Below are 57,028 nucleotides of genomic sequence, written 5' to 3' on the forward strand. Positions count from 1 at the left end.
CATCCAGAATCGCGTGCTTCTGGTCGGTAGTGAAGTGCTTCCGGTTCGAAACACGAACAGGCATAACGAAATCCATGATGGACCTTCCCCCGCACTGCACCGGCTCCAGCAACAGGGAACCTGTCACACAACAGCCTGACACACAGGGAGACATCCGCGGTTTCGCACGCTTCCGGCGATTTCGACGCCGGCGTGTGTAGGCGCCGGTCTGGGCGCGTCGGGCGTCAGCGGCCGGCGAGCAGACCGCGCACAACGTCGGCCACGGGGCCGGCCTGGGCCTGCTGCCAGCCCGTGCCCGCCCACAGGTTCAGGCGCTCCGCGTCTCCCGCTGCGGCGGCCGCGGCCCGGATGGGGGCCGTGAGGTGGTGGATGGCCGGGTAGCCAACAGGTGCCTCGGGGTGGTCGCGGACGAATTCGTTCTCCAGGGAGCGGGCCTGCCGGCCGGTGAAGGCGCGGGTCAGCCGGGTCCGGCTGAAATGCGGATCGGCCAGGGCATCCTTGTGCAGCCGCCGGGTGCCGGCTTCATCCGTGCGGAGGAACGCCGTGCCCAGTTGGGCTGCAACCGCGCCCGCTCGCAGCACAGCATCGAGCCCAGCAGCATCCATGATGCCGCCCGCGGCCACCAGCGGGAGGCCGACGGCGGACCGCACCTGGGCGACCAGCTCCGCCGTCGTGCCGGCCGCCTCGGATCCGCTGGCCTGGGATCCGCCAGCTTGCAATCCCGAGGCCGGAAGGAACGCCCCGCTGTGCCCGCCGGCGCTCGCGTGCTGCACCACGAGTGCGTCCACACCCTGGTCTGCCGCCTGCAGGGCCTCGGCCGCGGTGGTGACAGTGGCAAGCACCGCCGAGCCCGCCCGCTGCAGGGCGGCGACGACGTCGGGACCCGGGAGGCCGAAGGCGAAACTGACCAGCTCCACGGGGTCCGCCAGCAGGGCCTCGATCTTGGCCTGCCACTGGTCATCGTCATCGAGCCGAAGCTGCGGGAGCTCCACGCCGTAACGCCGGGCATCGGCCAGCAACTGCAGCCGGTAGTCCTCGAGTTCCGCCAGCACCGATGCGGGCGGCGGCAGCTGGGCCGGGTCCGGGACGAACACATTCATGCCGAACCGGGCTCCGGACGCCCGGGTGGCCCGGATATCCGCCTGCATGGCGCCCACGCTCTTGTACCCGGCCGCCAGGAAGCCCAGGCCGCTGGCGCGGTGCACGGCCTCGACAAAGGCCGGCGTGGAGGTTCCTCCGGCCATGGGCGCCGCGATGACGGGTGTGCCGACAAGATCGTAGGGCATTGCGGGCTCCTTGCAGCGATTCAGTAACCTGTTCGAGTGACTAACACTGATATGCCGCCGGCTGCGGACTCCGTTCCATCTTCCACCATGCCCTCCGACGCGGCGGTGACGGGTGCCGTGATCGGACTGGACATCGGCGGCACCAAGACCCGGGGCGTCCGGTTCGAGAACGGCGCGCCCGTGGCCGACGAATCAGTGGGCAGCTCCAACGTCCAGAACGTCACGCCCGAGGAAGCGGCCCGCAACCTGGCGGAACTCTTCGCCAGGATCGGCGGGGGAGACGTCGCCCAGGTCTACGTCGGAGCCGGCGGGATCGACACTGACGACGACGCCGCGGCCCTCGCGGCACTGATTGCCCCCCACGTGCCCGGCGCGCGGATCACGGTGGTCCACGACACCCGTCTGCTGCTTGCCGCTGGCGGCGCCAGCACCGGCGTCGCAGTAATCGCCGGCACTGGCTCGGCGGCGTGGGGCCGGAACAGCCGCGGCGGGGAAGCCCGGGCCGGCGGCTGGGGATACCTGCTCGGCGACGAGGGCAGCGGCTACTGGCTGGGCCGGGAGGCCGTCCGCCACAGCCTGCGGCGGATGAACCAGGGGCTGGAACCGGACGAACTCAGCAGCGCCCTGCTGGCATCCTGCGGTGTGGACCACCCCAACATGCTGATCGCACTCTTCCACTCGCCCGCGACCGGACGCCGCTTCTGGGCCCAGCAGGCCCGGCTCGTGGTGGAAGCTGCCGGCGCCGGCCATGCGCCAAGCCAGGCCCTCATGGACCAGGCCGGGAGCGACCTCGCCGAGCTCGCCGCGCAGACCGTCCGGCAGCTCGGCCTCGAGGGTCCCGTCATCCTGGGCGGCGGGCTCGGCATGAACGTGCCGCGGCTGCAGGAGTCCTTCCGCGCGGCACTTGCCGCCGCGGGGATCACCGATGTCCGGGTCCTGGAGCAGGAACCCGTCTTTGGAGTGCTCCAGTTGGTGGCCGAACAGCAGTAGCAGGAGCGAATCCCTCCGGCTACTACGCTGGAGGGATGAGCATGCAATTCGACACCAGGCCCGCCGCCTACGCCGTAATTATCCGTGATGCCGAGATCCTCCTGGCGTACTGGAAGCAGGACGGCCGCGAGGGCTGGACGCTGCCCGGCGGCGGGCTGGACCTGGCCGAACACCCGGTGGACGGCTGCCGCCGCGAGATCCACGAGGAAACCGGCTACAACGCCGAGGTCGGCGTGATGCTGGGGATCGACGTCGGCCACTGGCCGTCGGAGGTCCGGCTCGACGGCGGCGAGCGGGGCTTCCAGTCGCTCCGGCTCGTCTACGAGGCGACGATCACGGGCGGGGAGCTGCGCCACGAAGTAAATGGCAGCACCACCCACGCGGCCTGGATTCCGCTGGATGCGGTGGCCGAGCTGAACCGGGTGTCGCTGGTGGATGCCGGACTGCGTCTGTACCGCGAGAGGCCGCTGAACGGAAAACTTTCCGGCTAAATTGCTGGCCAGGCGCGGGCGCCTTGGCTATTCTGTAGAAACCGCCTGGAAGCGGACGCCACAGCAGGCCACAGCAGGCCGGCAAACGATGGGGAGGTGGAAGCAATGAATGCGATATTTCTGAGTGCTCAGCGCACCGAATCAAGCCACATCATTACTCCTGCCCCGTCCCACGGCGCGGCCTAGCCATTCAGCGCTAGTTTCCACGCACCCGCGGCACACGCCGCCCGCAGCGTATCTGCGCCGCACCACGGGGCCCCATCAAAGGGTTTTCGTTGATCATTCATGCTGCATCCCAGGGCGCCGGCAGCGCCCAGTCCACCCATTCCGCATCTTCCCCTGAAGGGCTTTCCCCTGAAGGATCCGCCTATGAGGACAGCCCCGCCGGCCCTGTCCGCTACGGCTACACGGCCGGCATCGCGGAGCGGTTCGCGGCCCATCCCGTGCCGGGGGGCCACCGCCCGGGCCGCGTCATCCGGGTAGACCGCAACCTTGTCCTGGTGGCCGACGGCGACCGGACCGCCCACCTGCCCTACCCCCGCGGAGGGGACCTTCCCGCCACCGGGGACTGGGTCTGGCTGGGTTCGAACGCGGTGGGGGAGCCCGCCATCGTGGGCATCCTGCCGCGCCACTCGGAGCTGAGCCGCAAGCGTGCCTTCGAGTCCTCCTCCGAGGCGCAGGTCCTTGGCGCCAACATGGACGTCGTCGGCATCGTCGTCCCCGTGGATCGGCCGCTCACGCACAACCGCCTGGAACGGACGCTGGTTGCCGCGTGGGACTCCGGCGCCAAACCGCTCGTGATCATCACGAAGGCGGATCTCGCGGATCTCGCGGACGACGTCGTGGGGACGGTCGTGCGCCAGGCGGCCGGCGTCGACGTCGTCACCACCTCCGCCGAGTACGGCGACGGCCTGGACGAAGTGCTGGGCCACCTGCCGCTCGGCGGCACCCTGGTGCTGCTGGGACCATCGGGCGCCGGCAAGTCCACGCTCATCAATGCGCTCGCCGGGGTCCGGGCCCAGGAGACCGGGGCAGTCCGCGCCGGCGACGGAAAGGGCAGGCACACCACCACGTCCCGCGAACTGGTTCCCCTGCCCGGCGGTGCCGTCCTGATGGACACTCCGGGGGTGCGCGGCTTCGGGATCTTCGACGCCGAGGAAGGCATGGAAGAAATGTTCGGCGACCTCGAAGAACTCTTCGGCCACTGCCGGTTCTCCGACTGCGCCCACGGCAGGGAACCCGGCTGTGCCGTCCAGGCCGCACTCGCCGACGGCGTCCTGGATGACCGCCGGTGGGCCAGCTACCTGAAGCTGCAGCGCGAACTCGCCGCCCTGGCCCGCCGCCATGACGCGGCGGCCCGGCGGGCCTACCAGCGCGAATGGCACCAAAAAATCGCGGTGGCGGGCAAGAGCCAGCGGGCAGCCGAACGGGAAAGCCACGAAAACGGCCCGGGCCACGGCAAGAACAGCGGCAAGGGCGGCCACGGCAAAGGCAAGAGCGGGGCCAAGAACGGCCGGCAGCGGCCCCGCTGAGGCAACCGGCGCTGCCCCAACGCTCCGGGTGCCGCGCCGGAAGCATTTTCGGCGTGGCACCCATCCGGATTCGTTGTGCTTCCGAAGCCTTACGGGAGCCGTGGCGCCGCTGACTGCATTTCCATGACATTGTCATGAGTGCTGGTTAGTCTAAGTGCTAACTGCTTTATGGCCAGCACACTGATGAAGTTGGCTGGTCCCTGTCGATGTTGCCACCAACAGTTAGGTAAGCCCGGAAATGGCCGAAGCCATGATCGAGTTCCAGAACGTCACGAAGCAGTACCAGGGTGGCCAGCCCGCCGTCGACGGGCTGACTATGTCCATCGACAAGGGCGCCATCACCGTGTTCGTGGGACCCTCCGGCTGCGGAAAAACCACCTCCCTGCGGATGATCAACCGCATGGTGGAGCCCACCTCCGGCGTAATCACCGTCGACGGCGCCGACGTCACCTCGGTGCCCGCCGCGCAGCTGCGGCGGTCCATGGGCTATGTCATGCAGTCCTCCGGGCTGATGCCGCACCGCTCGGTGCTGGACAACATCGCCACCGTTCCCCGGCTGAACGGGGTATCCAAAACCGAAGCCCGCAAGCGCGCCCAGGAACTGCTCGACGTCGTCGGGCTGGCCTCCTCGCTCGGCAAGCGGTACCCGTCACAGCTCTCGGGCGGCCAGCAGCAGCGCGTCGGCGTGGCCCGGGCGCTCGCGGCCGATCCTCCCGTGCTGCTCATGGATGAGCCCTTCAGTGCCGTGGACCCTGTGGTCCGCGACGAACTCCAGAAAGAGCTGCTCCGGCTCCAGCATGACCTGGCAAAGACGATCGTCTTCGTCACCCACGACATCGACGAGGCCACCGTCCTGGGCGACAAAGTTGCCGTCTTCGCCGTCGGCGGCAAACTGGCGCAATACGCCGCCCCCGCGGAGATCCTGCGGGCTCCGGCAAACGAGTTCGTGGCCGCCTTCGTGGGCCGCGACCGCGGATTCCGGCACCTGGCCTTCAGCCCCTCCGACGGCGTCACCATCCACCCCGTCCGGACGGTCACATCCGAACTGCTCCAGCAGGAGGGGAGCTCCGATGAATGGCAGCTGGTGGTCGATGACACGCTGCGCCCCCTCGGCTGGGCCGGGCCCGGCACTGCCACCGGTGCCGGTCCGGCGATGGTTCCCGGCGGCTCCCTGTTCCGCAAGGGGGACACGCTCCGCCGGGCCCTGGACGCGGCGCTGTCCTCCCCGTCCGGTCTCGGCGTCGTCGTGGACGACGACGGCCGGGTGGCCGGCGTTATCGCGGCCGCCGAAGTCCTCGCCGTGATCGAGTCTGACCGCAGCATCCGGCACAGGGGGCTCTGATGCAGTGGTTCCTGGCCAACAGCGCGCAGGTCTTCAGCCTCGCCGGCCAGCATCTGATCCTGGCCATCCTGCCGATGGTGTTCGGGATCCTCATCGCCATCCCGCTGGCCCAGCTCGCCCGGCAGAACAGAGGGCTTCGGTCCACGGTGCTCACAGGCTCCTCGCTGCTCTACACGATCCCGTCCCTTGCGCTTTTCATCATCCTGCCCACCGTCATCGGAACCCGGATCCTGGATCCCGTCAACGTGGTCGTGGCCCTGACCATCTACGCGGTCGCCCTGCTGGTGCGCGCCGCGCTGGATGCCTTTGACTCGGTGGACGAGGACCTGCGGCAGGCCGCAGTCGCCATGGGTTTCAAACCCTTCGCCCGCTTCATGCAGATCGACCTGCCGCTGTCCCTGCCGGTCATGTTCGCCGGGCTGCGAGTGGTCTCGGTCAGCAACATCTCGCTGGTCAGCGTCGCGGCGTTGCTCGGCATCGGTAACCTCGGAATGCTCTTCACCTCTGGGCTGCAACGCGATTTCGTCACCGAAGTGGTGGTGGGCATCATCGCCATCCTGATCCTCGCGCTGCTGATGGACTCCATCCTGGTCCTGCTCGAACGGCTGCTGACTCCCTGGACCCGCGCCGCGGGGGCTAAGGGTGCCGGCGCCGATTCGGACGCCGGCCATGACAAGACGGGTGCCCCCGCTGCGGCGATGCGGCTTTCGCGTCCCAAGACCGGAGGGGCAAACGCATGAGCAATGTCGTCACGGACACTTTTGCCTGGCTCACCGATCCGGCGAACTGGTCCGGCAGCGCCGGAATACCCGCCCGGCTGGCCGAACACCTGTTCTACACGGGCCTTGTGATGGTGATCGCCACGGCCATCGCCGTCCCCATCGGCCTGTACGTCGGGCACACCGGCCGCGGGCGGGTTGCCATCGTGGCACTCGCCGGCGCACTGCGGGCCCTGCCCACGCTCGGCCTGCTCACGCTGTTCGTGCTGCTCGCCGGCATCGGCCTGATGCCGCCGATCTGGGCCCTGGTGATCCTCACGGTCCCGCCCCTGCTGGCCGGCACGTACGCCGGGATCTCGAGCGTGGACCGCAATGTGGTGGACGCCGCCCGCGCCATGGGCATGACCGAATGGCAGGTCCTGTTCCGGGCGGAATTCCCCAACGCGCTGCCTGTGATGTACGGCGGCTTCCGGACCGGGGTGCTCCAGGTGATTGCCACGGTCTCCGTGGTCGCCTACATCAACCTGGGCGGCCTGGGCCGCTACCTGTTCGACGGGCTCGCGCTTTCGGACTTCCCGCAGATGCTGGGCGGCTCACTGCTGATCGCGGCCCTCGCCATCGCCGTCGACCTTGTCCTTGCCCTGATTCAGAGGCTGTTCCTGTCACGGGGCGCCTCGTCACAGCCAAACCGCAGCCAGCAGGCTGCGGTTGATCTCACAGATCCCGTACTCGCGGGGACTGTTGTTCAAGGAGGTACGTCATGAAGGAATCCCGCCCACCAGCCCTCGGCAGGCGCGCATTCGGCGCCGTGGCCGCCGGCGTCGGACTGGCCATGGCCCTGTCCGCCTGCGGAGGCTCATCCAACCCGCTCAGCTCGGCCCCGGCCAGCAGCGGTGCCGCCTCCGGTTCCGGCGGCGCCCTGGTGATCGGCTCCGCCGATTTCCCGGAGAGCCAGATCCTGGCAGAGGTTTACGCCGGCGCCCTGAACGCCGCGGGTGTGACCGCCAGCACCAAGCCGAACATCGGCTCGCGCGAGGTCTACATCAAAGCAGTCCAGGACGGCTCCGTGGACGTCGTTCCCGACTACAGCGGCAACCTCCTGCTGTACGTAAACAAGGACGCCACCGAGGTCTCCGCAGAGGACATCGCGAAGGCCCTTCCGACCAAGCTCCCGCAGGGCCTGGCCGTGCTGGACGCCTCCAAGGCCGAGGACAAGGACGCCATGGTGGTCACGAAGGCCACCGCCGAGAAGCACCAGCTGAAGTCCATCGAGGACATGGCCAAGGTATGCGGCGATCTCGTGATTGGCGCCCCGGCGACCTTCGCCGAGCGCGCCTACGGGCTGCCCGGGCTGGCGAAGAACTACAACTGCGTGCCGAAGAAGCTCGAACCGTTCAGCGACGGCGGCGGCGCCGTCACGCTGAAGGCGCTGCTCTCTGACCAGGTCCAGGTCGCGGACATCTACACCACCACCCCCTCCATCCCGGACAACGACCTCGTGGTGCTGGAGGATCCGAAGAACAACTTCATCGCCCAGCAGGTGCTGCCGCTGTACAACACGGCCAAGATGACGGACAAGGCGAAGGAAGCCCTCAACTCCGTGTCCAAGGTCCTCACCACCGAAGACCTCATCAATCTCAACCGTGCCGTGAGCGGCAGCCAGAAGCAGAACCCGAAGGATGCCGCGGACGCGTGGCTGAAGGAAAAGGGCATCGTCAAGCAGTAGCGAGACCCTTGACTGCCGACGACTGACTGCAACCGTTTGGCTGCCACCGACGCCGGCGTCCGGGCCCACAGCCCGGACGCCGGCGTCGTTGTTGTTACTGCCGGGTCAGCGTGTGAGTCATGTCTCAACGGAAGTACATCCGCCATATGGCATATTTGATGAATGGCAGAATTCAAGCAGTCCACCAAGCTTCATAATGTCCTTTACGACATCCGTGGACCGATTCTTCAGGCCGCCCAGCAGATGGAGGCGGAGGGTCACCGGATCCTCAAACTGAACATCGGTAACCCGGCCCCTTTCGGGTTTGAAGCGCCGGACGCCATTTTGGTGGACATGATCCGCCACCTGCCGCATGCCCAGGGCTACAGCGACTCGCGCGGCATTTTCTCGGCCCGCACCGCCGTCTCGCAGTACTACCAGACCCGCGGGATCCAGAACATCCACGTGGATGACATCTATCTCGGCAACGGTGTCAGCGAACTGATCACCATGTCGCTCATGGCCCTGCTCGACGGCGGCGACGAGGTCCTGATCCCCACACCGGACTACCCGCTCTGGACGGCCTCGGTTGCCCTCGCCGGCGGCAAGCCCGTGCACTACCTCTGCGACGAGGAAACCGGCTGGCAGCCCGACCTCGAGGACATGGAAGCGAAGATCACCCCGCGCACCAAGGGCATCGTGATCATCAACCCCAACAACCCCACCGGCGCTGTGTACCCGGAATCCACACTGAAAAAGATCGTCGCCCTCGCGGAGAAGCACGGCCTGGTGCTCTTCGCCGACGAAATCTACGAGAAAATCCTGTACGAAGACGCGGTGCACGTGAACCTCGCCGCCCTCACCGGCGACGACGTCCTGTGCCTGACCTTCAGCGGACTCTCCAAGGCCTACCGGGTGTGCGGATTCCGGGCCGGCTGGATGGCCATCTCCGGGCCGAAAAAAGACGCCGCGGACTATCTTGAGGGCATCAACCTGCTGGCCAACATGCGCCTGTGCGCCAACGTGCCGGCCCAGCACGCCATCCAGACTGCCCTCGGCGGCTATCAAAGCATCAACGACCTGATCCTGCCCGGCGGACGCCTCCTGGAGCAGCGGAACAAGGCCTACGACATGCTCAACGCCATCCCGGGCGTCAGCACGCAGCAGGCCCGCGGGGCCATGTACCTGTTCCCGAAGCTGGACCCCGAGGTCTTTCACATCCGCGACGACGAGAAATTCGTGCTGGACCTGCTCCGCGAACAGAAGATCCTGCTCTCCCACGGCCGGGCGTTCAACTGGGTCCGGCCGGACCACTTCCGGATGGTGACACTGCCAAACGTCAAGGACCTCGAGGAAGCAATCAACCGGATGGCGGACTTCCTGAGCCGATACAAGGGGAACTAGGCTTCGTCTCAGCAGCGCTGCTGGTCGAACGCCCGGCAGGCGGACTGCCCAAACCGGAAAGAGGCTTTGATGGCAGATGTCGTGGACTTCGACGAACACCCTTCCGAGACCCTGAAGACAGGGAAGAAATTCAGCCTCCAGGACGTCGACCCCGGCTCCACCCCGGGCTACGACGGTGACAAGGCTGCCGGAGAAAAGCTGCTCAGTGAACTCGACGGCAAGCTGACGCAACTGCAGGAGCAGCTCTTCGCAGAGTCCCGGACCGGCGGGAAGAAGCGTGTGCTGCTGGTCCTGCAGGCGATGGACACCGCGGGCAAGGGCGGAATCGTCAACCATGTGATGGGCCAGATGGATCCCCAGGGCGTGCAGCTGAAGTCGTTCAAGGCGCCCACCCCCGAGGAACAGTCCTACGACTTCCTCTGGCGGATCGAAAAGGAAGTGCCCGCTGCCGGCATGGTGGGCGTCTTTGACCGCTCCCACTATGAGGATGTCCTGATCCACCGGGTGCACCGCTGGGCGGACGCCGAGGAACTGGAGCGCCGCTACCGGGCCATCAACGAATTCGAGGCCCGGCAGACGGCCGCCGGAACGAAGATCGTCAAGGTCATGCTGCACATCAGCCGCGGCGAGCAGCAGGAACGGCTGCTCGCCCGGCTGGAGGATCCAGCCAAGAGGTGGAAGTACAGCAGCAACGACCTTAAGGAACGGGCCTTCTGGGGCGACTACATGGACGCCTACCAGGCCGCGTTCGAGCAGACCAGCTCCGAGCACGCGCCCTGGCACGTCGTCCCGGCCAACAAGAAGTGGTACGCCCGCATCGCCGTGCAGCAACTCCTCCTGGAAGCACTCGAAGGCATGAATCTCCAATGGCCGGTTCCGGACATGGACCTGGACATGGAGCGCGAACTGGTCCAGCGGTCCTGAACTGCGCTCTTAAAGGGCCGGTGACAGCCGTCTGTGCAGGGCTGGTGCCTAGCTCTTTTCGGCGGCGTGGTCCCGGGCCGCGGCGAGCCGCTTGCGGGCGCCTTCGAGCCACTGTTCGCAGCGCTTGGCCAATGCCTCGCCGCGCTCCCAGAGTGCGAGGGATTCCTCCAGGCTGGCGCCGCCGGCCTCCAGCTTGCCGACCACGGCGACGAGCTGCTCGCGGGCGTCCTCGTAGCTGAGGGCCTCGATGTCGGCGTTGGGGATTGATTCTGCTGCCATGTGTGTGCTCCTTAGTTGGTGCGGTCTCTGCTTCCGCGATGTCTGTTCCTGCAGTGGTTAGGCGTGTTGGCGGGTCATTCCTCGGCCGGCTCCTGGCCGCCCGTGGACTGGGCGGTGAACCGGCCGCCTGCCACCCGTACCGTGAGGTCCGTGCCTGCGGGCGCCTGCGAAGGGTGCCGCACCACGTCCCGGTGCGTCGCCGCGGCTGTTCCATCGCCGGCGAGCTGGACCACGGCGTAGCCGCGATCCAGCGTCTTCTGCGGCGAGAGTGCGCGCACCTGCGCCTTGAGGTGGACCAGCTGGTCCGCGGCCCGGACGACGGCGGTGCTGATGGCCGCGTGCGCGCGGCCCTTGAGCCGTTCGACGTCGTCGTGGCGGTGGGTGATCATGACATCGGGCGAGAGCAGCACCGGGCGGGAGCGCAAGGATGCCAGCCGGTCACCCTCGCGCTCGACGAGCCGGGTAACCCCGCGCCTGAGCTGATCCCGGGCCTGCCGGACCCGGACGAGCTCTTCCGCGACATCAGGCACGATCCTCTTCGCGGCATCGGTGGGCGTCGAGGCCCTGAGGTCTGCGACGTCGTCGAGGATGGGCCGGTCCGCTTCGTGCCCGATCGCACTCACCACGGGGGTGGAAGCGTCCGAGACGGCCCGGATGAGCTCCTCGCTGCTGAACGGCAACAGGTCCTCGAGCGCGCCTCCGCCGCGGGCAATGACGATGACATCGACGACGGGGTGGGCATCAAGCTCCCGCAATGCCGCGACCATCTGGGCTACGGCGGTGTTGCCTTGGACGGCGACCTCGCGGATCTCGAATTCGACGGCCGGCCAGCGGAGGGCAGCGTTGCGCAGCACATCCTTCTTGGCGTCAGAGTCCCGCCCGGTGATCAGGCCGATCCGGTGCGGGAGCAGCGGAAGCCGCTTCTTGCGCGAATCGGCAAAGAGCCCTTCGGCGGCGAGGGCCTGGCGCAGCCGTTCGATCCGCGCGAGGAGGTCGCCGAGCCCCACGGGACGGATGTCCTTCACGGACATGTTCAGGCGGCCCGTCTTGAGCCAAAATTCGGCCTTGATCAGTGCCACAACCCGGGAACCGCGTTCCAGCGGAGCGGCCTGACGGTCCAGCACGGTGGTCCAGACCGACGCCGGCAGCGAGATTTCGGCGTCGATGTCCCGCAGCGTCAGGTAGGCGTTGCTGCCGCGCCGGTTGAGCTCGATCACCTGCCCCTCAATCCATGCCGAGGGCGCGCGGTCGATGTGCATCTTGAGCTTCTGGGACAGCAACTGCAGCGGCCAGGGGTTGTCCGGGCTGGTTTCAGCTGCGGTGGCCGGCAGTGTCGTGGCCGCCGCGTCCTCAGGCATGCGTGGGTTCCATGGCCGGTAGTGCCTGCTGGAGTGCCTTGTAGGGGGCCCTGTGCATATGTGTGCGTGTCCTTTGCTGCATGCCCTAATTTGGGGGGACTGCCGGCGGCCCGCGTTTCGGCGGGCGGGTGCCGGCCGGCAGCCGGAAGTTGTCGCTTTCAACTCTATCCATAGCTCTACCACCGGGGCCCGACTTTATGGCCGCGCCCGGACCCGTCCTAGGATGGGAGGGACGCCATCAACCTCCTAGGAATCCTTTGCGCACTTTTGTCTCCGCCGCCGCTGTCCTCATCGGGCTCGTGATGACCGCCGTTGCGGTTCCAGCCATGTGGGTGGACCGGAACATCGTCCAGGAAGAGGGCTTCGTGGCGCTGACCGCGCCGCTGGGCAAGGACCCGGCCTTCCAGCAGCGGCTGGCCAGGGCCGCCGTCGCCGGCGTGGCCTCCAGCGCCGGCATCCCCGAAGCCTTCACCGAGCTGGCACGCCCGATCCTGGACAACGCGGCCCAGTCACTGACGGGACTGCCCGGCTACTCCGAGGCCTGGGCTGAAACCCTGCGCAAGAGCCACCGCCTCACGTTCGCAGACCCCAGCACGCTGCCGCCGGAGGTCGACGGCACCTCTTCGCTCACCCTCGATGTCGCGCCGCTTGCCGGGCTTGTGGCCAAGCAGGTCGCCGACGCGACCACCCTTCCGCTGGAGGCCCCCGGACAGGTGCTGATCCATATCGGGCAGTCCGACCAGCGCCAATGGATTGAACGCGTCACCGTCTACGCCCCGATGGGGTACGCCGTTGCCGTCGGCGCGGCCATCGCTTTCGCCCTGGCCTTTGTCGCGGCCCGACGCCGGTGGACCGTCCTGGCCGGCATGGGCCTTGGTGCGCTGGTGCTTGCCGGTGCGTGGAAGCTGGCCGGCGATGCCGCCGGAGCCGCCGTCGCCCGGACCTCGAGCGGCAACGATGTGGCGGAGCTCTTCAAGAACGAATTTGTCGCGGCATGCTCGGCCAGCTTCGGCCAGTGGATCGCCGCGACCGCCGTGGCGGGCGGTGCCCTGCTGGTCGCCGGACTTGCTGTCCGCGTTCTCGGGGGCCGCAAAAGGGCCAACATTGAACACCGGTAGCATGGGAGCATGACCACCACCGCTGTTTCCGTTCCGATGCCATCCGTACCGCGCCGACGGCGTTCACCGGAAGACGTCCTGGCGGCGGCCCCCGTCGCCGGACCGAAAAAGGTCCTGCTCGCGGCCCCGCGCGGCTACTGTGCCGGCGTTGACCGTGCAGTCATCGCCGTGGAAAAAGCCCTGGAGCACTACGGCCCGCCGGTCTACGTCCGCAAGCAGATCGTGCACAACGTCCACGTGGTCAGCTCCCTTGAAGAGAAGGGGGCCATCTTCGTCGACGAAACCGACGAGGTCCCCGAGGGCGCCCTCGTGATCTTTTCCGCGCACGGCGTCTCGCCCGCCGTCGTCCAGTCCGCCGAGGACCGCGGGCTGCGCACCATTGACGCGACCTGCCCGCTGGTCACCAAGGTGCACCGCGAAGCCGTCCGGTTCGCCAAGGATGACTTCGACATCCTGCTGATCGGCCACGACGGCCATGAGGAAGTCGAAGGCACCGCCGGCGAGGCCCCCGAACACATCCAGATCATCAACGGCCCGCACGAAGTGGACAAGGTCACGGTCCGCGACCCGGAGAAGGTCATCTGGCTCTCGCAGACAACCCTCAGTGTGGACGAAACCATGGAGACTGTCCGGCTCCTCAAGGAGCGGTTCCCCACCCTGCAGGATCCGCCCAGCGACGACATCTGCTACGCCACCACCAACCGCCAGGTGGCCATCAAGAAGATCTCGCCCCAGGCGGACCTTGTGATCGTGGTGGGTTCTGCCAACTCATCGAATTCCGTCCGCCTCGTGGAGGTCGCCCTGGAATACGGCGCGAAGGCCTCCTACCGGGTGGACTTCGCCAACGAGGTTGATGAGGCCTGGTTCGAAGGCGTGGCCACCGTGGGCGTGACCTCCGGGGCCTCCGTCCCCGAAGTGCTTGTCAAGGACGTGCTCCGGCTGCTGGCCGACTATGGCTACGGATCGGTCGAGGAAGTCGTCACCGCCGAGGAAGACCTCCTGTTCTCCCTGCCCAAGGAGCTCCGGGCCACGCTGAAGCAGGCAGGCGACGTCACCCGTGCGCTCGGCGGCCGCGGCACCCGCCCCGAACAGTCCTAGTCAACAGTCGTAGGGGCTGAACGATCCTCGGGCGGTTCAGCCCGTGCACTGAACAGCCCCATGCACTGAACAGCCCCGTGCACAGAACCGTCGGACCTGATCAGTCCTAGGCCGCGGACTCTTCGGTTTCGTCACGGGATTGCAGCTCCGGGGCTGCGACCGCCCGCGGCGTCACTTCGACGGCTGGGGGAGTGGCCAGGCCGGCGGCTTCCAGGGCGTTGAGCTTCCTCGCTGTGGGCAGGACCCTGGCCTCCAGGGTCCCGACCATCGAGTTGTACCGCTCCACCGAGGTCTTCAAAGAGGACCCCAGCTTGGTGACGTTCTCGCCGAGGGTACCCATCCGGTCGTAGAGCTGCCGCGCGAGCTCGAAGAGTTCCCGGGCGCTGTCCGTCAGCACGTCCTGGCGCCACGTGAACGCCACCGACTTGAGCACCGCCAGCAAGGTGCCGGGGGAGGCCAGGACCACGCTCTTGGACAGCGCGTAATCCAGCAGGGCCGGGTCCGCCGAGAGGGCGGCGGCCAGGATGGACTCCGCCGGCAGGAAGCAAACCACCAGCTCCGGCGAATTGCCCGGGATGTCCCAGTACTTCTTGCTGCCCAGCGCGTCCACGTGGGCCTTGAGGGCCTTGGCATGGGCGGCCAGGTGCACCTGCTGGCTGCCGGGCAGTTGGGATGACGGCTGGCCTGCCTGCGCTGCGCCAAGGTCCTGGGCAGCCAGATACGAAGCCAGGGGAACCTTCGCGTCAACAACGAGCTGCTTGTCGCCGGGCAGCTGGACCACGAGGTCGGGCCGGAGGCTGCCGTCGGGGCCGGCGCCGTGGGCCTGCCCGCTGTGGACCTGTTCGTGGAAATCCACATGCCGCAGCATGCCTGCCGCCTCGACCACCCGGCGCAGCTGGACCTCGCCCCACTGCCCGCGGGCGCTGTTGGAGCGCAGGGCGGATTCCAGCGCATGGGTGGACCGCAGCAGCTGCTCGTCGGACAGCCGGGCCTCCTGCAGCTGCTGGGCGAGCTGTCCGTACTGTTCCAACCGGTCGCGTTCGAGCAGCGACACCTGTTGCTGCACCGCCGTAAGCTTCTCCGCCACCGGAGCCAGCGCCCGGAGCACACTGCCGTCCTGGTTCCGTGACTCGCCCAGCTCCCTGTTCTGGGCCGCGAGAAGGCGCCTCTCGGCGTCGGCAGCGGCGAATTGGGCGCTGACCTCGGACAGCCGGGCCGAGACGGCGTCGAAGTCGTGTTCCACGGCCACATTTTGCCGGCGGAGCAGGACATAGACGGCCCCGGCGCCGGCAACGGCGCCCGTGAGCAACATGAGCAGGGCGAGAATCAGTGCAAAAGCATCCATGGCTTCACTCTGGCATGCCCCTGTGACAGTTTTGGCTTCGACGCCCGGGAGCGCCCCGAACACGCAAGGGCCGACGCCCCGGCCGCTGCCCTCCTTGCGGGCCGCCGCAAAGATCTCCCGCGGGTGCGGGTAGAATATATGCTCGTGGCACTTACTATTGGCATCGTCGGACTGCCCAACGTCGGCAAATCAACCCTTTTCAACGCATTGACCCGTAACCAGGTCCTCGCGGCGAACTACCCGTTCGCCACGATCGAGCCCAACATCGGCGTCGTGAACCTGCCGGACGCCCGGCTCGAAAAGCTCGCCGGCATCTTCGGCTCCGCGCGCCTGCTGCCCGCCGCCGTGTCCTTCGTGGACATCGCAGGCATCGTCAAGGGCGCCTCCGAGGGCGAAGGCCTGGGCAACCAGTTCCTCGCCAACATCCGCGAGGCCGAGGCCATTGCGCAGGTTGTCCGCGTGTTCGATGACCCGGACGTCATCCACGTCGACGGCAAGGTCGATCCCAGCTCCGACATGGAGACGATCAACACCGAGCTGATCCTGGCGGATCTGCAGACGATCGAAAAAGCCATCCCCAGGATCGAAAAAGAAGTAAAGATCAAGAAGCGGGAGGCGGCCGAGCTGGCAGCCATCCTGGCGGCGCAGGCCGTGCTGGAACGCGGCGACACCATTTTCTCCTCCATCAAGAGCGACAAGCTGGAGATGGAGCACCTCAAGGAACTCGGCCTGCTGACGGCCAAGCCCTTCATCTACGTCTTCAACGCCGACGAGGGAATCCTCGGCAACCCGGAGAAGCAGGCTGAACTGCGTGCCCTCGTGGCCCCGGCAGACGCCATCTTCCTGGACGCCAAGCTCGAGTCCGACCTGGTCGAGCTCGACGAGGCGGAAGCCCGCGAAATGCTGGAAATGAACGGCCAGGATGAATCCGGGCTGGACCAGCTGGCCCGCGTCGGCTTCCACACCCTGGGACTGCAGACCTACCTCACGGCCGGCCCCAAGGAAACCCGTGCATGGACCATCCGCCAGGGCGACACCGCCCCGCAGGCGGCCGGCGTGATCCACTCCGATTTCCAGCGCGGTTTCATCAAGGCCGAAGTCGTCTCGTTCGACGACCTCATCGAGGCCGGCTCCATGGCTGAGGCGAAAGCCCGCGGCAAGGTCAGGATCGAAGGCAAGGAATACATCATGGCCGACGGCGACGTGGTCGAATTCCGCTTCAACGTCTAACAGCTCACCGCCCGGCGGAGCGGTAATTCAGCCAAGTAATTAAGGATTAACTGGAGGCCCCGATTTTCGGATCGGGGCCTTTTCCTGTGTCCGGCTCTTTTATCCTTTTGTTACGCCGCCGTCAACGCTTTTGTGGAAAGCTGGCCTTGCGGAACTTGTCCAATGTTGCAGCTCGGTAACGAACTTTACAGTGAGTCAACTTTGGTGGCTCCGAGTGGCATTTGGGGATTACGCTTCATGCCATGTGAGACGGGCCACACTGCCGCTGGGGGAGTGTGGACGTCTGTCTGGTGCCTTTGGCGCCGGTCTCACCCACACCACAGAAACAAGGAGGCGGAATGCGCTTGGGTCGTATTTCCAAAGCAGTGGGCGTGGCGGCAGCAGCTGCCATCGCCCTCAGCGCCTGCGCAGGCAACAGCGGCGGGACAACCCCGACCACTGCGGCCGCAGCAAGCAAGCAAGGCGGATCGGCAACCGTAGTAGAGGTCAACGCGTTCAACACGTTCAACCCGAACACGGCTGACGGAAACACTGACATCAACTCGAAGATCAGTTACGCCACCCACTCGGGCTTCTTCTACATCGACAACAAGCTCAACGTTGTCCGCAACGAGAAGTTCGGCAAGATGGAAAAGGTCTCTGACGATCCGCTGACGGTCAAATACACCATCAACGACGGCGTGAAGTGGTCAGATGGAACGCCCGTCACCGCAGCCGACCTTGTGCTGCAGTGGGCCGCTTTCTCCGGCTACTACAACGACGCCGATGCGGCCGCGAAGACCGGAACGTCCTACTTCTCATACGCCGGTGACCCCACCGGCATTGGCCTCACCGACTTCCCGGAACTCGGCGACGACGGCCGCAGCATGACGCTGAAGTACTCCAAGCCGTTCGCGGACTGGGAAATCGCCATCGGCGGCCCCGGCATCGACATCCCGGCCCACGTCCTCGCCAAGAAGGCCGGCCTGGCCGACACCAAGGCGTTCATCGACCTGCTCAAGGGCATGCCCCGCGGCGACTCCAAGGCCCCGAAGCCGGCGAACGCGCAGCTGAAGGCCATGGCGGACATGTGGAACACCGGCTTTGACACCAAGACCCTGCCGGCCGACCCGAGCCTCTACCTCTCCAACGGCCCGTTCATCGTCAAGAGCGTCAACCAGGACCAGTCCCTGACCATGGTCAAGAACAAGGACTACAACTGGGGCCCGGAAGCCAACCTGGACGAAATCACCGTCCGCTACATCGGTGAGGCCCCGGCGCAGGTCCAGGCACTGAAGAACGGCGAAGCCGACATCATCGCCCCGCAGGCATCCGCCGACACCGTGGAGCAGCTCAAGGCCCTCGAAAGCCAGGGCGTGACGGTCGACGTCGGAAACCAGCTTGCCTACGACCACATCGACCTGAACTACTCGGGCCCGTTTGCCGACAAGAACGTCCGCGAGGCGTTCATGAAGGCCGTCCCGCGCGCGGACATCGTCGACAAGATCGTCAAGAAGCTCGATCCGAAGGCTGCGCCGCTTGACTCCCAGCTGTTCGTGCCGGACCAGGCCCCGTACGCCGACTCCGTCAAGAACAACGGTTCCTCCGCCTACCAGGGCGTGGACATCGACGGCGCCAAGAAGCTCCTCAACGGTGCCACCCCCGAAGTTCGCATCATGTACAACAAGGACAACCCCAACCGTGTTGACGCCTACTCCCTGATCAGCGAGTCCGCCACCAAGGCCGGCTTCAAGATCGTCGACGGCGGCCTCGGCAAGTCTGACTGGGGCAAGGCCCTCGGTAACGGCAGCTACGACGCCACCATCTTCGGCTGGAGCAACTCCGGCGTCGGTGTCTCCGGCGTTCCGCAGATCTTCAAGTCCGGCAACGACTCCAACTTCAACCAGTTCAGCGATCCCGAAGCCGACAAACTGATGGACGAACTGATTGTCACCACCGACAAGAGCAAGCAGGACGGCCTCGTTGCGCAGATCGACAAGAAGATCTGGGATTCTGCCTACGGCCTTCCGCTGTTCCAGTCGGTTGGCGTGGACGCGTACAGCGACCGCGTCACCGGTGTGAAGTACATGCCGAACCAGACCGGCGTTTGGTGGAACTTCTGGGAATGGGCACAGAAGTAGCCCGCGACCCTAAGTAACACTGCTGGAAAGGCGTCGGGACCACAGTTCTTCGGTCCCGACGCCTTTCTGGCGATATCCTGGCGATGCCGTGGTCCCGCCGCCACATCGGCGGGAACCGGCCAAACTCCGCGACCGGTCCGGGCAATCCCCGGGCCCGAATTCCGAGGTTCTATTCCAATGGTGACCTACATCTTCCGGCGGCTTGTGACTGCCGCCCTCATTCTTCTCGGTGCGTCCTACTTCGTGTATCTCCTGACAGCGGCGTCAGGCGATCCCCTGGAGGAATTCCGCGCCAACAACTCGCCGCAGAAGCAGCAGCTCATCGATTCGAGGACCGAGCTCCTGCAGCTGGACACCCCCGCCCCGCTGCGGTATTTCAAATGGTTCGGCGGCGCGGTTCAGTGCCTCATCCCGTTCGCCAACTCCTGTGACCTCGGGAAAAACATCGCCGGCCAGCCCGTCACCGAGGCCCTCGGCTTCGCGCTCGTCCAGACCCTGACCCTGGTCACCGCGGCCACCGTGCTCGCCATCCTTGTCGGCATCACCCTGGGCATCGTCACCGCCCTGCGGCAGTACAGCACCCTGGACTACGGTGTCACGTTCATGGCCTTCCTGTTCTTCTCCCTGCCGATCTTCTGGGTCGCCGTCCTGCTCAAGGAATTCGGCGCCATCGGCTTCAACAACTTCCTGCGAAACCCCGACGTGCCCCTGACGACGGCGCTCGGCATCGGCGTCATCGTGGGCGCAGTGACAGCCGTGGCGGTGGGCGGAGCGATGCGCCGCCGGCTCCTGGCCGGCGGGGTTGCCTTCGCCTTTATCACCGCGGTGCTCATCTACTTCTCCGCCACTGAGTGGTTCAAGACGCCGGGGCTGGGCCCTGTGGTCATCGCCATCGCCGGCGCCGGCATCGCCTTCGCCGTGACCCTGCTCTCCGCCGGACTGAAAAACCGCAAGGCCCTGCACTCGGCCCTCATCGCCGTCGGCGTCGGCGTCGTTCTGTACTTCGTCCTCCAGCCGCTGCTGAATGAGGCCACGTTCATCATGATCGTGCTGCTGGCGGTCGCCTTTGTCCTGATCGGCGTGGGCATCGGCTACCTGGTGGGCGGTTATGACCGCGGGCAGTCCATGCGGGCGGCAGCCATCACCTCGTTCCTGGTCGGGTTCCTGATCCTGCTGGACAGGTTCATGCAGGCCTGGCCGACCTACTTCAACAACAGTCGTGTGCGGGGCCGCCCCATCGCCACCATCGGTGCCACTACACCGAACATTGAGGGTGACTTCTGGGTTCTGAGCCTCGACTCCTTTACCCACCTGATCCTGCCGACCGTGGCCCTGATCCTTATTTCGCTGGCCAGCTACACTCGGTTCACCCGCTCCTCGATGCTGGAAATCATGAACATGGACTACATCCGCACGGCCCGGGCCAAGGGCCTGAGCGAGCGGACCGTTGTCATGCGCCACGCCTTCCGCAACGCCCTGATCCCGATCGCCACGATCGTCGCCTTCGACATCGGAGCATTGATCGGCGGTGCCGTCATTACCGAAACCGTCTTCTCGGTCCGCGGTATGGGCTTCCTGTTCCTGGACGGGATCGCGCACGTCGATCCCAACCCGGTCATGGGCGTCTTCATCTGCGTCGCCATCACGGCCATGGTCTTCAATCTCATCGCGGACCTGGCCTACTCCGCACTGGATCCGCGCGTAAGGGTAAAATCATGAGCCAGCCAAGCCAGCAGGAAGTCATCATGGCCGAAGATGCAGCCTCGCGGACATCGCCCGCGGCCGGCATTGAGCCGGTCCTCGAGGCCAAGGGCCTCAGTCAGGGCCAGATCGTCCGAAAGCGGTTCCTCGGACACTCCGGCGCCATCATCGGCCTCGTGGTGTTCTCTTTCATTTTCATCCTGGCCTTCACCTCGGTGGGCTTCCTGGGTATCCCGGGCTGGTGGAAGTACACGCACGAGCAGGTCTCACCCCTGGTCAACGACGGCGCACCCACCTCCTCATTGTGGCCGTTGGCCTGGGGCGAACATCCGTTCGGCCAGGACCGGATCGGCCGTGACCTCTTCGCCATGACCATGCGCGGCGCGCAGCAGTCCATCACCATCATGCTTGTGATCGGCCTCCTCGCCGGCCTGATCGGCGTGGTGGTCGGGGCCATCTCCGGCTACTTCCGGGGCTGGGCCGAAGCCATCCTGATGCGCCTGACCGACGTCATCATCATCATTCCCGCACTGTTGCTGGCCGCCGTCATGGCGCAGCTCGCGGGCCGCCGGGACCAGGGGAGCTGGTTCGCCTCCTTTGCCAGCACCAACGGCGTCCTGGCCCTCGGTATCTTCCTGGGCCTGATCAGCTGGGTCGCCCTAGCCCGCCTGATGCGCGGCGAATTCCTTTCACTGCGCGAACGCGAGTTCGTGGATGCGGCCCGGATTTCGGGCGCCAGCAACGCCAGGATCATCTTCAAGCACATCCTGCCCAACGCCGTCGGCGTGCTGATCGTGAATGTGACCCTGACGATGTCCGCGGCGATCCTCACCGAAACGGCCCTGAGCTACCTCGGCGTCGGCGTCCATGCCCCGGACACCTCACTGGGCCTGCTCATCTCCCAGAACCAGCAGGCCTTCTCTACCCGGCCCTGGCTCTTCTGGTACCCGGGCCTGTTCATCGTGCTCATCTGCCTCAGCATCAACTTCATCGGCGACGGCCTGCGGGACGCCTTTGACCCGCGGCAGAAGAAGTTCAACGCCAAAAAGGCCAAGGCCGTGGCAGCCCCCGCGGTGCAGGCAGGTGACCTCACGGACCTCGACGGAACTGAAGCCGAGGAAAGCAGGTCCGAGGGATTCCGGCCCGGGCCTCCGGCTGATGGATCAAAGGGCCTCTAAGATGCCGGCCCCGTGCAGGACCACGCTACCTGGCGGTCACCGCCAGGTAGCTGGCCGCGAGGAGCAGTACGACGGCGCCGATCGCCACCCAGCGGACCGTGACTGTCACGGCGGCGCTGGCGGCGTCGCCGTCGTCGAGCTTCCCGCCCTCCACCAGATCATGCCATCGGGCCCGCACCAGCATGGCGGCCTGGCCGGAGTCCGTGGTCTTCAGGTCGCCGGGACGGACCGACTTGCCGGGACCGTACGTGGTGGCCGGCAGGCCGCGGAGATCTTCCGGGCGGGCGTGGCGCCCGCCCCAGATGCCCGGGGCGGGTGCTGCCCAGGACGTGTAGCTCTTCCCGGCCGTGACCAGGGTCAGCGCGAAGCGCGTATCGACGTGCACCAGCGCGGCCCACGGGACCTCGACCGAGCGGAACGGATTTTCCAGGGTGACCCCGGCGTCGTGGACCACCACGGACGGCATCCAGAACAGCAGCCAGCCCATGAAGGCAACAAAGGCCAGCGGGGCGATGCCCGCCAGCGCCCCCGGACCTGCCATGACGACCGTAGCCACGACGCCGAACCCGGCCACCGCCCAGGACAGCCACGCGAACCATTTGTTCGTGCGTGCTTTGAAGACTTCAACATTTCCGGCATGCGGCGCAGAGCTCATGCCCCCAATAATTCAGTATTCCGAGCCGCAGCACTAATCCCCGGTGCACCGGCGGCCCGGCGGAAGGATAGCCCATCATGACTGACTTCATCACCCTCGATCCGCCGGCAGCACCCGCGCCCGGCAAAGGCGACGCCGTCCTGGAGGTCCGGGACCTCAGCGTGGATTTCGGCGTGGACAAAAAATGGGTTCCGGCCGCGATCGGACTCAACTACGAGGTCCGGGCCGGTGAAGTCCTCGCCATCGTGGGGGAGTCCGGGTCCGGAAAAAGCGCCAGTTCCATGGCGCTGCTGGGCCTGCTGCCCAGTAACAGCCGTGTGACGGGAAGTGTCAAGCTCGCCGGCCGGGAACTTTTGGGGAGCAACGCGGCCAATATCCGTGCCGTGCGCGGCAAGGACGTTGCGGTGATCTTCCAGGAGCCGATGACGGCCCTGAACCCGGTCTACACCGTCGGGGCCCAGATCGTGGAAACTGTGCGCCTGCACAACGAGGTTTCGCCGGACGAAGCCCGACTCCGTGCCCTGCGCATGCTCGAACTTGTGGAACTGCCCGATCCGGAAAAGGCCTTCCGGTCCTACCCGCACCAGCTTTCCGGCGGCCAGCGCCAGCGCGCCATGATCGCCCAGTCGCTCTCCTGCGACCCCAAGCTGCTCATTGCCGATGAGCCCACCACGGCCCTGGATGTGACTGTCCAGGCTGAAATCCTTGACCTCATGCGCAACCTGCGGAACAAACTGGACAGCGCCATTGTGCTCATCACCCACGACATGGGGGTGGTGGCGGACCTCGCCGACCGGATCGCCGTCATGCGCAAGGGCCTGATCGTGGAAACAGGGACCGCAGCGCAGATCTTCCACAACCCGCAGCACGAATACACCCAGGCCTTGCTGGCTGCGGTCCCTCACCTGGGCCAGGGCGGCTCGGATTCCGTGGCGGACGTGGACGTCACCGCCGCCCTCGCCGCCGCGACCCACGCGGAAATCCTCTCCATCCCGGAAGACGAGCTGATCCGGCGGGAGCGGGAGAACGCCGCCGCACTGGCCTTGGCCGAGGCGGCCAAGCCGAAGGGCGAACCGGTTCTGGAGCTCACCGACGTCGCCATCGAGTACCCGAAGCAGGGCCGGGTGCCGGCCTTCCGGGCCGTCGAAGGGGCCAACCTGGTCATCTACCCCGGACAGGTGGTAGGCCTTGTCGGCGAGTCGGGTTCGGGCAAGACCACGATCGGCCGGGCCGCCGTCGGCCTGCTCCCGGTGGCAGCAGGCACCATGAAGGTCGTGGGGCAGGACATTTCCGCCGCCAAGAAGAACGGCCGCCAGCTCCAGGAAATGCGCCGGCACGTCGGCATGGTGTTCCAGGACCCGTCGTCCTCACTGAACCCGAGGCTGCCCATCGGGGAAAGCATCGGGGAGCCGATGTTCCTGTCCGGAGTCGCGAAGGGCGCAGAACTGCAGCACCGGATCGAGGCACTCCTGGACCAGGTGGAGCTCCCCCGGGACTACCGCAACCGCTACCCGCACGAGCTCTCCGGCGGGCAGAAGCAGCGCGTGGGGATCGCACGCGCCCTCTCGCTCAAGCCGAAGCTGATGGTCGCCGACGAACCCACCTCTGCCCTGGATGTCTCGGTTCAGGCCAGGGTGCTCGATCTCTTCCAGAACCTGCAGAAGGAACTGGGGTTCGCCTGCCTGTTCGTCACCCACGACCTCGCGGTGGTGGACGTGCTCGCGGACCGGATCTGCGTCATGCAGCGCGGCAGGATCGTGGAACAGGGGACCCGGGACCAGATCCTCCGCAACCCGCAGGAGCCCTACACCCAGCGGCTCCTGGCGGCAGTTCCGCTGCCGGACCCGGACAAGCAGCGGGAGCGCCGCGAACTGCGCGCACAGCTACTTTCCGGCGCCAGCTGACGGAGCTTGCGGCGGGCCCCGGCCGGTTCTGCGCCGGGGCCTTCGCGGGGCCCGCGACGGCCCCACGAAGGGTTCTGCTGAGGGTCCCGGTGAGGGCTCTGGGGACGGTTCTGGACTGGGTTCCTCAGCGGGTCCTGCGGCCCGTTCTGGGGCCGAATTCCAGTTAATTGAGGGTAACCGGGATCACATGCGGGCGTATACTACCAGCCGGTAGCGTGTGACTTGAAATACGTCGCGCTTGACGTTAACCGTCATGAAATTGTCGAGTCACGGTTTGGCAACGGAGTTCCAACATTTGGACAGTTAAGGGCTAGGCTACTTCCATATGAAGCACGTCACAGGGGATACCCCTGTGCCTGCTTGCGGGGAAGCATAAGTTTTTCCCTCACGAACTCCCACAACTCATAGGAGGCGGAATGCGTTTTTCGCGCACTTCCAAAGCACTGGGCATGGTGGCTATCGCCGCCCTCGCCCTGACCGGATGCGGTGCCAGCGGCTCCGCAACCGGTAGCGGCAGTACCGGCGGAGACACCACCAAGGTGATCCTCGCCGATGGCTCCGAACCCCAGCGTCCCCTCATGCCGGCCGACACCAACGAGGTCGGTGGCGGCAAGGTCATCGACATGATCTTCGCGGGCCTGGTCAGCTACGACCCCAGCGGCAAGCCGGTCAACGAACTCGCCGAGTCCATCGAGGGCAAGGACGGCCAGCACTTCACCATCAAGGTCAAGAAGGACCAGAAGTTCACGAACGGCGAGGCCATCACGGCCAAGACCTTCGTCGATTCCTGGAACTTCGGTGCAGCAGCCAAGAACGCTCAGCTCAGCGGAGGCTTCTTCGAAAGCATCAAGGGCTACGACGAAGCCAGCGCAGAAGGCTCCACCGTCGACACCATGTCCGGCCTGAAGGTCGTTGACGACCAGACGTTCACCGTCGAACTGAAGCAGCCGGAATCTGACTGGCCGCTTCGCCTGGGCTACACCGCGTTTGTTCCGGTTCCCTCCGGCGCGCTGAAGGACCCGAAGGGCTTCGGCGAGAAGCCGGTCGGCAACGGCCCGTACAAGCTTGCGGACGGCGGCTGGCAGCACAACGTGCAGATCCAGCTCGTTCCGAACCCGGACTACAACGGCCCGCGCAAGGCCAAGAACGCCGGCGTGACCTTCAAGATCTACCAGAACGACGACTCGGCGTACCAGGACCTGATGTCCAACAACCTGGACATCCTGCAGACGATTCCGACCAGCGCTCTGAAGAACTTCAAGTCTGACCTCGGCGACCGCACCATCAACAAGCCGTACGCAGGCAACCAGACCATCGCCATCCCGGAATACCTGCCGGAGTGGAGCGGCGAGGCCGGCAAGCTCCGTCGCCAGGCCATCTCCATGGCCATCAACCGCGATGAGATCACCAAGGTGATCTTCAACGGTGCACGCCAGCCTGCCAAGGACTTCACGGCTCCCGTGCTTGACGGCTACAGCGACGCGGTCGCCGGTGCCGACAACCTCAAGTTTGACGCCACCAAGGCCAAGGAAGCCTGGACCAAGGCCGACGCGATCCAGAAGTGGGACGCCAACGAGACCTTCACCATCGCCTACAACGCCGACAAGGGCGGACACAAGGCCTGGGTTGAAGCAGTGGTTAACCAGCTCAAGAACACGCTCGGCATCAAGGTTGAAGGCAAGCCGTACGCCACCTTCAAGGAAGCCCGCAACGACGCTACCGCCAAGACCCTCACCGGCTCCATCCGTGCCGGCTGGCAGGCAGACTACCCGTCGCTGTACAACTTCCTCGGCCCGATCTACAAGACCGGTGCCGGCTCCAACGACGCCAACTACGCCAACCCGACGTTCGACAAGGCCATCTCCGACGGCCTGAACGCCTCCTCGGTCAGCGACGGCAACAAGGCCATGAACAAGGCCCAGGAGATCCTTCTCCAGGACCTGCCGGCCATCCCCCTGTGGTACCAGGTTGCCCAGGGCGGCTGGAGCGACAAGGTCACCAACGTTGACTACGGCTGGGACGGCGTCCCGCTGTACTACAACGTCACCGGTAAGTAACAACTAAGCGACGGCGGGGGCCGCCCTTACTGGGGCCTCCGCCGTCGTCGTGTTTTCCCACCATTTATTTTCTTTATGCCCGGCACTTCGGGCGAACTTTTCGCAGCCCTGCCGCCGTGAGTGAACCGGCGCCGGCCTGCATCCATAGTGAAAAGGTTCTTTGATGAACAACTCCGCCGCATCCCTGGACAGGATGCCTGCCAACGAGGGTGTGACTCGCTGATGTCGACATACATCCTCAAGCGTTTCCTGCAATTGATTCCCGTCTTCCTGGGCGCAACACTGCTGGTCTACTTCCTGGTCTTCAGCCTGCCCGGGGACCCCATCGTGGCACTGTTCGGCGACAAGCCGGTGAACGAGGCCGTGGCAGCCAAGCTGCGTATGCAGTACCACCTTGACCAGCCGTTCTGGATGCAATACCTGCTCTACCTCAAGAGCATCTTCACGTTTGACCTCGGCCAGGACTTCTCCGGACGCCCCATCGCGGCCGTGCTTGGCGAGGTCTTCCCCGTCACGGCGCGTCTGGCCATCATGGCCCTGATCTTCGAGGCATTTTTTGGCATCATCTTTGGCCTGATCGCAGGCCTGCGCAAGGGCAAGCTGTTTGACGCGACGGTACTGGTCGCTTCCCTGATCGTGATCGGTATCCCGATCTTCGTTCTGGGCTTCCTGCTGCAGTTCACCATCGGCGTCCAGCTCGGCTGGGCCAAACCGACCGTCAGTTCCGCCGCGACCATCCCGGACCTCATCCTGCCGGCGATCGTGCTCGGCCTGGGATCCTTCGCCTATGTCCTGCGCCTGACCCGCACGTCCGTCATCGAAAACATGAACGCCGACTACGTGCGCACCGCCACCGCCAAGGGCCTCTCCCGGTTCCAGGTGGTCCGCACCCACATCCTGCGCAACTCCCTGATTCCCGTCATCACCTTCCTGGGTGCCGACCTTGGCGCCCTGATGGGCGGCGCGATCGTCACGGAGGGCATCTTCAACGTCCCGGGCGTCGGCAACCGGCTTTACCGGGCCGTGCTGTCCGGGGAAGGGCCCACGGTGGTTTCGATCGTCACCGTCCTGGTGCTGATCTACTGCCTGTCCAACCTGCTCGTTGACCTGCTTTACGGCTGGCTTGACCCGAGGATCCGTTATGACTCCTGAGAACACCACCACCGCACGGCACGCCACCGGCACCCGTCCGGTCCGCCGGTCCGAGCACTTCGTGGCCGATGTTTCCGAGACCCCGCTCCAGGTAACGGACCGGGTCAAGGACGAAGCCGCACCGCTGAGCCTTTGGGGCGAGGCCTGGAAGAACCTGCGTAAGCAGCCGCTCTTCCTCATCTCCGCATTCCTGATCCTGGTGGTCGTGGCCGTCTCCCTCTTCCCGGGCCTCTTCTCCCCGATCGACCCGTCCTCGGAGGCATGCCAGCTGGCCAACTCCGACGCCGGCCCCGCCGCAGGCCACCCGCTGGGCTTTACCCAGCTCGGCTGCGACGTCTACGCCCGCGTCATCTTCGGTACGCGGTCCTCGGTGACCGTGGGCCTCTTCACCACCATCGGGGTGCTGCTGATTGGCGGGATCCTGGGCGCGGTGGCCGGTTACTACGGCGGCTGGATCGACTCCATCCTTGCCCGCATCAATGACATCTTCTTCGCCCTGCCCCTGATCCTGGGCGCGATCGTGCTCATGCAGCTGCCGATGTTCCGTACCAACCGTACGGTCTGGACGCTGGTGGTCATCCTGGTTGCCTTCGGCTGGCCACAGATCGCACGCATCACCCGCGGCGCCGTCATCGAGGTCCGCAATGCCGACTTCGTCACGGCCGCCCGGTCCCTGGGCGTCTCGAAGTTCGGTGCCCTCATGCGCCACGTCCTGCCGAACTCGCTGGCCCCGATCATCGTCGTGGCCACCATCTCCCTGGGCACGTTCATCGTGGCCGAATCCACGCTGTCCTTCCTCGGCATTGGGCTGCCGCCCAGCGTCATGTCCTGGGGCAACGACATCCAGGCGGCACAGGCCTCGCTCCGGTCCAACCCGATGCCGCTGCTCTACCCGGCCATCGCCCTGTCCATCACCGTCCTGAGCTTCATCATGCTGGGCGACGCCCTGCGTGATGCCCTCGATCCCAAAGCGCGCAAGCGATGAAAGGGGACACCATGAGCGCCTCTGTTGGATTCCAGGAGGCGGAGTACGCCACCGAGCGTCCGCTGCTGGAAATCAAGGACCTCGCCATCGGTTTCACCACCAGCAACGGCCCGGTCAACGCCGTCCGCAACGCCCACCTCACCATCATGCCGGGCGAAACCGTCGCGATTGTGGGCGAGTCGGGCTCCGGCAAGTCCACTACCGCGCTGGCGGCCATCGGCCTGCTGCCCGGCAACGGCCGCGTCACCGCGGGCCAGATCTTCTTCGACGGCGAGGACATCTCCAACGCCAGCGAAAAGCGGATGATCGAACTGCGCGGCAACAGCATCGGCATGGTCCCGCAGGACCCGATGTCCAACCTCAACCCGGTGTGGAAGATCGGCGACCAGGTCCGCGAGACGCTGAAGGCCAACGGCCTGCCCAGCGGCCCCGACGACGTCGCAAAGGTCCTGTCCCAGGCCGGGCTGCCGGACGCCGCCAGCCGGGCCAAGCAGTACCCCCACGAGTTCTCCGGCGGCATGCGCCAGCGCGCGCTGATCGCGATCGGGCTCTCCTGCCAGCCGCGCCTGCTCATCGCGGACGAGCCGACGTCGGCTCTCGATGTCACCGTGCAGCGCCAGATCCTCGATCACCTGGACAAGATGACCACGGAACTGGGCACCGCGGTGCTGCTGATCACCCACGACCTCGGCCTCGCTGCCGAGCGCGCCGACCAGGTAGTGGTCATGTACCGCGGCCAGGTTGTCGAGTCCGGGCCCTCGCTGGAGCTGCTGCAGAACCCGCAGCACCCCTACACCCAGCGGCTGGTCGCCTCGGCGCCGTCGCTGGCGTCCCGGCGCATCCAGGCCGCCAAGGAACTGGGCGTGGAAACCGATGACATGCTCGCCCCGACCGAGACCGGCGTGGTTGAACCGTCCAAGACCGATGACGTCCTGCAGATCCAGAACCTGCGGAAGGTCTTCAAGCTGCGCTCGGGCCTGGGCAAGTCCTTGGACTTCACCGCCGTCGACGACGTCTCCTTCAATGTCAAGCGGGGAACCACGACGGCGATCGTGGGGGAGTCGGGCTCCGGCAAGTCCACCGTGGCCCAGATGGTCCTGAACCTCCTGACGCCGACCTCCGGCAAGATCATCTTCGACGGCGTGGACACCTCCACGCTGAACAGCAAGGAGATCTTCGCCTTCAGGCGCCGCGTGCAGCCGATCTTCCAGGACCCGTACGGTTCCCTGGACCCGATGTACAACATCTTCAGGACCATCGAGGAGCCGCTGCGGACCCACAAGATCGGGGACAAGGCCAGCCGCGAGAAGAAGGTCCGGGAACTGCTGGACCAGGTGGCGCTGCCGCAGTCCACCATGCAGCGGTACCCGAATGAGCTCTCCGGCGGCCAGCGCCAGCGTGTCGCGATCGCTCGCGCCCTGGCCCTGGACCCCGAAGTGATCATCTGCGACGAGGCCGTGTCGGCACTGGATGTGCTGGTGCAGGCCCAGGTGCTGAACCTGCTCGCCGAACTGCAGTCCCGGCTCGGCCTGACCTACCTGTTCATCACGCACGACCTCGCAGTGGTCCGGCAGATCGCCGACCACGTGTGCGTCATGGAGAAGGGCAAGCTGGTGGAGACGGGTTCAACGGACGACGTCTTCGAGTCGCCGCAGCGCGAGTACACGAAGGCGCTGCTCAACGCCATCCCCGGCGCGGGACTCATGCTTCCGCCGGAAGTGGAAGTGGCCTGAGCGCCTGCTTTTCGTAGGGCTTGACCAAGTCTGCCGTTAGCAGCAAAGGAGCCGGTGTCCGACCCGTTGGGGGCGGACACCGGCTCCTTTGCTGTGCGGGGTGCTGTGTTGGCTCTTGCTGTGTGAGCCACGATCCCAGGGCTTGCCTGGCGCCTGCGCCGGTGCTGTCCGGCGTCGGCCGTTCCTGCGCTGGCTGGTCCGGCGTCGGCTGGTCCGGCGCTAGCGGGACAAGTCGGAGAGCGTGCCGGGGGCCCGGTACTGAAGTCCCATGGACGCCAGTTGCTTGCCGAAGACGACGCCGAGGGCCGTGTGGCCCTGCCTGTTCAGGTGGACACGGTCCGCCATGGAGCCGGTAAGGCTGTAACGGGTAAGCCAGTCTCCGGCGCTGACGAACGGCAGTCCGTGCCGGGCTGCAACGTGGCCGAGGAGCGTGTCTACCTCGGTGCGGCGGCCGCCGCCGTAGTGGGCGCCGCGCGCAAGCGTGCCGACCATGAGCACCCGGGCGGCGGGGTAGCGCTGCTGGATGCTGGTGATCAGCCGCTCGGCGTTGGCGACGATCTGTGCGTCAGATGCGCCGCGCGCGGCGTCGTTCCCGCCGCCTTCGATCACGACGAGCGGGGGCGTACCGTATGGAAGTTTCCAGTCGCCGCGCTGGAGCGCATCGATGTAGTTGCCGGTGGTGCCGTTCGACGCCACGAAGCCCGTGCCGCCGCGGCCGCAGAAGAAGACCTTGTACCCCGCCGCCGCCAGCCCCTGCCTGGGCCAGCCATAGGCCGGTTCCGATTGTGAGTCGCCGATCAGCACGGCGGTAGTGCTGGTGTCCTTGACAATAATCTCGGTGCGGCCGTTGGCAGGATTGCGGTAGCTCGAACCGCCGGGCAGATTCGCGGGATCGATGCTGGCCCCGATCCGGGTCTTCGCCGCAGAGCCAGCGGCCACCGGCATGCCGGCGCCATTGGAGCCGGCGGAAGATCCGGCGTCGGAGGAACCGGCGTTGGACGAGCCCGCGTAGGACGATCCCGCGCCGAAAGAGCCTGCGTCAGGCGCAGGTGAAGAGGTCTGCCCGCAGCCGCCAAGAACTACGCCTACGGCGATCATCTTTGCGACAAAGCGGGACAGGGCCGAGGCGTTTCGCATGAATGTCTCCGGGCTTGCTTGCTGCTATCAGAGCAATGATGGGCCATGGGCGCACGAAAATCCAGTGACTTTACTCACAAGTAATAATCGACTTCCGCGCGTCCGTCATCCCGCGGCGACGACGCAAGGGCCGGCCGCCGGATCGCATTTTAGGCCAATAAATGACCTAGCGTTTAGAATGGTAGTAGGTGCCCTGTGCCAAAGGGACTTATCCGTCGTGCGTTCCGGTTGGAAATGTCGCGATACCACAGCTGACTTCACCACTGAATCGAGCAATAACGCATGTCTGAAACCACCACCAACACTGCGGTAGCCACTGCATCGCGCAGTGACCTGCGCAACGTCGCGATCGTGGCCCACGTTGACCACGGCAAGACCACGCTGGTCGACGCCATGCTCAAGCAGACCAAYTCCTTTGCCGAGCACAACCACCTCGAAGACCGCGTCATGGACTCCGGTGACCTCGAGCGTGAAAAGGGCATCACCATCCTGGCCAAGAACACCACGGTGGCCTACAACGGACCGTCCTCCAAGGGCGAGACCATCACCATCAACGTCATCGACACCCCCGGCCACGCCGACTTCGGTGGCGAGGTCGAGCGCGGCCTGTCCATGGTCGACGGCGTCGTCCTCCTCGTTGACGCCTCTGAGGGCCCGCTGCCCCAGACCCGCTTCGTGCTGCGCAAGGCCCTCGCCGCGCACCTGCCGGTGATCCTGCTGGTCAACAAGACCGACCGCCCCGACGCGCGGATCGAAGAAGTTGTGCACGAGTCCATGGACCTGCTCCTGGGCCTGGCCTCCGACCTCGCCGACGAAGTTCCGGACCTCGACCTGGACAAGATCCTGAACGTCCCCGTCGTCTACGCCGCCGCCAAGGTTGGCCGCGCCTCCCTCGAGCAGCCCGCCGACGGCTCCGCGCCGGAGAACGAGGACCTGGAACCGCTGTTCCAGGCCATCATCGAGCACATCCCGGCGCCGACTTACAACCCGAACGGTGTCCTGCAGGCGCACGTCACCAACCTGGACGCCTCCCCGTTCCTCGGCCGCCTCGCGCTGCTGCGCATCTACAACGGCACCCTGCGCAAGGGCCAGACCGTTGCCTGGGCCCGCGCCAACGGCGAGCTGAAGAACGTCAAGATCACCGAACTGCTGGCCACCAAGGCCCTTGACCGCGTCCCGACCGATTCCGCCGGCCCCGGCGAGATCGTCGCCGTCGCCGGCATCGAGGAAATCACCATCGGTGAGACCCTGACCGACGCCGAGAACCCGCAGCCGCTGCCGCTGATCACCGTTGACGACCCGGCCATCTCCATGACCATCGGTATCAACACCTCGCCGCTGGCCGGTAAGGTCAAGGGCGCCAAGGTCACGGCCCGCCAGGTCAAGGACCGCCTCGACAAGGAACTGATCGGTAACGTCTCCATCAAGGTGCTCCCCACCGAGCGTCCTGACGCCTGGGAAGTCCAGGGCCGTGGCGAGCTCGCCCTTGCCATCCTGGTCGAGCAGATGCGTCGCGAGGGCTTCGAGCTCACCGTCGGCAAGCCGCAGGTTGTCACCAAGACCGTCGACGGCAAGGTCCACGAGCCGATGGAACACATGACCATCGACGTGCCCGAAGAGTACCTCGGCGCTGTCACCCAGCTGATGGCTGCCCGCAAGGGCCGCATGACCAACATGGCCAACCACGGCACCGGCTGGTGCCGCATGGAGTTCATCGTTCCGGCCCGTGGCCTGATCGGGTTCCGCACCAAGTTCCTCACGGACACCCGCGGCGCCGGCATCGCAGCGTCGATCTCTGAAGGCTACGAACCGTGGGCCGGCCCGATCGAATACCGCACCAACGGTTCGATGATCGCCGACCGCGCCGGTGTTGTGACCCCGTTCGCGATGATCAACCTTCAGGAACGTGGCTCCTTCTTCGTCAAGCCCACCTCCGAGGTCTACGAGGGCATGATTGTTGGCGAGAACTCCCGCGCCGACGACATGGACGTCAACATCACGAAGGAAAAGAAGCTCACCAACATGCGTGCCGCTTCCTCGGACACCTTCGAGAACCTGACGCCGCCGCGCGACCTGACCCTCGAAGAGTCCCTCGAATTCGCCCGCGAAGACGAGTGCGTCGAGGTCACCCCGGATTCCATCCGTATCCGCAAGGTCATCCTGGACACCAACGAGCGTGCCAAGGCCAACCGCGCCCGCGCCAAGGTCTGATCCCGGTCTCCGGGCTTCGGCTGAAACGTGACTAGGAGAGCTGCCGGTATGGCAGGCGGCGTTGCCGCCGCCGTGCCGGCAGCTCTTTTTGTTGCCCTGGCCGGCACCGCCCTGCACCGGCACGATCTGGTGCTGGGCGGCATGGACATTCCGTGGGGAGCGGCGGCAGCCCTGCTCCTGCTGGGATCGGTTCAGCTGTGGCTCGGGGCCGCGTTCCGTTCGCTGGTTCCGACGGCGGTGTGCGGAGCTCTTTGCTATTCACTGACCGGCTGGTGGTCCACCCTGGAAACGGGCAAGCGCCTGGTTATCGGCGATGCCGCGGGCAACATCTGGGTCTTCGGCATCGCGGGCATCACCATGCTGATGCTGGCCTGGTGCCGCCGGTACCGGCAGCCGCCCGGCTAGGTCCGAGCCCCGTTCCTTCCTCCGCGCCCCCCTTCCTTCCCCCCGCGGGACATGCCCATTTTTCGGCCGCTCGGGCGGGCACAGTGGCATCATGTCCGGTGCGCAGGTAGTGCGGGGGACATGTCCACTCTTCACGATGGGCAAGCCCGGCCCTCACCCTGAACTGTTCCCCGATGGCGGGACATGCCCATTTTTCGCCCGGGCCGAGTTCCCGTGGCGCGCCGGCCGGCAGGCGCAGTTTTCCACATAGCGCGGGATTCGGTACGCGCGGACCTCTGGCGGTCTCACCATGGGTGAATGGCCAACATTATCGAGGTGCTCTCCAAGTACGACGGCGTCGCGCGCGCCAAATACATCGCCGCGGCGGGAGTTGCCGAATCCCAGCTCAAGTCGGCAATGGCGTCGGGATCCGTATCCCGGGTAGCCCGCGGCGTCTATGCCCTGCCCGGTGCGGACGAGCAGCTGATCAACATTCGCTCGCTCCCGGCCGAACCGGCATGCGTCACCGCGGCCCACTACGGCGGGTTGTGGGTCCTCGAAACCCCGTCTCAACCGCATGTTGCCCTTACCCACAGCAGGAGCTACCCGGGCTTCGTCTGCCACAGGACGCCCCGGCCGCCGACGCTCCTCGACACCGTCATCCAATGCCTGCGGTGCCTGCCTGAACCCGACGGGCTGATCATCGCCGAATCCGCAGTCGTGCTCAAGGGACTTCCTTTGGGCTCGTTGCGCGGGCGGCTCGACGGCCGTAACGACTCCCGGGAGCGCCGGATCGTGTCGGCGATCGTCCCGCAGTCCCAGTCCCTCATTGAGTGTCTGGCCCGGTTCCTCCTGCGGCGTGCAGGATTCCATGTTGAATCGCAGGTCAACGTTCCGGGCATGGGCCACCTGGACCTGATGGTCGATGGCCGTCTAGGCATCGAGACGGACGGTGCCGGGTTCCACATGGACCGCACGAGCTTCGAGGAAGACCGGCGGCGCTGGAACGTCACGACGCGCCGGGGAATCCCGACACTGGTTGTTACCTACCCACTGCTAAGGGATCATCCGGAAGAGTTCATCACGATGGTCCGGGAAACGCTAAACAGGCTGTCTGCCGCCGCGTAGGGTCGGTCCCGGCTTCACACGTCGCTGTGCCACCGCACTCCGGCACCGGCCTCTACGCCCCCGCAATCTAGCGCCCCTGGACACCACAACCTTGTGCCCGCCCACCACTGGACATGTCCCTTGCTCCGTCTATTCACCACTGGACATGTCCCGTGCCGGCCGGCCGGGACGGGCATGCTGCTGAGATGTCCGTCGCAGGCGATCAGCGGAGGGCATGTCCATTGGTCGCGGAGGGGGGTGGTGGGCATGTGCCCGGGTGGCCCTCAGTGGGGGGACCTGTCCACTGGTGGGGTGCAGGGGAGGGCATGTCCAGTGGTCGCGGAGGAGGCGGGTGGGCATGTGCCCGGGTGGCAGCGAGGGGAGGGCATGTCCACTCGTGGGGCGCGGGGGAGGGCATGTCCCGGGGAACCGCGCCTCAGGGGGCCTGCACACGCGGGGCTCGGCGGGGCGGGGCTGGCGGGACCTCCTTGGCAGCCACTACAAGCGGGAGGGCGATGACGACGTCGGAGCGGCGGGTGCGGACGGTGCAGGAGCCGTCGGCGCGTCCTACGAGCTCGCCCAGGGCATCCGTCAAGCCTCCGTCGATCCGGTACCGGACCACAACGCGTGTGCCGAGCGGGGCACCGGAGAGGAACTGCTGGGGCAAGGGCAAAGGCGTGCTCATCAGATCATAGTAAGACGCAGAGCGTGTATGACGTCCCGCTAGGTTCGCGGGAACAGGCTGGGAGATAATAGGCTCAGAAGTCAGCAACCCGGCGCTCAGGCCGGAAAACCATCCGGCCGGTCGCCGGAACCAACGTGGAGAGGCCAGGGACGTGACGTACGTAATCGCGCAGCCGTGTGTAGATGTCAAGGACAAGGCATGCATTGAGGAGTGCCCCGTCGATTGCATCTACGAAGGTGAGCGTTCCCTGTACATCCACCCGGACGAGTGCGTGGACTGCGGTGCCTGCGAGCCGGTCTGCCCCGTAGAGGCGATCTACTACGAAGACGACACCCCCGAAGAGTGGGCCGACTACTACAAGGCCAACGTCGAGTTCTTCGACGAGCTCGGTTCCCCGGGCGGTGCCGCGAAGGTCGGGAACACCCACACCGACCACCCGATGATCGCCGCACTGCCGCCGCAGAACCAAGACAACTAGGACGGCGCTACGGTGACATCCGCGGTGCGCACCTTCGGCCTGAGCCTGCCCGATTACCCGTGGGAGGCCATGGCACCGTATCTTGCCACGGCAGCCCGGCACCCTGCGGGAGCCGTCAACCTTTCCATCGGAACCCCCGTGGACCCGACGCCGGCCCTCATCCAGGACGCGCTCCGCGCCGCCGCGGACGCCCCCGGCTACCCCACGGTCCACGGGACGCCGGCCCTGCGGGAAGCCATCGCGGGCTGGTTTGCCCGCCGGCGCGGCGTCCCGGGGCTCGATCCGCAGAATGTGATGCCGACCGTGGGTTCCAAGGAACTCGTCGCGTGGCTGCCGTTCCTGCTCGGCCTCAAACCGGGCGACGTCATCGTCCGCCCCACGGTTGCCTACCCCACCTACGACATCGGCGCCACATTCGCCGGCGCGGAGCAGATCGCCGCCGACGACCTCGACGAGCTCGACGCCGGCACCCGCGCCCGCGTGCGGCTGATCTGGGTCAATTCACCGGCCAACCCCACAGGCAGCGTCCGCGACGTCGCGTCGCTGCGGCGGATCGTCCGGCAGGCCCGCGAGATCGGCGCCGTGGTCGCATCCGACGAATGTTACGCCGAACTCGGCTGGGGGGAGTGGGACGTCCAGCGCGGTGGCACACCGGTCCCGAGCATCCTGGACCCGCAGGTCGCGGAAGGTTCCCACGATGGCCTGCTCGCCGTCTATTCGCTCAGCAAGCAGTCCAACGTGGCCGGCTACCGGGCAGCCTTCGTCGCCGGCGACCCCGCCATCATGGCCAACCTGGTCAACAGCCGCAAGCACGCCGGGATGATCGTTCCCTACCCGGTCCAGGAAGCCATGCGCGTGGCCCTCGGCGACGACGCCCACGTCCAGGCCCAGAAGGACCTGTACCGGGGCCGCCGCGAACGGATTGTCCCGGCGCTCGAGGGCTTCGGCTTGAGGATCCACGAATCCCGGGCCGGCCTCTATCTGTGGGCCACCGCCGGCGAACCGACGTGGGACACCGTGGGCAGGCTCGCCGACCGCGGAATCGTCGTCGGACCCGGCGTTTTCTACGGAGACGCCGGGAACGGGTTCATCAGGGTGGCGCTCACCGCAAGCGATGAGCGGATCGACGCCGCCGCGGCGCGGCTGGCCACGGGAGCGTAACAATCCTGTGGCGCGCACCACATGTGTCGCGTTTTCGGCCATTTCGGGGCCTCCCGGATTAGTGCCACCCGCGAAGTGACGGTACTTTTTAACTGACGATCAATGGTGGCTTTCCACAAGAAGGCAGCGCAGCCTTTGGAAATCCTGTCCGCACAGGATCCGCGGGCAGCTTCACCAGATGTTGGACCAGCTTTCGACAGAGGCCCCGATGCCTCATGAGGAGACTCCATGACTGAAACCACCAGCGCAACCCTGCGCCATGCCGGCGGCGAGCTCGAACTCCCGCGCATCAAGGTTGTAGAAGGAAACGAAGGCTACGACGTTTCCAAGCTGCTGAAGCAGACCGGCGCCGTCGCCTTCGACCCCGGTTTCATGAACACCGCGGCCACCACCTCGGCCATCACCTACATCGACGGCGACGCCGGCATCCTGCGCTACCGCGGCTACCCGATCGAGCAGCTGGCCCAGCATTCGAGCTTCCTGGAAGTCTCCTACCTGCTGATCTACGGCAACCTGCCGACCCCCACCGAGCTGGAATCCTTCGACCAGCGGATCCGCCACCACACCCTGCTGCACGAGGAGCTCAAGGGCTTCTTCAGCGGCTTCCCCCGCGACGCCCACCCGATGCCGGTGCTTTCCTCGGCCGTGTCCGCGCTCTCGACGTTCTACCAGGACTCGCTGGATCCGTTCAACGCCGAGCAGGTGGAAGTATCCACCATCCGCCTCATGGCCAAGATGCCGGTCATCGCCGCGTACGCCCACAAGAAGTCGATCGGCCAGCCCATGCTGTACCCGGACAACTCGATGAACCTCGTGGAGAACTTCATGCGCCTCAGCTTCGGTCTGCCGGCCGAGCAGTACGAGGTGGACCCGGTCATCGCCAAGGCCCTGGACCTGCTGCTGATCCTGCACGCGGACCACGAGCAGAACTGTTCCACCTCCACCGTGCGCCTGGTCGGATCTTCGAACGCCAATCTCTTCGCGTCCGTCTCCGCCGGCATCAACGCCCTCTTCGGCCCCGCCCACGGCGGCGCCAACGAGGCCGTGCTGAAGATGCTGCGCCAGATCCAGGCCGACGGCATCAAGCCCGAGGACTACATGGAGAAGGTCAAGAACAAGGAAGACGGCGTCCGCCTCATGGGCTTTGGGCACCGTGTCTACAAGAACTACGACCCCCGTGCCAAGATCATCAAGGCCACGGCCCACGAGGTCCTCAGCAAGCTCGGCGGAAACGACGAGCTGCTGGACATCGCCATGCGCCTTGAAGAGAAGGCCCTGGGCGATGACTACTTCATCCAGCGGAAGCTCTACCCGAACGTGGACTTCTATACCGGCCTGATCTACAAGGCCATGGGCTTCCCGGAAAAGATGTTCACGGTGCTCTTCGCGATCGGACGCCTGCCGGGCTGGATCGCCCAGTGGCGCGAGATGATCAGCGATCCCAACACCAAGATCGGCCGCCCGCGCCAGCTCTACGTCGGCGAACCGGAACGCAACTACCCGGCGCTGTAGTCGCCGGAGAGCCACGGCACCTGCCGTACAGGAAGTACGACGCCGGCCGCGCACCTACTTGGGGTGCGCGGCCGGCGTCGTTCCCGGCGGGCGCCGCACCGCCCTGGCCGCCGCTGCGGACACCGCTGCAGTATTGGCCACCGCCGCTGCGGCCAATACTGCCGTGACCTGCGCCGTTGTGACCCCTGCCACGCCAGCGGGGGAATCGGTGTGGCCCGCGGCGGTGGCGACACAGACGTGCTAAAAAAGACCAGTGCCTAAATTTGTCGACGCCGTCATCCGGCGCCAGGAAATAGTTGACGCAGTCTTCAGGATCATCGCCGTGGATGGTCTTGAACGGGCCTCCCTCCGGGAAGTTGCAGACGAAGCCCAACTGGCGGTCGGCTCCGTGCGGCACTATTTCGCCAGCAGCGACGAGCTGCTGACCCAAGCCTTCGCCATGGTGGTGGACCGCATCGTCGGCAGGCTCACCGCCGCGGACTCCCTTCTGGGGGACCTGTCGCCTGGAACAGACGCGCACCACACGGCCGTGATGGCACTCTTGGGCGAGGTGCTTCCGCTCGATGAGGAACGGGCCGTTGACGCGTGCGTGTGGATGGCCTTCAAGAATGCAGCCCGGACCAAGCCGTTCCTGGCCGCCGAGGCGGACCGAAGCCACCGTGCGGTGGCCGCCGTCGTGGGCCGGCTCATCATGGGCCTTACCTCCGGGGCGGAGAGCGCTGACACCGGCGGCATCGACCAGCACGTGCTCGTCACCGAAGCGGAGCTGTTGCTGGCCGTGCTGGACGGCCTGACCATGCACGCCCTCCTGCAGCCGGAGTGGATGACGGCCCAGATGTGCAAGGATGTGCTCGCAGCCCATCTTGAGGGCCTGAACCGCCGGATATCGGGCCGGGCACCAGCCGTTAACGCGTCTTAGCAACAGGAATAGACTGAGACCGTACGTCTTGCCAAGGAGGCAATTGGATGCACCACACCGGCGGACCTGGCTGGCGGATCACGATGGATACTTCTGGTCCCATGCTCATAGCCCTGTACGTTCGTGACGCAGCCGGTCTGGACACCGCGGGTCATCCGGCACTGTGTCACGTGGCACCGAAGATCCGCGCCGCGGACCACACCCACCTGATTGCCGAAGTTGGCGGCCCGGCTGCGCTCAAGACCGAATGGGAGGCCTGGTGGGAGCAGCTGCTGAAGGCCCACCCGGAGATGTCCCCGGAACTCTCCCCGCCCGGCTTCCGTGCGTTCAGCAATTCCCCGGCCCTGCGTCGGGTGCTGCAGGCCCATTTCGGGGCGGCCCTGACGTGGGCCAGGGAACGCCGCGGGGAATATGTGGCCCTCGAAGCGGAGCGCGAGACCAACGGCCACAACGAACTGCTGGCCGACATGGTGGAGGACCGCCTGCTTGAAGTGGGACGCGCCTCGAATGACTTTGGCCTGACGATCATCGAACTCCCGCTTGCGGAGCCGCGCGCGTGGTTCCTCGAGCCGGACAAGATCCTCATGAGCCACGAGCTGTTGTCCCAGCCGGAACTGTTCCGCAGCTACGTGCAGCCTGTGGTTGATCTCCTGGTCTAGGCCCGCGTGTTGTTGGGCGCTCAGGTCCGCGGGGCGTCGGCGACGGTGACCCTGACCTGGCCGGCCGGGACCTGGGCAGGCTGCCAGCCGTCGCGGGACTGCCGGTTCCAGGCCCGGCCGTCGACCTCGACGCTGGTAATGGACAGCTCCTTGGCGTTGGCCACGGCCCACTGCCCGACAGCCCAGGCCCGGGCGCCTTCGGCATCCACCTGCAGCGTCCGGCCGTTCGCGGACGACTGGACATCACCGAGGGCCGTGGCCAGCTCCGCGGCGACGGCAGCCGGATCCCCGGCGCTGTCGGGGGACCGCAGCGAGCAGTCGAGGCCTGCGGGCGTCTGGCCGCTCAGGGCCGAAGCGAACGCGCGGGCCATCCCCTCGTGCTGGGCATAGGCCTCCGGGTACGCCGAGCGCTGGACCCGCTGGGCGGCATCGGTGATCTCCAGGGACTGGTACCCGGAGATCTTGACGAGCGCATCGTAGAACGCGTTGCTGGCATGGTACGGGTCCATCACCTGCGCCGTGGTGCCCCACCCCTGGGACGGGCGCTGCTGGAACAACCCGCGCGAGTCCGGGCCGGCCTGGTCGCCGTGGCCGATGTTGCGCAGCTTGGATTCCTGCATGGAGGTGGCCAGCGCGATGCTGGCGGCCCGGGCGGGAAGCCCACGCCGGACCGCGACGGCGGTGATCAGGGAAGCGTTGGCGGCCTGGTCGGTGGCGAGGTCATCGCCTCCGCTGCCCACGGCCGTGCAGCGTTCGGTGATCAGCGTTTCCGATCGCTGCAGGAACGCCACCGCGGTGTAGATCGCGCCCGCGACCATCGCAAGGGTCAGCAGAAGTACGATCCGGCGCCGCCAGCTCCCTCGTCGTGCCACGAAACTTACTCCCTCAGGCCCCAGCGGGCTGCGTCATCGGCTGCTTCATCGTTCGGACTCGGCCCGGCCTGACGGCCTTCGCCGCCCGCCATACCGTACCAGCCGGTGCGGTCAGTTGGCGTGCAGGTCCGCGTTGAGCTCCACAGTCTGGCCCTTGCGGGGCAGAGCCTCGACGGCGCCGGTGGCGGAATTGCGGCGGAAGAGCAGGTTCGGGACGCCGGACAGCTCCACGGCCTTGACCACCCGGCTGGTGTCTTCACCCTCGGCATCCCGCGGGCTAATGACACGCACGCGCGTGCCGGCGGTGACGTAGAGTCCGGCCTCCACCACCGAGTCATCGCCGAGGCTGATTCCCACGCCGGAGTTGGCGCCGAGGAGGACGCGCTCACCGATGGCGATCTTTTCCTTGCCGCCGCCGGAGAGGGTACCCATGATCGAGGCCCCGCCGCCGACGTCGGACCCGTCACCGGCGACGACGCCCGCCGAGATCCGGCCCTCGACCATGGAGGTGCCGAGCGTTCCGGCGTTGAAGTTCACGAAGCCCTCGTGCATGACCGTGGTGCCTTCGGCCAGGTGCGCACCCAGCCGGACACGGTCGGCGTCGGCGATCCGGACGCCGGAGGGAACGACGTAGTCAACCATGCGGGGGAACTTGTCCACGCCGAAGACGGTGACGGCGCCGCGCTTGCGCAGGCGCGCACGCGTGAGTTCGAAGTCCTCCACGGCTGCGGGGCCGAAGTTGGTCCACACGACGTTGGGGAGCTTGCCGAAGATTCCGTCGAGGTTGATGGTGTTGGGCTGGACCAGGCGGTGGGAGAGCAGGTGCAGGCGAAGGTAGGCGTCCGCCGTGTCGGCCGGTGCCTCGTCCAGGTTGATCTGGGCGAAGACAACCTGCTGCTCGGTGCCCCGGTCCGCGTCGGTTCCGTTGGCGGCAATGTCGGCCAGTGACTGGTCCGCGTTCTGCACATCACGCAGGTGCTCCGCGGCGACTCCCAGCGCCGGGGCCGGGAACCATACATCCAGCACGGTGGCCTCACCGTTGCGGGTGGAAATGGTGGCCACCCCGTATCCGTAGGCGGAGCGGGCGTCGGCGGGCACAGCAGAAGCAGCAGTTTCAGTCATGCCCCAAGTCTAACGAGAGCGTCGGCGGCCACTGAAACGTGAGTCGTCCAAGTGACAGGAGAGGTTTGTCATTCGACCGGACGGGATGGCGGCTGCTGCGACCGGGCGCGAAAGCGAACGGATAAGGTGGGACCGTGACCCCCACGAACCCGCGCACCCCTGCCACTGCTCCCGCCGGCGCTCCTGTCCGCACCCCAGGCCATTTGGACCTGCGCCAGGACGTCGCCCTGCTCACGGCCGCCCTGATTGACATCGACAGCGTCTCCGGCAACGAGAAGGTCCTGGCCGACGCCGTCGAGCAGGCCCTCCGCCTGCTGCCGGAGCTGGAAGTGGTCCGCGACGGCGATTCGATCATTGCCCGCACCAACCTTGGCCGGGCCGAGCGTGTGATCCTTGCCGGCCACCTGGACACCGTGCCGCTGCCCATCACCGAGGGCTCGCTGGGGACCGTTCCTGCGTACTGGCCCTCCGGGGCTCCGGGGGAGGGGGTGCTGTATGGTCGCGGCGCCACCGACATGAAGGGCGGCGTCGCCGTGCAGCTGGCACTGGCGGCCACCATGTTCGACGGCGGGGCGGCCCCGGACAAGGACGTCACGTTCGTCTTCTACGACCACGAGGAAGTCGAGGCCGTCAAGAGCGGCCTCGGCCGGCTGGTGCGCAATCACGGATCCCTGCTCGGCGGGGACTTCGCGATCCTGCTGGAGCCAACCAACGGGACGGTGGAGGGCGGCTGCAACGGCACCAGCCGCTTCGAGGTCACCACGCGCGGCGAGGCCGCCCACTCGGCCCGGGCCTGGATGGGCAGCAACGCCATCCACGCGGCGGCCCCGATCCTGGCCCGGCTGGCGGCGTACGAGCCGCAGACGGTGACTGTTGACGGCCTGGACTACCGCGAAAGCCTCAACGCCGTGAAGATTCACGGCGGCACGGCCGGAAACGTCATCCCGGACAAGTGCGTCGTCGAAATCAACTACCGCTTCGCGCCGGACAAGACCCCGGACGGTGCCGAGGCCGTGGTCCGGGAACTGCTGGACGGATTCGAGGTCGTGCGCACCGACGCCGCGGCCGGGGCGCGGCCGGGACTGCACCACCCCGCCGCCGCGTCCTTCGTCGCCGCCGTGGGCGCCGAGCCGAAGCCCAAGTACGGCTGGACCGACGTCGCCCGGTTCAGCGAACTCGGCATCCCCGCAGTGAACTTCGGGCCCGGCGATGCGCTGCTGGCGCACAAGGACAACGAGCACGTCGAGGCGGACGCCATCCGGGAATGCCTGCGGGCACTGCGGAGCTGGCTCAGCGCCTGACCCGGCGAAAGCCGCACGGCACACCGGCCAACGCACCGCCGAACGCAGAAAGGGTCCGGAACCTCAGGGAGGTTCCGGACCCTTTGCGGTGGACGGGTGTTACTTGGCTGCCGGGAGTCCGGCAACCGGCACGTGCGCCACGCCGCCGGCGGCCCGCTTGGAGCCGCGGCGTTCGAGCCAGATGGCGAGGCGGGAGACCGCAAGGTCGATCGCGATGTAGATGGCTGCAGCCACGAAGAACACCGGGAACAGGTACTGCGGGCCGAGGAAGTCGGCCATGACCTGCACGGCCCGGAGCAGCTCGCCGTAGGCGACGATGTAGCCCAGCGAGGTGTCCTTCAGCAGCACCACGAGCTGCGCGACCAGCGAGGGCAGCATGCGCCGGATGGCCTGCGGCAGCTCGATGGTCAGCCGGGACTGGAAGCTTGTGAGTCCGATCGCCAGGCCGGCCTCACGCTGGCCCTTGGGCAGCGACTGGACGCCGGCGCGGATGATCTCGGCAAAGATCGCCGAGTTGTACAGGACCAGGCCGGCCACCACGGCGACGAACGAGCTGGTGGCGAACACCAGCAGCACGAACAGCATCATCAGCACCACGGGCATGCCGCGCAGGAATTCCAGCACGATCCGGGTGGGCACCCTGATCCAGGCGTTGTCCGAGATGCGCATCAGGCACAGGAGCAGGCCCAGCGGGAACGCGATCACCGCTGCCACCGCGGCCGCGGCGAGCGTGGCGCCGATGCCGGCCGCGATCAGGGCCCAGACGTCGGGCAGCTGGAAGACTGCCCAGCGTTTGGCGTCGAAGATTCCCTGCTGGGCGAGGGTCATGACTGCCAGGACCAGGAGGCCGCCGATCACGATGACGCCGATGATGGAGCCGATCAGCGATATCCGGCGGGCTTTGGGGCCGGGGACGTCGTAGAGAACAGAGCTCATCGCGCGATTGCCACCTTTCGTTCAACGACGCTGGCGAGGTAGCCAAGCGGGATGGTTATCAGCAGGTAGAAGAACGCGACGCCGACCAGGACCCACACGACGGCATCGCCGTTGGCGTTGGCCAGCTGCTTGCCCTGGCCGAAGAGTTCCAGCACATAGAACGCGCCGGCCACGGAGGAGTTCTTGACCAGGGCGATCAGGATGTTGATCAGCGGCGGAATCACGGTCCGCAGGGCCTGCGGCAGGATGATCAGGGAGAGCACCTGGGTGAACTTCATGCCGATGCTGCGGGCGGCCTCCGCCTGGCCCACCGGGACACTGTTGACGCCGGAGCGCACGGCCTCGGCGATGAAGGCCGAGGTGTAGGCGCTCAGGGCGATGATGGCGGCGACCTCGAACTGCTGGAACGTGACGCCGAGGCGGGGCAGCACGACCGCCGCGAAGAAGAACGCGATGGTCAGCGGGGTGTTCCGGACGATCTCGACGTACACCATGCTGAAGCCGCGCAGCGCGGCGACGGGTGAGACGCGGGCGGCCGCCAGGATGGTGCCGAAGACCAAGGCGATAATCCCCGAGACCACGGACAGGAAGAGGGTTCTGAGAAAACCGTCCCAATACTGGGGGAGGTTTTCAATGATGACGTCCATAAGTTCCTTCAGCTGCGTTGAGGGGATTCCAGGCGAAAAACGGGCGTGGCGGCTGCCGGGCTGCGGAAGATCCGCTGCCTGACAGCCGCCACAGCCGGCTAGTAGCGGTCGATCGTGGGAAGCGCGGGCGTGGTCTTAATGACCGTGCCGGCGGTGTCTTCCCAGGCCTTCTTGTAGGAGCCGTCCTTGTCGGCAGCCTCCAGCTGGTCATTGATCCACGTGCGGAAGGCAGTGTCGCCCTTCTTCAGGCCGATGCCGTAGGGCTCCTTGGTGAAGGTCTGGTCCGATGCCAGTTTGAAGGCGTCCGGTTCCTTGGACACGAAACCGGCGAGGATCACGTTGTCGGTGGTCACCGCTTCGACCTGCTTGTTCCGCAGCGGTTCCAGGCAAGCGGAGTAGGTAGCGGCCGGAACCAGGACAGCTCCGTACTTTTCGACGATCGTCGCGGCCGGGGTGGATCCGGTCACGGAGCAGACGTTCTTGCCCTTGACGTCCTCGGGCTTGGTGATGGAGTTGTTGTCCTTGTTCACCATGAGCGCCTGTCCGGCCTCGTAGTACGGGCCGGCGAAGTCGACTTCGGTCTTGCGCTTGTCATTGATGGTGTAGGTGGCGACGATCATGTCCACCTTGCCCTGCTTGATGAACTGCTCGCGGTTGGCGGAAACGGTTTCAACCCACTCGATCTTGTCGGCGGGGATGCCCAGCTTGGCGGCAATCAGCTTGCCGATTTCGACGTCGAAGCCGACCGGCTTGCCGTCCAGGCCCTTCTGGCCGAAGAGCGGCTGGTCAAACTTGGTGCCAATGGTGATCTTGCCCGCGGATGCAAGCTTGGCCATGGTGGAATCGGCGGCAAAGCTCGGCTTCTCGGCGACGGGCGGGTTGGTGGTCGTGGAGGTGCTGCCGCCACAAGCACTCAGGGTGAGTGCCAGTGCTGCGGATGCGGCAACCAGAAGGGATTTCCTTCGGGTCAAAAATGCCTTCATGACATTCCTTTCATTGGGCGGCCGCCGTGCGGCGGCCAGAGTGCGAACTCGTAGCGGGCTCAGTGCGTCAAAAGCTTGGACAGGAAGTCCTTGGCCCGGCTGCTCTTGGGGTTGGTGAAGAATTCCTCGGGGGTCGCGTCCTCGACGATCTGGCCATCAGCCATGAACACGACGCGGTCCGCCGCCTTGCGGGCGAAGCCCATCTCGTGGGTGACCACGATCATGGTCATGCCTTCCTTGGCGAGCTGGACCATGACGTCCAGGACCTCGTTGATCATTTCCGGGTCGAGGGCCGAGGTGGGCTCATCGAAGAGCATCACCTTCGGCTTCATCGCCAGGGCGCGGGCGATGGCAACGCGCTGCTGCTGGCCACCGGAGAGCTGGGCCGGAAGTTTGGGGGCCTGATGCCCAACGCCGACGCGCTCCAGCAGCGCCATGGCGTCCTTGTCGGCCTCGCCCTTGGAGACACCCTTGACCTTGATGGGGCCAAGGGTGACGTTTTCCAGGATGGTCTTGTGCGCGAAGAGGTTGAATGACTGGAAGACCATGCCGACGTCGGCGCGCAGCTTTGCAAGTTCCTTGCCCTCGGCGGGCAGTTCCTTGCCATCGATCTTGATGTCGCCGTCGTCAATGGTCTCTAGGCGGTTGATGGCGCGGCAGAGCGTCGACTTTCCGGAACCCGAGGGGCCGATGACAACAACAACCTCACCCTTGCGGACGTTCAGGTTGATGTCCTTCAGGACGTGCAACTGGCCGTAATGCTTGTTCACGGCCTTCAGGGAGACGAGGGCATCGCCGGGCACTTGAGTAGTCATACAAAGAATCTAGCGAAGATTGGCGCAATATGACCGCAATCACTCTTATTCGTGCAGATCGTGATTCAAGAGATACCTGCACGTCAGCGTCTCTTGCCGGGCCGTCGCCAGGCACCCGCCGGAGTCCCCGTGGCCCCTTGCTGCCATCAAAGCGCCGACGCGCCGACGCGGCAGCGCCGCAGTTCCGCGCTAGCCTATGGGCATGAGTACCGATCCGCAGCGCAGCCCCAAGCAAGATGCCGAGCAGACGCCCGCCGGCAAGCCGACCCGCGAGGCCCGGAGCACTCCGGCGCCCAACGGAATCCGCCACAAGGGCCCGCTTGAACTGCGCCGGAAGGCCGCCAAAGTCACGATGTCCGACCAGACGCTGCTGGACACCAAGGGTCCTGGCCAGTTCGTGCACACCGACCCCTGGCGGGTCCTGCGGATCCAGAGCGAGTTCGTGGAAGGGTTCGGCGCCCTGGCCGATCTCGGTCCGGCGGTCAGCGTCTTCGGCTCCGCCCGCACCGTGCCGGGGAGCCGGAACTACGAGCTCGGTGTCGAGGTGGGACGCCAACTGGCCGAGGCAGGACTGGCCGTCATCACAGGCGGTGGCCCGGGGTCGATGGAGGCCGCGAACAAGGGCGCCGTGCAAGGCAACGGCGTCTCGGTGGGGCTCGGGATCGAGCTGCCGTTCGAACAGGGCATGAACCAGTGGGTGGACCTGGGCATCAACTTCCGGTACTTCTTCGCGCGCAAGACCATGTTCGTGAAGTACGCGCAGGGATTCATCGTGCTCCCGGGCGGTCTCGGCACCCTGGACGAGCTCTTCGAAGCCATGGTCCTGGTCCAGACGCGCAAGGTCACCTCGTTCCCGATCGTGCTGGTGGGCGTCGCCTTCTGGGGTCCCCTGCTCGAGTGGGTACGGGACACGCTCGTCGCAGAGGGAATGGTGTCCGAGGAAGATCTGGACCTGGTGCAGGTAGTGGACGACCCCGCGCTGGCGGTCGCGCTGGTGGTGGAGGGGGCCGCGCGCCACCGGAACCCGAACGGCGGCAACATCGGCGGCAGCGCCTCCAAGGGAAACGGCTAGGGAACCGCAAGGCTGACACGTCCGGCTGAGCGCTCCGGCGCCCGGCTTCTGGCACGATGGTCTAGTGAGTCTCTTCCTGGTTTTCCTGGCGATAGCGCTGATCGGCGTCGCCGTCCTCCTGGGTGCCGGCCTCGTGCCGAAAATCCTCCACCGAAACCGGGACGGGGGTGCCGGTTCCTTCGACGACGGTTTCGACGAGCCGGTCGCATCCCTGCCGCCGGTCCTGCTGCCCGAGCGCGCTGCCGCGGCGGACATCGACCGCCTGCGCTTCGCGGTCGGGCTCCGCGGCTACCGGATGGACCAGGTGGACCAGGTCCTCGATGATCTGCGGGAGCAGATCATCGCCAAGGACGAAAAGATCGAGGCGCTCGGAGAGGAACTGGAACGCCTCCGCCCGCCGGCCGAGCCCGGGCCGTGAACCACGTGGAAGATCCGGAGGCCGTCGCGGAGCCTGAGGCCCTCGAGCCGAAGGGACTGAACGCGGCGGTGTGGAGCCGCATCGCGGCCGCGGGCGCCCGGATGGCGCGGTGGCCGTGGTGGACGCAGGTCGCCGGGCTGTACATCGCCGCCCGGCTGGTCAGCGCCTGTATTTTCATGGCTGCGGCCCTGCACCAGGGCGTGAATCCGTGGTTTCCCGCCAAGCCGGACTACTGGAATTTCATCAATATCTGGGACGCGCGCTGGTACGCCGAGGCGCTCCAGACGGGGTATCCGGCGCTTCTTCCGACCGACGACGCTGGCACTGTCCAGGAGAACACGTGGGCGTTCTACCCGCTGTTTCCCGTGCTGGGCCGCGTGCTGTCCGGACTCACGGGCACGGGCCCGGCGTGGTCGCTGACGGCCATCGCGCTGGTCTCCGGACTGGGGGCAGCCCTGGTGGCGTACAAGATTTTCAGGCACCGGGCCTCGCACCGCACGGCGCTCTGGGGAACCGTGTTCCTGGCGACCTTCCCGGTGGCGGCAGTGCTGCAGGTGCCGTACGCCGAATCCCTGAACCTGCTGTTGCTGGGCGGCGCCCTGCTGCTGGTCATGGAGCGCCGGTACCTCTGGGCGATGCCCGTCGTGGTCCTGATGTGCCTTTCCCGGCCCACCGGTGTCCCGTTTGCGGCGATGGTGGGGCTGCTGTTGCTCTACCGTCTCTGGCAACGCTTCGGTGTGACGCGACGCAAAACGCAACAGCTGGCGGAGCATCTCCGAACAGAGCCCCTCCCAACGGAGCATGTCCCAACACAGCCCCTCCCAACACAGCACCTTCCAACACAGAGCCTGGACGGCGCTGCCGCCCACAGCAGCGCCCAGCTCTGGGCCCTCGGCGGTCTCACCGCCGTCAGCGGGATCGGCGCGCTGCTGTGGCCCGCCATCGCCTGGGCGGTGACCGGTGACCTTGGCGCCTATACCAAGACCGAAACAGCTTGGCGCGGCGATGACCTGGTGCCGTTCAAGCCGTGGTTCGACGCCGGCATCATGCTGTTCGGGCCGACCCTGGGAGTGCTGGCGCCCTTCGTGTTTGTTGCCGCGTTCACCCTGCTGATGATGTCCAGGCCCGTGGTGGCGCTGGGCACCGAGCTGCGGCTGTGGTGCTGCTGCTACATGGGCTATCTGCTGGTCTTCCTGCACCCCCAGACCAGCACGTTCCGGATGCTGCTGCCGCTGTTCCCGCTCGCCCTCAGCGCAGCCCTTCTCTCGCGTTCCCGCGCGTACCGCGGTGCCGTCGTGGTGATGTTTGTCCTGCTGCAGATTGTGTGGATTGTGTGGCTGTGGGCATGGGCGCAGTTGCCCGGCGGAGGGGACTACCCGCCGTGACCCACAGCACCATTTCCGGGCCCCGGCCCGGCGTGGCGGGACGCGCTTGAAAGTCCAACGATTAGCTACGGGCGCATTGTTACGCGATAATAGAGGATAAGCAAGGACAAGAAGCGCACAGAATTCGTAAGCGGTTTATTTGTGAGTTTGCCTGTCATGGCGGCCTCTTGGAGTGCTGCCGGGCGGCTTGATTGGCCAAGCGGACGCAGCCCGGCCGGGCTGGTATGTCAGGGACTAATGGAGGGGATTTTCCTTATGGCGGCAATGAAACCACGCACCGGCGACGGCCCTATGGAAGTGACGAAAGAGGGACGAAGCCTGATCATGCGTGTTCCGCTCGAAGGCGGGGGACGGCTCGTGGTCGAACTCAATGCTGCTGAGGCGACAAACCTCAAGGAATGCCTCGTCGGCGTCACCGAATAGCATCACGCCAAGAGCTTCGCAGAGGGCGGGGTCCGGCCACCAGGCCGCGGACCCCGCCCTTTTCCGTGCCGCTACTTCTTGACGGCGATCAGCAGGCCGTCGCCGGTGGGCAGCATCGCGGAGGCCAGGCGGTCGTCGTCGCGGATTGACTTGCCGATCTGGCGCAGCACCACCGTGGTGGCTTCCCGGGAGGCCGGATTCGACACCCGGTCCTTGTCGAGGGCATCGTTGACAATCAGCAGGCCGCCGGACTTGAGCAGCCGGACGGCCTGTTCGACGTAACTGGGGTAGCTGGGTTTGTCGGCGTCGATGAACACCAGATCGTAGGCCCCGTCCGTCAGCCGGGGCAGGACATCGCCGGCCCGGCCCGAGATGGTGCGCGTGCGGTTGGCGGGGCTGCCGGCTTCCTGGAACGCCTCGCGCGCCGCCTTGAGGTGCTCGACGTCGACGTCAATGGTGGTCAGGACGGCCTGCGGGCCCAGCCCGCGCAGGATACACACACCGGACACCCCTGCGCCGGTGCCGATCTCCACCGCGGTCTGTGCCTTGGACGCTGCCGCCAGCACCGTCAGCACGGCGCCCACGCCGGGACCGATCGGGGTCACGCCAAGCTCGAAGGACCGTTCGCGCGCGTGCAACAGGACCTCATCCTCGGCAGGCAGATCTTCTGCGTAGGACCAGCTCGTGGACTTATCGGCGCTCATGGGATATCGCTTTCTGGGCGGCAGGGGAGTGTTCCCTACAGCGTACTGTGTCCGGCGGGACGGGACACGGAGGCGCCAGCGCCGTGGCCCCGGCAGAAGTCGGCGTTCTGCCTTTGGCGGAAGAGCGGCCCGGGTCAGGAAATTCCCAGCTTATTTTGAAATGATGGGTATCCGCTCATCCGCGTGGTGATCGGCGTCGAATGAAGGGTGCAGGAACCTGCGCGAGCAGGCACAATTCAGGCGTAGGTACCATCCACGAGGGGAGTGGACGATGTCGATTCTGGCACCTGTCCCGGCAACTGAGGCAACAGATTCAACCGGCCAGTCACGGACCGCGGCGGAAGCCGAATGGGTCCGGCCGACCTGGGAGGAAGTGGTGACGAACCACTCCGCCAAGGTCTACCGCCTTGCGTACCGGCTGACCGGAAACAAGTACGACGCCGAGGACCTCACCCAGGAGGTCTTCGTCCGGGTCTTCCGTTCGCTGGAGAACTTCAAACCGGGCACGCTGGACGGCTGGCTGCACCGGATCACCACCAACCTGTTCCTGGACCAGGCCCGGCGCAAGAACAGGATCCGCTTTGACGCCCTGGCCGACGACGCCGAGTCGCGGCTCCCGGGCCGGGAGCCCGGACCGGAGCAAAGCTTCGAATTCAACAACCTCGACGTCGACGTTCAGGCCGCGCTCGAGGAACTTCCCCCGGACTTCCGCGCCGCCGTCGTGCTGTGCGACCTCGAGGGGCTCTCCTACGACGAAGTCGCCGCCGCACTGGACATCAAACTCGGGACCGTCCGGTCCCGGATCCACCGCGGCCGGACCATGCTGCGCGAAAAGCTCGCGCACCGCGACCCGCGTCCGGCTCAGGCCAAGCAGTCCCTCAAGCCGCGGCTCAAGATGCCGCGCATCGCCGGCCTCCTCTGAACCAGTCGATGGGTCTGCTGAGACGTTTACTGGGAGGCTCTGGCTGCAGGTTCTGGGACAAAGCCGGCCGGGGCAGGATCGGCGCTACCCGGAATTGGGCTGCCGGCCGTCATGATCACGTGGCATCGTGTCCCGAATGCCGTGCCCGGCAACAGCGTGAGCGCCAGTATCTGGAAAAGCTCCGCGGCGCCGCCGTGCCCGAGGCCAGCGAGGACCTGACCGCCCGGCTCCTGGCGCGGACCGGGCAGTTGGCCGCGGAGCGGTCGGCCGCGGAAGGTGCGGCAACCAGCCCGGAAGAGGCAACCCCGGAATGGGCCGCAGCCGACGAGCGGGCCGCCGCTCCGGGGTTTGCAGGCGACGGCTCCGGAGCCGCGCCCCCGCAGGGCGGACGCCGCCGCGGCCTGCGGCTGCCGGCGCTGGCAGTCGGCGGAGCCGTCGCCGCCCTGGCCCTCGTGGCCGGCACCGGCTACGCCATGGGAGGCGATCCCTTGGTCCCTGCCGACGGCGCCGACGCCTCCGCTGCCGCGCACCCGGAGACCGGCGGGCAGGCCGGCAGCGGCGCACCGCTCGGGGCGGGGGACATGCTGGACGCCAGCGGATCGGTCGCCGCCGGCGTTCCCGGAACCGAGGCAACCGGTCCCCGTGTCGGGCTCGGCCTGGGCGGTGAGCCCGATTTCACCCCCGCCGGAACCCTGAGCGCCGGGGAGCTGGCCGTGTTCCGCTCACAGGGGTGGACCTGCCCGGAGCTTCGCGACCTCGGATTCCACCTCATCTGGGCCCGGGCCGGCGTCATGTCCGGGGACGAGGTCCTGGAAGTCCGCCTCACGGACGGCCAGCACTTCGCAACGGTCCTCGAACAGCACGTATCCCCGCCACAGGCGGCCGGCACATCCCCCGGCGCGCCTACCGCACCGGCCCGGGCCGAAGATTCACCCATCAACGTGCTGACCGGGCACAGAGCCGACGCGGACGGCTTCGCCCCGGCCAAAGCCGGCACGCCGGCGGCTGCCCGCGTGTCCGGCACCGGCAGGCTGTGGGTCAATCCGACGCCGCCCTACCGGGCCATTTACCAGACGAACGCGGCCACGTACACCTACATTTCGGACCTGCCGGCCGAGCAGGCGGACGACGGCGTGACCGCCCTCACCCGGGTCAGCAGCGGCACTGCGGTGGCAATCTCCCGCGACGGAATTCCGGAGCGGATTGAGCGCGGACTGAGCCGAATCCTGGAGCATCTGGCTCCGTGAGGCAGGCCCGGGCAGGACATGGTCGGCATTCGGACTTCGCGAAGTCGTCGCCAGCCCGAACGAGAGGGTAATCTTCCTAAAGTGCTTGGAATCAATGGACCGGAGTTTTTACTTCTGCTAATCATCGGCCTTCTGGTGATTGGTCCCAGCAGGCTGCCCGAATACACCCAGAAACTTGCCAATATCGTCAAGGAAGTGCGCCGGATGGCGTCCGGTGCGCGGGAACAGATCAAGGAAGAAGTCGGCATCGATATCGATGAAGTCGACTGGAAGAAATACGATCCACGCCAGTACGATCCCCGCCGGATCATCAAGGAAGCACTCCTCGAGGACGACTCGAAGCCGGTGAGCTCCGGGGCTCCGGCCGCCGTGTCCACAGCCGCCACAGCGGCCGCGGAGTACCGCCAGGCCCGGGTTGTCGAACGGCTGCCCGAAGGCGAAGCGGCGCCCTTCGACTCAGAGGCGACCTAGGCTTCCCGCCGTTCAGCGGGGCTCCGTTCAGCGGGGCTGCAGACCCAGCGGCATGCCCTTGAGTCCACGCGGAACCGACGCCAGCTTGCCGGCGATTCCGGCCAGGGCCACGGCCGCAGGCGTCTCCGGACGGCCCAGCACCAGCGGCACGCCGGAATCCCCACCCTCACGCAGCAGGACTTCGAGGGGAATCTGGCCCAGCAGGGGCACGTCTGCACCCACGGTGGCCGAGAGACGCTCGGCGAGCACGGCGCCGCCGCCGCTGCCGAACAGTTCCATCCTGCCGCCGTCGGGCATCTCAAGGTAAGACATGTTTTCCACGACGCCGGCCACGGTCTGGCCCGTCTGGGTGGCGATCGCACCGGCCCGCTCGGCAACATCCGCGGCGGCCGCCTGCGGGGTGGTGACGACGAGGATCTGCGCCTTGGGCAGCAGCTGGGCGACGGAGATCGCGATGTCGCCGGTGCCAGGGGGCAGGTCCAGGAAGAGGGCGTCGAGGTCGCCGAAGTAGACATCGGTGAGGAACTGCTCCAGCGCCCGGTGCAGCATCGGGCCGCGCCAGGCCACGGGCTGGTTACCGGTGACGAACATGCCGATGGAGATGACCTTGACCCCGTAGGCCACGGGCGGCAGGATCATGTCGTCCACCCGTGTGGGGGCCTGGGTGATGCCCATCAGCCCCGGAACGGAGAAACCGTACACGTCCGCGTCCACGATCCCCACACGGAGCCCCTGCGCAGCCAGGGCGCACGCCAGGTTCACCGTCACCGAGGACTTGCCCACGCCGCCCTTGCCGCTCGCGACGGCGTACACCTTGGTCAGCGAGCCGGGCGCATTGAACGGGATGCCGCGCTGGCCGCCGGCGCCGCGCAACCTCTCCTTGAGGGCGTCGCGCTGCTCCTGCGTCATGACCCTCAGGTCCACCTCGACGCCGGTGACGCCCGGGACGGCGGACAGCGCCGCCTCGGTGTCGGCGGTGATGGTGCCGCGCAACGGGCAGCCCGCGATGGTCAGGAGCACCACGATCCGCACGTGGCCGCCGTCGGCGATCTCCACGGACTCCACCATGCCGAGTTCGGTAATGGGGCGGCGGAGTTCAGGATCGATGACGGTGGCGAGTGCGCTGTGCACTGCCTTCTCCAGCGGGGTGCTCATGCGGGCGATGCTCAGCTTTCGGGGGTGGTGCGGTGTGCGGGGAGGCGGGCGGGATCGGCCGCCGCCCCTGACGGGTCCGCTGACGGTTCCTTCGGCGGGTTCGCGGAAGGGTTCCTCGAGGGGCCCTTCGGCGGGTTCGCGGCGCCGTCCTCCCGTTTTCCGCCGGCCTTGACGCGGGGGATCTGCTGGGTCCGGGGACCGCGCTTGTCGCGCCGCTCCTTCAGCTTCTCCTTGACCTTTTCCCGCGGGGTCTCGTGGGCGCCGTTGGAGGGATCGTGGGTGCGCAGTTCCTCCTGGGCCTCCAGCATGTCCTCGAGCAGGCTGCGCAGCTCGGTGCGGACGTAGTCGCGGGTGGCGACCTCGCGCAGCGCGATGCGCAGGGACGCCAGTTCCCGGGTCAGGTATTCGGTGTCGGAGAGATTGCGCTCGGCCCGCTGGCGGTCCTGCTGGAGCGAGACCTTGTCCCGGTCGTCCTGGCGGTTCTGGGCCAGCAGCAGCAGGGGCGCGGCGTAGGAGGCCTGCAGGGACAGCATGAGGGTCAGCAGCGTGAAGCCCAGCGCCCGTGAATCGAACTGCCATTCCTCCGGCGCCCACGTGTTCCAGCCCAGCCAGAACAAGCAGAACACCGTCATGTACATCAGGAACGCGGGGGTGCCCATGAAGCGGGCGAAGCCCTCCGTGGCGTGGCCGAAGGCGTCCGGGTCCGGACGGAAATTGGGCAGGATCCGCTGCCGGCCGCTCAGGGGCGTGTCGAGCCCGCCTGAGGCCTTGCCGGCCGGACGGGTGCCGGAGCCCCGTGGTGCTGTGGAATCAGCCAATGCGGCCTCCGAGCTTCCTTATCGGGGCGTCGTCCTCGTGGGCGCGCCAGTCGTCCGGCAACAGATGATCAAGCACGTCATCAACAGTCACCGCCCCCACAAGCCGTCCGTCGTCGTTGACCACGGGGAGTGAGTTGAGGTTGTAGGTGGCCAGGGCGCGGGCCACCTCGCTGATGTGGGCCTGGTCTGAGACCGGTTCCAGGCTCTTGTCCACCAGGTTGCCCAGCGGCTCCGGCGGCGGGTAGCGCAGCAGCTGCTGGATATGGACGACGCCGAGGAATCGTCCCGTCGGCGTCTCCAGCGGGGGCCGGGCGACGAAGATCGAGGATGCCAGGGCGGGGGAGAGCTCCTCCCGGCGTACGTGCGCGAGTGCCTCGGCGACGGTTGCTTCCGGGGGCAGGATCACCGGAACCGGGGTCATGAGCCCGCCGGCGGTGTCTTCGTCGTATTCCAGCAGGCGGCGGACGTCTTCGGCGCCTTCGGGTTCCATCAATTGCAGGAGTTCTTCCGCCTGGGCGCTGGGCAGTTCGGCAAGGAGGTCGGCGGCGTCGTCCGGATCCATTTCCTCCAGGACATCGGCGGCGCGGTTGACGTCCAGGGCGGAAAGGATTTCCACCTGGTCGCCCTCGCGCATCTCCTGCAGGACGTCCGCGAGCCGTTCGTCCTGGAGTTCGCTGGCAACCTCGAAGCGGCGCTTGTCGCTCATTTCCTGAAGCGCTTCGGCGAAGTCGGCCGGTTTGAGGTCCTCGTGTGTGGCCACGAACTGGGTGGCGGCCTGCGGCTCGGTCTTGGCGCCCTGCCGGGCGTCGGCCCAGTCGATGATCAGGGTTTCATTGCGGCGCAGCCGGCTCAGCGGCGAGAACGAGTGGCCGCGGCGGACGAAGAGCTTGCTGACGAACCAGTCGCCGGAGCGGTGCCGGTCCATGGCGATGTCCTCGATGGTCGCATCGCCGCTGCCGTCCGCGAGGGTCACCCGGCGGTCGAACATCTCGGCGACCACGAGGGTTTCCGCGCCGCGCTGTTCGAAACGGCGAAGATTGACCAGGCCGGTGCAGATGACCTGGGTCTGGTCGATGGAAGTAATCCGGGTCATTGGCACGAAGACGCGCTTTTTGCCTGGGACTTCGACGACGATGCCCACCACGTGCGGGGCACCCCTGGTCCCGCGGGAGAGCACC

53 protein-coding genes (1 of these 53 cut by a window edge) are annotated in these 57,028 nt (G+C 66.6%); 36 read left to right on the forward strand and 17 right to left on the reverse strand.

Annotated features, from left to right (window positions below; all coding sequences use genetic code 11):
* Positions 1-224: 224 nt before the first annotated feature.
* Entirely contained in the window at positions 225-1,286 is a 1,062-nt protein-coding gene (locus tag AB4089_RS00005; RefSeq protein WP_441407308.1) for a nitronate monooxygenase, read from the reverse strand.
* A gap of 87 nt (positions 1,287-1,373) precedes the next feature.
* Here AB4089_RS00005 and AB4089_RS00010 point away from each other — a divergent pair, with 87 nt between their 5' ends.
* The 9 genes from AB4089_RS00010 (at position 1,374) to AB4089_RS00050 (ending at position 10,393) form a co-directional block, all read left to right on the forward strand.
* The gene (locus AB4089_RS00010; RefSeq protein ID WP_441407657.1) at positions 1,374-2,276 is read left to right on the forward strand and encodes an N-acetylglucosamine kinase; all 903 of its coding nucleotides are present in this window, start codon (positions 1,374-1,376) and stop codon (positions 2,274-2,276) included.
* A gap of 35 nt (positions 2,277-2,311) precedes the next feature.
* Complete coding sequence (locus AB4089_RS00015; protein ID WP_441407309.1) at positions 2,312-2,767, forward strand: NUDIX hydrolase; 456 nt, start codon at positions 2,312-2,314, stop codon at positions 2,765-2,767.
* Between the two features lie 275 nt (positions 2,768-3,042).
* Positions 3,043-4,299, forward strand: a complete 1,257-nt coding sequence (gene rsgA, locus AB4089_RS00020) for a ribosome small subunit-dependent GTPase A (protein ID WP_441407310.1) — start codon at positions 3,043-3,045, stop codon at positions 4,297-4,299.
* 238 nt (positions 4,300-4,537) lie between these two features.
* Positions 4,538-5,641 carry an ABC transporter ATP-binding protein gene (locus tag AB4089_RS00025; RefSeq protein WP_441407311.1) on the forward strand — a complete coding sequence of 368 codons (1,104 nt, stop codon included), beginning with the start codon at positions 4,538-4,540 and terminating at the stop codon, positions 5,639-5,641.
* A complete protein-coding gene (locus AB4089_RS00030; protein WP_441407312.1) occupies positions 5,641-6,381 on the forward strand; it encodes an ABC transporter permease in 741 nt (246 codons plus the stop codon). Before AB4089_RS00025 ends, AB4089_RS00030 begins: the two co-directional genes overlap by 1 nt.
* Entirely contained in the window at positions 6,378-7,124 is a 747-nt protein-coding gene (locus AB4089_RS00035; RefSeq protein ID WP_441407313.1) for an ABC transporter permease, read from the forward strand. The genes AB4089_RS00030 and AB4089_RS00035 overlap by 4 nt, the downstream gene beginning before the upstream one ends.
* Complete coding sequence (locus tag AB4089_RS00040; RefSeq protein WP_441407314.1) at positions 7,121-8,086, forward strand: ABC transporter substrate-binding protein; 966 nt, start codon at positions 7,121-7,123, stop codon at positions 8,084-8,086. Before AB4089_RS00035 ends, AB4089_RS00040 begins: the two co-directional genes overlap by 4 nt.
* Positions 8,087-8,248: 162 nt before the next feature.
* Positions 8,249-9,469: a pyridoxal phosphate-dependent aminotransferase gene (locus AB4089_RS00045; protein WP_441407315.1), complete on the forward strand. Its 1,221-nt coding sequence runs from the start codon at positions 8,249-8,251 to the stop codon at positions 9,467-9,469.
* A 69-nt stretch (positions 9,470-9,538) separates the two neighbouring features.
* Positions 9,539-10,393, forward strand: coding sequence for a polyphosphate kinase 2 family protein (locus AB4089_RS00050; RefSeq protein WP_441407316.1), 855 nt, complete (start codon positions 9,539-9,541; stop codon positions 10,391-10,393).
* A 48-nt stretch (positions 10,394-10,441) separates the two neighbouring features.
* On the opposite strand, the gene AB4089_RS00055 is transcribed toward AB4089_RS00050, so the two are convergent.
* The gene (locus AB4089_RS00055) at positions 10,442-10,672 is read right to left on the reverse strand and encodes an exodeoxyribonuclease VII small subunit (protein WP_441407317.1); all 231 of its coding nucleotides are present in this window, start codon (positions 10,670-10,672) and stop codon (positions 10,442-10,444) included.
* Between the two features lie 74 nt (positions 10,673-10,746).
* On the reverse strand, positions 10,747-12,030 hold the full coding sequence (xseA, locus tag AB4089_RS00060) for an exodeoxyribonuclease VII large subunit (protein WP_441407318.1): 1,284 nt from the start codon (positions 12,028-12,030) through the stop codon (positions 10,747-10,749).
* Between the two features lie 257 nt (positions 12,031-12,287).
* Here xseA and AB4089_RS00065 point away from each other — a divergent pair, with 257 nt between their 5' ends.
* Positions 12,288-13,148 (forward strand): hypothetical protein, encoded by an 861-nt coding sequence (locus AB4089_RS00065; RefSeq protein ID WP_441407319.1) that lies wholly within the window; start codon positions 12,288-12,290, stop codon positions 13,146-13,148.
* 9 nt (positions 13,149-13,157) lie between these two features.
* Positions 13,158-14,246 (forward strand): 4-hydroxy-3-methylbut-2-enyl diphosphate reductase, encoded by a 1,089-nt coding sequence (locus tag AB4089_RS00070; protein WP_441407320.1) that lies wholly within the window; start codon positions 13,158-13,160, stop codon positions 14,244-14,246.
* 106 nt (positions 14,247-14,352) lie between these two features.
* Here the strand turns inward: AB4089_RS00070 and AB4089_RS00075 are convergent, their stop codons facing one another.
* Positions 14,353-15,591 (reverse strand): DNA recombination protein RmuC, encoded by a 1,239-nt coding sequence (locus AB4089_RS00075; RefSeq protein ID WP_441407321.1) that lies wholly within the window; start codon positions 15,589-15,591, stop codon positions 14,353-14,355.
* A 144-nt stretch (positions 15,592-15,735) separates the two neighbouring features.
* Here AB4089_RS00075 and ychF point away from each other — a divergent pair, with 144 nt between their 5' ends.
* From ychF to AB4089_RS00095, 4 genes are all read left to right on the forward strand, one after another.
* A complete protein-coding gene (gene ychF, locus AB4089_RS00080; protein WP_441407322.1) occupies positions 15,736-16,821 on the forward strand; it encodes a redox-regulated ATPase YchF in 1,086 nt (361 codons plus the stop codon).
* Positions 16,822-17,159: 338 nt separating this feature from the next.
* Positions 17,160-18,941, forward strand: a complete 1,782-nt coding sequence (locus AB4089_RS00085) for an ABC transporter family substrate-binding protein (RefSeq protein WP_441407323.1) — start codon at positions 17,160-17,162, stop codon at positions 18,939-18,941.
* Positions 18,942-19,118: 177 nt separating this feature from the next.
* Entirely contained in the window at positions 19,119-20,660 is a 1,542-nt protein-coding gene (locus AB4089_RS00090; RefSeq protein WP_441407324.1) for an ABC transporter permease, read from the forward strand.
* Between the two features lie 26 nt (positions 20,661-20,686).
* The gene (locus tag AB4089_RS00095) at positions 20,687-21,820 is read left to right on the forward strand and encodes an ABC transporter permease (protein WP_441407658.1); all 1,134 of its coding nucleotides are present in this window, start codon (positions 20,687-20,689) and stop codon (positions 21,818-21,820) included.
* A 25-nt stretch (positions 21,821-21,845) separates the two neighbouring features.
* Here AB4089_RS00095 and AB4089_RS00100 read toward each other — a convergent pair whose 3' ends face one another.
* Positions 21,846-22,475, reverse strand: a complete 630-nt coding sequence (locus AB4089_RS00100; RefSeq protein WP_441407325.1) for a PH domain-containing protein — start codon at positions 22,473-22,475, stop codon at positions 21,846-21,848.
* A 77-nt stretch (positions 22,476-22,552) separates the two neighbouring features.
* On the opposite strand from AB4089_RS00100, the gene AB4089_RS00105 reads away from it, so the two are divergent.
* From AB4089_RS00105 to AB4089_RS00125, 5 genes are all read left to right on the forward strand, one after another.
* Positions 22,553-24,379, forward strand: coding sequence for an ABC transporter ATP-binding protein (locus AB4089_RS00105; RefSeq protein WP_441407326.1), 1,827 nt, complete (start codon positions 22,553-22,555; stop codon positions 24,377-24,379).
* 416 nt (positions 24,380-24,795) lie between these two features.
* Positions 24,796-26,436 (forward strand): peptide ABC transporter substrate-binding protein, encoded by a 1,641-nt coding sequence (locus AB4089_RS00110; RefSeq protein WP_441407327.1) that lies wholly within the window; start codon positions 24,796-24,798, stop codon positions 26,434-26,436.
* 222 nt (positions 26,437-26,658) lie between these two features.
* A complete protein-coding gene (locus AB4089_RS00115; protein ID WP_441407328.1) occupies positions 26,659-27,588 on the forward strand; it encodes an ABC transporter permease in 930 nt (309 codons plus the stop codon).
* Positions 27,578-28,573 carry an ABC transporter permease gene (locus AB4089_RS00120; protein WP_441407329.1) on the forward strand — a complete coding sequence of 332 codons (996 nt, stop codon included), beginning with the start codon at positions 27,578-27,580 and terminating at the stop codon, positions 28,571-28,573. The genes AB4089_RS00115 and AB4089_RS00120 overlap by 11 nt, the downstream gene beginning before the upstream one ends.
* 11 nt (positions 28,574-28,584) lie before the next feature.
* Entirely contained in the window at positions 28,585-30,306 is a 1,722-nt protein-coding gene (locus tag AB4089_RS00125; RefSeq protein ID WP_441407330.1) for a dipeptide ABC transporter ATP-binding protein, read from the forward strand.
* A gap of 219 nt (positions 30,307-30,525) precedes the next feature.
* Here AB4089_RS00125 and AB4089_RS00130 read toward each other — a convergent pair whose 3' ends face one another.
* Positions 30,526-31,443, reverse strand: coding sequence for an SGNH/GDSL hydrolase family protein (locus AB4089_RS00130; RefSeq protein WP_441407331.1), 918 nt, complete (start codon positions 31,441-31,443; stop codon positions 30,526-30,528).
* A 282-nt stretch (positions 31,444-31,725) separates the two neighbouring features.
* On the opposite strand from AB4089_RS00130, the gene typA reads away from it, so the two are divergent.
* The 3 genes from typA (at position 31,726) to AB4089_RS00145 (ending at position 35,166) form a co-directional block, all read left to right on the forward strand.
* Entirely contained in the window at positions 31,726-33,654 is a 1,929-nt protein-coding gene (gene typA, locus AB4089_RS00135) for a translational GTPase TypA (protein WP_441407332.1), read from the forward strand.
* A gap of 48 nt (positions 33,655-33,702) precedes the next feature.
* Entirely contained in the window at positions 33,703-34,059 is a 357-nt protein-coding gene (locus AB4089_RS00140; RefSeq protein WP_441407333.1) for a hypothetical protein, read from the forward strand.
* Between the two features lie 297 nt (positions 34,060-34,356).
* A complete protein-coding gene (locus tag AB4089_RS00145) occupies positions 34,357-35,166 on the forward strand; it encodes a type IV toxin-antitoxin system AbiEi family antitoxin domain-containing protein (protein ID WP_441407334.1) in 810 nt (269 codons plus the stop codon).
* 415 nt (positions 35,167-35,581) lie between these two features.
* Here the strand turns inward: AB4089_RS00145 and AB4089_RS00150 are convergent, their stop codons facing one another.
* Positions 35,582-35,830, reverse strand: coding sequence for a putative acetyltransferase (locus AB4089_RS00150; RefSeq protein WP_441407335.1), 249 nt, complete (start codon positions 35,828-35,830; stop codon positions 35,582-35,584).
* A 151-nt stretch (positions 35,831-35,981) separates the two neighbouring features.
* Between AB4089_RS00150 and fdxA the strand changes: the two genes are divergently transcribed.
* From fdxA to AB4089_RS00175, 5 genes are all read left to right on the forward strand, one after another.
* Positions 35,982-36,308 (forward strand): ferredoxin, encoded by a 327-nt coding sequence (fdxA, locus tag AB4089_RS00155; RefSeq protein WP_026266493.1) that lies wholly within the window; start codon positions 35,982-35,984, stop codon positions 36,306-36,308.
* Between the two features lie 12 nt (positions 36,309-36,320).
* Positions 36,321-37,469: a succinyldiaminopimelate transaminase gene (dapC, locus tag AB4089_RS00160; RefSeq protein ID WP_441407336.1), complete on the forward strand. Its 1,149-nt coding sequence runs from the start codon at positions 36,321-36,323 to the stop codon at positions 37,467-37,469.
* Between the two features lie 228 nt (positions 37,470-37,697).
* On the forward strand, positions 37,698-38,981 hold the full coding sequence (locus AB4089_RS00165) for a citrate synthase (RefSeq protein ID WP_441407337.1): 1,284 nt from the start codon (positions 37,698-37,700) through the stop codon (positions 38,979-38,981).
* Between the two features lie 253 nt (positions 38,982-39,234).
* Positions 39,235-39,900, forward strand: coding sequence for a TetR/AcrR family transcriptional regulator (locus AB4089_RS00170; protein ID WP_441407338.1), 666 nt, complete (start codon positions 39,235-39,237; stop codon positions 39,898-39,900).
* A gap of 47 nt (positions 39,901-39,947) precedes the next feature.
* Positions 39,948-40,559: a hypothetical protein gene (locus AB4089_RS00175; protein WP_441407339.1), complete on the forward strand. Its 612-nt coding sequence runs from the start codon at positions 39,948-39,950 to the stop codon at positions 40,557-40,559.
* Positions 40,560-40,579: 20 nt separating this feature from the next.
* Here AB4089_RS00175 and AB4089_RS00180 read toward each other — a convergent pair whose 3' ends face one another.
* Positions 40,580-41,431: a hypothetical protein gene (locus AB4089_RS00180; RefSeq protein ID WP_441407340.1), complete on the reverse strand. Its 852-nt coding sequence runs from the start codon at positions 41,429-41,431 to the stop codon at positions 40,580-40,582.
* 111 nt (positions 41,432-41,542) lie between these two features.
* Positions 41,543-42,553, reverse strand: coding sequence for a 2,3,4,5-tetrahydropyridine-2,6-dicarboxylate N-succinyltransferase (gene dapD / locus AB4089_RS00185; protein ID WP_441407341.1), 1,011 nt, complete (start codon positions 42,551-42,553; stop codon positions 41,543-41,545).
* 134 nt (positions 42,554-42,687) lie between these two features.
* On the opposite strand from dapD, the gene dapE reads away from it, so the two are divergent.
* Positions 42,688-43,854 carry a succinyl-diaminopimelate desuccinylase gene (gene dapE / locus AB4089_RS00190; protein ID WP_441407342.1) on the forward strand — a complete coding sequence of 389 codons (1,167 nt, stop codon included), beginning with the start codon at positions 42,688-42,690 and terminating at the stop codon, positions 43,852-43,854.
* Positions 43,855-43,953: 99 nt separating this feature from the next.
* On the opposite strand, the gene AB4089_RS00195 is transcribed toward dapE, so the two are convergent.
* The 4 genes from AB4089_RS00195 to AB4089_RS00210 form a co-directional block, all read right to left on the reverse strand.
* On the reverse strand, positions 43,954-44,790 hold the full coding sequence (locus AB4089_RS00195; RefSeq protein ID WP_441407343.1) for an amino acid ABC transporter permease: 837 nt from the start codon (positions 44,788-44,790) through the stop codon (positions 43,954-43,956).
* Entirely contained in the window at positions 44,787-45,437 is a 651-nt protein-coding gene (locus AB4089_RS00200) for an amino acid ABC transporter permease (RefSeq protein ID WP_441407344.1), read from the reverse strand. Before AB4089_RS00200 ends, AB4089_RS00195 begins: the two co-directional genes overlap by 4 nt.
* A gap of 98 nt (positions 45,438-45,535) precedes the next feature.
* Entirely contained in the window at positions 45,536-46,420 is an 885-nt protein-coding gene (locus AB4089_RS00205) for a glutamate ABC transporter substrate-binding protein (protein ID WP_441407345.1), read from the reverse strand.
* Between the two features lie 59 nt (positions 46,421-46,479).
* Complete coding sequence (locus AB4089_RS00210; RefSeq protein WP_090575726.1) at positions 46,480-47,235, reverse strand: amino acid ABC transporter ATP-binding protein; 756 nt, start codon at positions 47,233-47,235, stop codon at positions 46,480-46,482.
* Positions 47,236-47,437: 202 nt separating this feature from the next.
* On the opposite strand from AB4089_RS00210, the gene AB4089_RS00215 reads away from it, so the two are divergent.
* The 4 genes from AB4089_RS00215 to AB4089_RS00230 all read left to right on the forward strand — a co-directional run bounded on the left by AB4089_RS00215 (position 47,438) and on the right by AB4089_RS00230 (position 50,533).
* The gene (locus tag AB4089_RS00215; RefSeq protein ID WP_441407346.1) at positions 47,438-48,307 is read left to right on the forward strand and encodes a TIGR00730 family Rossman fold protein; all 870 of its coding nucleotides are present in this window, start codon (positions 47,438-47,440) and stop codon (positions 48,305-48,307) included.
* 64 nt (positions 48,308-48,371) lie between these two features.
* Positions 48,372-48,725 (forward strand): DivIVA domain-containing protein, encoded by a 354-nt coding sequence (locus AB4089_RS00220; RefSeq protein ID WP_441407347.1) that lies wholly within the window; start codon positions 48,372-48,374, stop codon positions 48,723-48,725.
* A 101-nt stretch (positions 48,726-48,826) separates the two neighbouring features.
* Positions 48,827-50,110, forward strand: a complete 1,284-nt coding sequence (locus AB4089_RS00225) for a hypothetical protein (RefSeq protein ID WP_441407659.1) — start codon at positions 48,827-48,829, stop codon at positions 50,108-50,110.
* Between the two features lie 255 nt (positions 50,111-50,365).
* Positions 50,366-50,533, forward strand: coding sequence for a DUF3117 domain-containing protein (locus tag AB4089_RS00230; RefSeq protein ID WP_079550332.1), 168 nt, complete (start codon positions 50,366-50,368; stop codon positions 50,531-50,533).
* Between the two features lie 71 nt (positions 50,534-50,604).
* Here the strand turns inward: AB4089_RS00230 and AB4089_RS00235 are convergent, their stop codons facing one another.
* Positions 50,605-51,237 (reverse strand): O-methyltransferase, encoded by a 633-nt coding sequence (locus AB4089_RS00235; RefSeq protein ID WP_441407348.1) that lies wholly within the window; start codon positions 51,235-51,237, stop codon positions 50,605-50,607.
* Between the two features lie 271 nt (positions 51,238-51,508).
* On the opposite strand from AB4089_RS00235, the gene sigE reads away from it, so the two are divergent.
* From sigE to AB4089_RS00250, 3 genes are all read left to right on the forward strand, one after another.
* The gene (gene sigE, locus AB4089_RS00240; RefSeq protein WP_441407349.1) at positions 51,509-52,159 is read left to right on the forward strand and encodes an RNA polymerase sigma factor SigE; all 651 of its coding nucleotides are present in this window, start codon (positions 51,509-51,511) and stop codon (positions 52,157-52,159) included.
* Positions 52,160-52,278: 119 nt separating this feature from the next.
* A complete protein-coding gene (locus AB4089_RS00245; RefSeq protein ID WP_441407350.1) occupies positions 52,279-53,406 on the forward strand; it encodes a hypothetical protein in 1,128 nt (375 codons plus the stop codon).
* An 81-nt stretch (positions 53,407-53,487) separates the two neighbouring features.
* On the forward strand, positions 53,488-53,877 hold the full coding sequence (locus AB4089_RS00250) for a twin-arginine translocase TatA/TatE family subunit (RefSeq protein WP_441407351.1): 390 nt from the start codon (positions 53,488-53,490) through the stop codon (positions 53,875-53,877).
* Positions 53,878-53,904: 27 nt separating this feature from the next.
* Here the strand turns inward: AB4089_RS00250 and AB4089_RS00255 are convergent, their stop codons facing one another.
* The 3 genes in view from AB4089_RS00255 to AB4089_RS00265 are tightly spaced (at most 11 nt apart) and all read right to left on the reverse strand, a layout consistent with a single transcriptional unit that may run on beyond the window.
* Positions 53,905-55,032: an Mrp/NBP35 family ATP-binding protein gene (locus AB4089_RS00255; RefSeq protein ID WP_441407352.1), complete on the reverse strand. Its 1,128-nt coding sequence runs from the start codon at positions 55,030-55,032 to the stop codon at positions 53,905-53,907.
* An 11-nt stretch (positions 55,033-55,043) separates the two neighbouring features.
* Entirely contained in the window at positions 55,044-55,850 is an 807-nt protein-coding gene (locus AB4089_RS00260; RefSeq protein WP_441407353.1) for a DUF1003 domain-containing protein, read from the reverse strand.
* On the reverse strand, positions 55,843-57,028 hold the 3' portion of the coding sequence (locus AB4089_RS00265) for a magnesium transporter MgtE N-terminal domain-containing protein (protein WP_441407354.1). The gene runs 98 nt beyond the window's last position; only the last 1,186 of its 1,284 coding nucleotides appear in the window; its start codon lies off the right edge, out of view; the stop codon is at positions 55,843-55,845. Before AB4089_RS00265 ends, AB4089_RS00260 begins: the two co-directional genes overlap by 8 nt.

The sequence above is a fragment of the Arthrobacter sp. 2MCAF15 genome (assembly GCF_052115605.1).
Taxonomy (GTDB): Bacteria; Actinomycetota; Actinomycetes; order Actinomycetales; family Micrococcaceae; genus Arthrobacter.

Bases quoted from the DNA above. Each gene is read 5' to 3' on its own strand.
- AB4089_RS00005 (WP_441407308.1), bottom strand. From the start codon at position 1,286: ATGCCCTACGATCTTGTCGGCACACCCGTCATCGCGGCGCCCATGGCC.
- AB4089_RS00010 (WP_441407657.1), top strand. From the start codon at position 1,374: ATGCCCTCCGACGCGGCGGTGACGGGTGCCGTGATCGGACTGGACATC.
- AB4089_RS00015 (WP_441407309.1), top strand. From the start codon at position 2,312: ATGAGCATGCAATTCGACACCAGGCCCGCCGCCTACGCCGTAATTATC.
- AB4089_RS00025 (WP_441407311.1), top strand. From the start codon at position 4,538: ATGGCCGAAGCCATGATCGAGTTCCAGAACGTCACGAAGCAGTACCAG.
- AB4089_RS00030 (WP_441407312.1), top strand. From the start codon at position 5,641: ATGCAGTGGTTCCTGGCCAACAGCGCGCAGGTCTTCAGCCTCGCCGGC.
- AB4089_RS00035 (WP_441407313.1), top strand. From the start codon at position 6,378: ATGAGCAATGTCGTCACGGACACTTTTGCCTGGCTCACCGATCCGGCG.
- AB4089_RS00040 (WP_441407314.1), top strand. From the start codon at position 7,121: ATGAAGGAATCCCGCCCACCAGCCCTCGGCAGGCGCGCATTCGGCGCC.
- AB4089_RS00045 (WP_441407315.1), top strand. From the start codon at position 8,249: ATGGCAGAATTCAAGCAGTCCACCAAGCTTCATAATGTCCTTTACGAC.
- AB4089_RS00050 (WP_441407316.1), top strand. From the start codon at position 9,539: ATGGCAGATGTCGTGGACTTCGACGAACACCCTTCCGAGACCCTGAAG.
- AB4089_RS00055 (WP_441407317.1), bottom strand. From the start codon at position 10,672: ATGGCAGCAGAATCAATCCCCAACGCCGACATCGAGGCCCTCAGCTAC.
- xseA (WP_441407318.1), bottom strand. From the start codon at position 12,030: ATGCCTGAGGACGCGGCGGCCACGACACTGCCGGCCACCGCAGCTGAA.
- AB4089_RS00070 (WP_441407320.1), top strand. From the start codon at position 13,158: ATGACCACCACCGCTGTTTCCGTTCCGATGCCATCCGTACCGCGCCGA.
- AB4089_RS00075 (WP_441407321.1), bottom strand. From the start codon at position 15,591: ATGGATGCTTTTGCACTGATTCTCGCCCTGCTCATGTTGCTCACGGGC.
- AB4089_RS00085 (WP_441407323.1), top strand. From the start codon at position 17,160: ATGCGCTTGGGTCGTATTTCCAAAGCAGTGGGCGTGGCGGCAGCAGCT.
- AB4089_RS00090 (WP_441407324.1), top strand. From the start codon at position 19,119: ATGGTGACCTACATCTTCCGGCGGCTTGTGACTGCCGCCCTCATTCTT.
- AB4089_RS00095 (WP_441407658.1), top strand. From the start codon at position 20,687: ATGGCCGAAGATGCAGCCTCGCGGACATCGCCCGCGGCCGGCATTGAG.
- AB4089_RS00100 (WP_441407325.1), bottom strand. From the start codon at position 22,475: ATGAGCTCTGCGCCGCATGCCGGAAATGTTGAAGTCTTCAAAGCACGC.
- AB4089_RS00105 (WP_441407326.1), top strand. From the start codon at position 22,553: ATGACTGACTTCATCACCCTCGATCCGCCGGCAGCACCCGCGCCCGGC.
- AB4089_RS00110 (WP_441407327.1), top strand. From the start codon at position 24,796: ATGCGTTTTTCGCGCACTTCCAAAGCACTGGGCATGGTGGCTATCGCC.
- AB4089_RS00115 (WP_441407328.1), top strand. From the start codon at position 26,659: ATGTCGACATACATCCTCAAGCGTTTCCTGCAATTGATTCCCGTCTTC.
- AB4089_RS00120 (WP_441407329.1), top strand. From the start codon at position 27,578: ATGACTCCTGAGAACACCACCACCGCACGGCACGCCACCGGCACCCGT.
- AB4089_RS00125 (WP_441407330.1), top strand. From the start codon at position 28,585: ATGAGCGCCTCTGTTGGATTCCAGGAGGCGGAGTACGCCACCGAGCGT.
- AB4089_RS00130 (WP_441407331.1), bottom strand. From the start codon at position 31,443: ATGCGAAACGCCTCGGCCCTGTCCCGCTTTGTCGCAAAGATGATCGCC.
- AB4089_RS00140 (WP_441407333.1), top strand. From the start codon at position 33,703: ATGGCAGGCGGCGTTGCCGCCGCCGTGCCGGCAGCTCTTTTTGTTGCC.
- AB4089_RS00145 (WP_441407334.1), top strand. From the start codon at position 34,357: ATGGCCAACATTATCGAGGTGCTCTCCAAGTACGACGGCGTCGCGCGC.
- AB4089_RS00150 (WP_441407335.1), bottom strand. From the start codon at position 35,830: ATGAGCACGCCTTTGCCCTTGCCCCAGCAGTTCCTCTCCGGTGCCCCG.
- AB4089_RS00165 (WP_441407337.1), top strand. From the start codon at position 37,698: ATGACTGAAACCACCAGCGCAACCCTGCGCCATGCCGGCGGCGAGCTC.
- AB4089_RS00175 (WP_441407339.1), top strand. From the start codon at position 39,948: ATGCACCACACCGGCGGACCTGGCTGGCGGATCACGATGGATACTTCT.
- dapD (WP_441407341.1), bottom strand. From the start codon at position 42,553: ATGACTGAAACTGCTGCTTCTGCTGTGCCCGCCGACGCCCGCTCCGCC.
- AB4089_RS00195 (WP_441407343.1), bottom strand. From the start codon at position 44,790: ATGAGCTCTGTTCTCTACGACGTCCCCGGCCCCAAAGCCCGCCGGATA.
- AB4089_RS00200 (WP_441407344.1), bottom strand. From the start codon at position 45,437: ATGGACGTCATCATTGAAAACCTCCCCCAGTATTGGGACGGTTTTCTC.
- AB4089_RS00205 (WP_441407345.1), bottom strand. From the start codon at position 46,420: ATGAAGGCATTTTTGACCCGAAGGAAATCCCTTCTGGTTGCCGCATCC.
- AB4089_RS00210 (WP_090575726.1), bottom strand. From the start codon at position 47,235: ATGACTACTCAAGTGCCCGGCGATGCCCTCGTCTCCCTGAAGGCCGTG.
- AB4089_RS00215 (WP_441407346.1), top strand. From the start codon at position 47,438: ATGAGTACCGATCCGCAGCGCAGCCCCAAGCAAGATGCCGAGCAGACG.
- AB4089_RS00225 (WP_441407659.1), top strand. From the start codon at position 48,827: ATGGCGCGGTGGCCGTGGTGGACGCAGGTCGCCGGGCTGTACATCGCC.
- AB4089_RS00230 (WP_079550332.1), top strand. From the start codon at position 50,366: ATGGCGGCAATGAAACCACGCACCGGCGACGGCCCTATGGAAGTGACG.
- AB4089_RS00235 (WP_441407348.1), bottom strand. From the start codon at position 51,237: ATGAGCGCCGATAAGTCCACGAGCTGGTCCTACGCAGAAGATCTGCCT.
- sigE (WP_441407349.1), top strand. From the start codon at position 51,509: ATGTCGATTCTGGCACCTGTCCCGGCAACTGAGGCAACAGATTCAACC.
- AB4089_RS00255 (WP_441407352.1), bottom strand. From the start codon at position 55,032: ATGAGCACCCCGCTGGAGAAGGCAGTGCACAGCGCACTCGCCACCGTC.